Here is a 57671-nt window from a genome sequence, read left to right on the forward strand (position 1 = left end):
AATACCGCATCGGTCAGCTTCAGCCGCAGGAACCAGCGATAGGCGACATTCACCTCGATCTCGCGCACCAACTGGCGCTCAGAGCGGATGCCGAAGAGATAGCCCAGGAACAGCGCCTTGAACATCAAGGTCGGATCGAGCGCCGGGCGGCCATTATCCGGACAGTAGAGCCCCGCAACCCGGTCATGGATGAACGAGAAGTCGATCACCGCGTCGATCTTGCGAAGCAGGTGATCCTTGGGAACCAATTGATCGAGTGTCACCATCTCGATCGCAGTCTGCTCAGGGGCCGGGCTCTTCAACATGGCCCACTGAATCAAAAAGCCCCGGCTCACGCCAGGGCTTTGTCAGCAGTCTGAGGCCGCCCGGGACACCGGGCGGGCTCTTTTCATATCGCGGCAAAAAACGCTTTAGGGGAACAGCGCCAGCTGCAGGAGGCCTTCGCCCTCTTCGAGCCCGAAAGCTACATTCATATTCTGCAGGGCCTGGCCGGCGGAGCCTTTGACGAGATTGTCAATTGCCGCGATGACCAGAGCACGTCCGGGGATACGGTCGGGGAAAACGCCGATCTGCACATAATTCGAGCCGCGGACATTCTGGGTCTGGGGAACGCCGCCTTCCGGCAGAACATGCACGAAAGGCTCCGACGCGTAATCCTCCACCAGTCGCTGGCGAAGGTCGCCGGCCGTCACGCCTTCGCCAAGGCGCACATAGCAGGTGACAAGCTCGCCCCGGCTCATCGGGATGAGATGCGGCGTGAAATTCACCGTAACCGGCATTCCCGCGGCAACGCCGATTTCCTGTTCGATCTCCGGCGCATGTCGATGCTTGCCGACGGAATAGGGTGACAGCCCCTCGCCTGCCTCGGCAAAAAGCGTGTTCTGCTTGAGACCCCGTCCTGCGCCGGTCACGCCCGATTTCGCATCGATGATGAGATCGCGCGCATCGATCATGTTTTGGCGCACGAGCGGCAGGAGCGCCATCAGCACGGCCGTCGGGTAGCAGCCCGGACAGGCGATCAGCCGGGCATCCTTTATGAGCGCGCGGTAATGCTCTGTCAGGCCATAAACCGCCTCCTCCTGAAGCGCCGGCGCCTGATGCTCATGGCCATACCACTCGGCATAGACGGACGCGTCTCGGAGACGGAAATCGGCCGACATATCGATGATGCGCGCTTTCGGATTGGCGCTCAAAACCGCCGCCGTGATCTCCTGCGTCGTCCCGTGGGGGAGCCCGCAGAAAACGGCATCAAGCTCGCTCCAATCGACCTCTTCCCAGGCTTTGAGACGCGGCAAATCGAGGATTGCGAGATGCGGAAACACCGCTCCCATCTCTTTGCCGGCATGGGTGTTGGCGGTCAGTGCAGCGATCTCGACATGCGGATGGCGCGCCGCGAGACGCACCAGATCGGCGCCGGTGTAGCCGGAGGCGCCAAGGACGCCGATGCGAATCTTATCGTGCATATCAAACCCTCGCTTCAAGGCGCCGGCTTTAGCCGCCAGCCCGAGGCGAAGTCAACGAAGGTCGATACAGGGCCGCTCAACGCCAGCGGCGGACGAGATCTCCGAGATGCGCAAGACCCGCAAGCGCCAGGAAGAAGGCGATCGTCTGCCACCCCGCCCCCACGAGTGCGGCACGCAACGCCAAAATCAGCGTCGCGCCCGCGGCAAGATTGACGAGAAGATCGAGCGGGCGAACGCCGCGCCCTGTCCGGCGATAGAAGTAGACGAGCCCGACGGCCTCCGCGAGTACGAGCAGAAGGATGAGGTCGGCGATGCGCCCGCTTTCGATGAGGCCGGCCATGAGTGCGGCTCCCGAAAGGGGTTAGGAGACGCCGCGACGGGGACCGAGCTTGCTCTCCTCGTCCGGCTGAACGAGACCCAGAAGATGCGCCACATCCTTGAAGAAGACCCGCAGATGCGCTCCGGGGCGGGCGCGCACGAGCTTCTTGTTCATATAGGCTTCCCAGGTCAGTCGCTGCACGTCCGGATCGGCGCACATCGACACGAAGCGTTCGCGCCGCTTGTCGTTCTTGTACCAGAAGTACTGCATGATCCCGAGGATCCAGAAGACGCGCCCATGCTCTTTCATGAAGCGCTTGCGTGCACCCGCGAGCGCCTTCGCGTCGTTGGTGCGCAGGAATTCCTCGACGGCCTCTCCGGCGAAGCGACCGCAGACCATGGCGTAATAGATGCCCTCGCCGGAAGCTGGCGCCACGACGCCGGCGGCATCACCAGCCAAAAGCACATCCTGGTCGTTGTCCCATTTCCGGCGCGGCTTCAGCGGGATCGGCGCGCCTTCCTTGCGGATCGTTTCGGCCGCGTCGAGACCCGTGATACCGCGCAGATCGGCGACGGCGTTGCGCAGCGAAAAGCCCTTGTTGGCACTGCCGGTGCCGATGCTCGTCGTGTCGCCATGGGGGAAGACCCAGGAGTAAAAATCCGGCGACATGCGGCCATTGTAATAGACGTCGCAGCGCTTCGAATCGAAATGCGCGGCACCGTCTTGCGGCGAGCGCACGATCTCATGATAGGCAAAAACGTACGGCACCCGGCCTGCCCGCGGCACCGCCTCGCGCGCGACGGCGGAATTCGCCCCGTCCGCGCCGATCACGGCGCGTGTCCGCACCACTTCCAGCGACGCATCGCGCCCGCCGTTTTTCGGCCGGTAATGGATCCGGGCCACACCGTCGGTGTCGCGGTCGAAAGCTTCGAACGTGCCGGCGCAGCGCTCGGCGCCGGCCTCGGCAGCACGCTCGCGCAACCACTCATCGAAGTGCTCGCGATCGACCATACCGACGAAGCCGCCCTCGATGGGCATATTCACCCGCCGATCCGTCGGCGAGACGATCTCAGCGGAGGAGACCTGTGCGACGAGCATCGATGTCGGGACGTTGAAATCGCGCAGGAGGCGTGGCGGCACCGCGCCGCCGCACGGCTTAATGCGGCCCTGCCTGTCGAGCAGCAGAACCGAATGCCCTTTGGAGGCGAGATCGGTCGCAGCCGTCGCACCCGCCGGACCACCGCCGACGACGACCACATCGTATGTTTTGCTCTCAGGCATGATTACCGTCCCCCTAAACCGGCGAGCGTCTCCTCGCCCACGGCCGTCACATCCAGCGGAGCCGAGATCACCTCGCCCGCACGGTCGACCCGGTATGCAAGCCAGGCCGAAATCAAGAAGAACACGCCTTCGATCGCAAAGACCATGGCATAGGCCGGTACCGGCGAAGCGAAGATCGTGCGTGTCGTATCGATGGCCACCGTGCCCAGGAAGCCGCCGAGGCCGAAAGCCACACCCTGTGCGGCACCCCACAGGCCCATGCGCACGCCTTCGCGGCGCTCGCGCCCGGCACCCGCCAGACCCATCATCGACGCGATGGCGGCCACAGCGAAGGCGCCGTTTGCCGCACCCAGAAAAAAGACCGATCCTTTGATCGGCCAATCAGGACCCCAGAAACCTGCTGTGACCAGCCCGAACAGCGCCAAAGCGGAGGCGAAACAGCCGCCAATGGTCCAGCTCTTCATGGTGCCGATGCGCCGGCCGATCACGTTGCTGCCGAGAGCGCCGACGAGCAGCATGCCGACGAGGACGCCGCTGTGCTGGACGCCGGCGAGCTTCGTCGACTCGCCCGGCGTCATTCCAAAGACGGTGCCCGCGAAAGGCTCAAGAACAAGGTCCTGGGCGCTGTAGGCGAGCATCGACACGAAGATGAAGATGGTGAAGCGGCGCGCGGTCGTCTCGCCCCAAACCTCTTTCAGCGCCTGCCGGAATTCGGGCTTTTCCTCCGCCCCGTCCTTGCCCGCAGGATGCGCATCATCGGGCCGGGCGACGCGCTTTTCGACGCCAAAGACGGCCACGAGCGTCACCAGGAAAGCCGCCAGAGACACTCCTCCCGTCACGGCAACGAGCCGCTGGGGAGAAAACGGATCGAGGAAATGGCCGGCGGAGGTCGCCGTCACCACAAAACCGACGATCATCATCCCCCAGACGAGGGTTGCCGCCGCCGCGCGACGTCCGGGATCGACCTTTGCGGCGAGCAGGGCGAGAAGCGAGGTGCCGGCCGCACCAACGCCGATGCCGATTGCAAAGAAGCTCAACACGGCAAGCGCGATGCCGCCGGCGAGATTGACGCTCATCCAGGCTGTCGCGACCGCGGCCAGGAAGCCGCCGCCCCCGAGGACGGCCATACCTCCGACGATCCATGGGGTTCTGCGGGCGGTGATGTCCGAACCATAGCCCCACCGCGGGCGCAGCATCTGCACCGCATAATGCACGCCGACCAGCGCGCCGGGCAAAGTGGCCGGGAGAGCAAGCTCAACGACCATTACCCGGTTCAAAGTCGATGTCGTCAGGACGACGATCGCTCCAAGTGCCGCCTGCACCAGTCCGAGACGGACGATGCTTACCCAGCCCAACGTGGCTGTCTGCATGTCACGCTCCAATCGTACGCAGTGCGAAAGCCGAAATCAGCATGCCGAGAACGTAAAGCGTAGTGCCGGTGGCGTTGTACCAGGCGGCCTGCTCTTTCGGCTCACGCAACAATCGCGCCATCAGCACGAACTGCACGAGCAAGGAGACACAGACCGCGGCTGCGTAAATCGGCTTTCCCCACGAAAACAGGAGTGCAATCACAATGGCTTGCGGGAAAGCCATGACAAAACAGGCAAACCTTGCCGCGCGCGCGACGCCCAATTGCGCCGGCAGCGACCGGATCCCCATCTTGAGGTCGCCCTCGACCGCCTTGAAGTCGTTGAGGGTCATGATTCCGTGGGCGCCGAGGCTGTAGAGCGCCGCAAGCGTGATGATCCGCCAATCCGGCAGCCCGCCCACCATAACAGCGGCGCCGGTAAACCACGGAAGCCCTTCGTAGCAGGCCGCGACCGCCGAATTGCCCCACCAGCCGTTCTTTTTCAGCCGGAACGGCGGCGCGGAATAGGCCCAGGCGAGAATGAGACCGACCACCGCCGCCCAGAAAACCCAAATCCCGAGAAACGCTGCAAGGGCGAGCGACAGAGCCGTCCAAATGAGCGCGATATAAAGGCCCCAACGGCCCGGAATGCGCCCAGACGGAATCGGACGGTTGGGCTCGTTGATCGCATCGACATGGCGGTCGTACCAGTCGTTCGCAGCCTGGCTCGTCGCTGTGACCATCGGCCCTGCGAGCACGATGCCGGCCACCATCACCAGCCAGCGTTCGGAGATTGGAACGCCTGAGGACACGACGCCGCAGCCGAAGGCCCACATGGGAGCGAACCATGTGATCGGCTTCAACAATTCGAGGACGGCCGCCGGTTTCGGGCGGGTCAAAGTATCGGATGCAATCGAAGCCGAGCGAGACATGGGCGGGACAGTATTGGCCGCCTCGCGCACCGTCAACTCAACTTTACACTCGCCCCCGCGGCGGAATCTCGCGCCCCCCTGCGACGGGGAACCCGCGTCACTGCCGGACGTTGCGAGAACATTCCGAATGTTGCAGAGCAAAACGGCGGAGCGGATGAGGAGCGAGGACAAGGCGATGACATCGCAGAACGAAACTGAAGGCAGCGCATCATTGGGCAATGACGCTCAAATGCGCCCCGAGCCAGCCGCGAGAAGCGTCTCGCCGGTGAGCGAAAGCCGACCCGCCGCGCCAATGCCGTCGCTGCCCGAGGCCTTTCCCGCCGAACGGCGCGAGATCACGGGACGTGCCGGACGCCTCTCCTATTATGTCGCAGGCGAAGGAAGCCCCCTCCTCCTCCTCCACAGCATCAACGCCGCGGGCTCTGCCTACGAAGTGCGGCCGGTTTTCATGCACACGCAGACGCGCCATCGGGTCTACGCCGTCGATCTTCCGGGTTTCGGGTTTTCCGATCGCTCCGACCGCACTTACGACATTCGGCTTTTCGTCGACGCGGTCCACGACATGCTCGATCTCATCGAAGCGGAAACCGGATCACGCGCCATCGATGTGATGGCACTGTCTTTGTCGTCAGAATTTCTGGCGCGCGCCGCCACCGAACGGCAGGAAGGGCTTCGCAGCCTCACCTTCGTCACGCCAACCGGCTTCGAGACAGGATCGAGCAAACGTCGCGGCCCGGAAGGCTCGACGCGGCAGGTGCCGTTTCTCTACGAAACGCTCAACGTGCCGCTCTGGAGCAAGGGGGCGTTCCGCCTTCTCACCACCCGACCGAGCATCCGCTTCTTCCTTGAGAAAACCTTCGGCAGCAAGGACATCGACGACGGGCTTTTCAAATACGCCTATGAGACGACGCATCAGGACGGGGCTCGTCACGCGCCTTATGCCTTCGTTTCGGGATGCCTCTTCGCCAACGATATCAGGCGCATCTACGAGAAGCTGACGCTGCCGATCTTCCTCGCCCACGGCACCCGCGGGGATTTTCAGGATTTCTCAGAGGTCGATTGGCTGCGCGCGCAACCCAATTGGACGGTCAAGCCGTTCAAAACCGGTGCGATGGTCTATTTCGAGCAGCCCGAGGCCTTCCTCGCGAGCTTCGAAGAGTTTCTTGCGTCCTCGAAAGCATGAGGCATTTCGCATAGGCCTCTCGGGCCTATCCCAAGACACCAACGCGGTTCAGTGGTCGCCGCCGTTTTCCGGCGTGAAGTCCACGAGGTCGTACCGGCGAAGCTTCGAATAGAGGCTTTGCCGGCTGAGGCCGAGGATTTCGGCGGCCGAGGCGCGGTTGTCGCCGGTCAGCTCGAGAGCCGCCTCGATGCAGAGCTTCTCGATCACGTCAGTGGTTTCGCGCACGAGATCCTTGAGGGGCACGCGGCCGACGAGTTCCGTCAATTGATCGACCGAGCGGGGCAATTGTCTCGCCGCCGGGCGTTCTCTTTCCACCCGCGCGCTGACATCGCGAAGAACGAAACCAAGGCAGGGCTGCTCCCCCTCGAGCACCGAGACCGCGGCAACCTCAACATCAACAACGGATCCGTATTCGCCGCGCAGGATCGAGCGAAAATGCCGAACCGAGCCGTGTTCGCGCAGATTGGCGATGAGCACGTCGAGTTCGATTCCCTGCCGTCCGACCCAACGCTCCAAGCGCTTTCCACGAACCTGCTCAAGGCTCGCGGTCTGCGCCAAATCAAGGAAAGCGATATTGGCCGCCAGGATACGTCGGTCGGGGTCGGTCACGATGAAAGCGTCGGGCAGATGCTCCACGATATCGACAAGAAGCGACGTCGTGCCGGCATCCTGCTTCACCCGCTCGCCGTCGACCGGTGACAGTCGGATGAGGAAATGGGCTGAGGATTCCTGCCTGAAAAGCGACGCCGATAAAGTGCATTCCTGTTCGCTGAACGGCAGCCGCACACGCGCATCTTCGGCGTGGCCTGCAGCCCTCACCATCGCCAGCAGCGCTTGCACGGCACGCTCCGATTCGTCGGCAAAAAGTTTGCGCAGCGGCGCTCCGACGAGCTGTTCCGGGGACTGATCGAGCAGGCGGCTCGCGGCGGGGTTGACCTCGACAACCTTCTGGCTGTTGGCGTCGATGATCAAAACGGCCTCAGAGGCCATCTTGAAGAACAGTCGGTAGCGCGTCTCCGCCTGGCGCAGGCGTGAATATTCGCGCTCCAGCGCCACCTGCGCTTCGATCAGCCGTTGCTGCAGCGCCGACACCGGACGCAAATCGCGACCGATTGCGATGTAACGCTCGCCGCCGCCCACCTGCATGGCGAAATAACGCACGGCCACATCAGCGCCACGGCTCGAAGGGTGATTGACCTCGCGCCAGCGCGAAACGCCTTTTGCGCGCGCCTCGCTCAGAAGAGCTGTGACCTTGTTTTCGCTGTCAGGCGTGACGAGATCGCGCCACACCTTTCCGACCCAGTCGGAAACACCCTCGTGAGAGAATTCTTCGTCGCCGAAAGCGAGATCCTGAACGACGCCCTCTTTGTCCAGGACGAGGGCAATGTCTGCCGCGTGGGCGATTAGCTTTCCGGCGATCTCGGCGTCCAGGTCTCCGACCGACTTATGCGGGACCGCGAACTCGCTTGGGGCAGATTTTGTAACCAAGCCGTCCATCTGTTGCACTTAGTCCCGCATCAGGCGTGAATCATCAGCAACGCATAGCTAGGAGACCGAGCATACGCTCGGCCTGAGACACTGCACTGCGCGCATCCGTCGCTCCTACATCGGCCCCGACCGTTGCCACAAGCTCCGGATGCTCCATAAAGATCTGTCCACCAACGATTACAGCGATGGATTTGTTACGAGATTCCAGGCGGATCGCCTTTATCGTCGCCGCCAGATCATCGATCCCGCGCGCGCTCGACAGCGACAACCCGACCATCGAAAACCATTCGCGTTTGACGATCCCAACGAGATCGGCGGTGTTCGCATCGAGTTCAACAGACGCGTCCCAACCACCGCGACGGAAGAAAGCCTCCGTCAAAAAGATGCCGAAGGAATGGCGCTCGCCGGGTGCGGACGCGAGCAGGATACGCCGGCCGTCGCCGCAATCGGCCGACTGGCTGTAAAAAGCTGGGCCGAGTTCACGCAAAAGATGCTGTAGCCGTGACATGCCGATGGTCACCTCGGCGAAATCGCAGCGATCATCGTTCCAGAAATCCCAAAGTCGCGTGGCTGCAGGCGCCATCAGCTCAAGCAGAAGCGCCTCGAGCCCGACGCCGCGCGCACGCGCCATATCCACATAGGCGAAGGCGACACTCGCATCACGCGCCAGCAGAAGACGGGCGAATTCGTCGACGTCGACCGCGTCGACGCCGGTTCCCTCGACGCAATTGAGATGGGGCTCGCCCCATCCGACACGATGGGCAAGCATCAATCGCGGGATGATCTCACCTTCTATCGTCGTGAGAATACGGCCGCTCCAGGCGCTCTGGCTGGACGCCGCCTCGATGTCTGAGACCTGGATCGAGCGCATGGGAACATCGTCCCACGGCCGGGTCCCGTCCCAGCTTCCGCAGCGGTCTTCAGCATGTTGCCTAACGTCGACCATATCTCGCACCCCCGAGCTCAAACTGGCCAAAAACAGCTTTCGCCACCTCGCCTTCGCGGCAGCCGTGTCCGAACGGAGGCCTCAAACCTCCGCCATTCGACGCGCGAGTTTAAGCACTTTCGGTCCCTCAGCGATAGAGCCGGAGCGTACGCCTCGGCTCGGCAGAATGTAAAGTAAGATTTACGTCTAGTGTTGTTGACAGTAGCCGAGCCGCAGCCCTAGAGTCGGGCCTACGTTGTGCCGGTTGGGGAGACGGGGCGCGGTGAAAACGCCAAAGAAAACAGTCATTTCTCTCTATACAGAGGAAGAACGTCGGCGGCGTGACACGACCTCCTGGACGTTGGTTCAGGGTGTGTTGGCGCCGATTCAATTCCTCGTATTTCTCATCAGTTTAGCCCTTGTGATCCGGTATTTGACGACAGGCCAAGGGTATTTTGTCGCAACTGCTTCCATCGTCGTCAAAACCGCCGTCCTGTATACGATCATGATCACGGGCTCGATCTGGGAGAAAGTGGTCTTCGGCCGCTATCTCTTCGCACGAGCCTTCTTCTGGGAAGACGTCTTCTCGATGCTCGTTCTGGCCCTTCACACGGCCTATCTCGGCGCGCTTTGGACGGGTTTCCTCGATGCTTGGGGGCAGATGATCTTGGCGCTCGCCGCCTATCTCGCATACGCAATCAACGCGACACAGTTCGTTATGAAGCTGCGCGCCGCGCGGCTTCAGGAGCAGGCGATTCGCGATGCGGCGGCCGCGACCAAGACGGATATGGAGTTCGCACGATGAACCCAGCCGGCGTCGCACGCGTCACGACGGGCTGTAGTGAAGCGCCGGTCCTGCGGGAGCGCGGCCAGCGCGAGGTGTTTTGTGGTCTTACCGGCATCATCTGGCTGCACCGCAAGATCCAAGACGCCTTCTTCCTGATCGTCGGATCTCGCACTTGCGCGCATCTGATGCAGTCGGCTGCAGGCGTGATGATCTTCGCGGAGCCGCGTTTCGCAACGGCCGTCATCGAAGAACGCGACCTTGCCGGCATGGCCGATGCCAATGAAGAGCTCGACCGCGTCGTCACGCAGCTCCTAGCGCGCCGCCCTGAGATCAAGCTCCTGTTTCTGGTTGGCTCATGCCCTTCGGAAGTGATCAAACTCGATTTGTCGCGCGCTGCTGGCCGCCTCAACGAGAAATTCGCGCCGACGACGCGCATTCTGAATTATTCGGGCAGCGGCATCGAGACGACCTTCACCCAGGGCGAGGATGCGTGCCTGGCCGCCCTTGTCCCGGAAATGCCTGAAGCTCCCGCGGAAGCTCCGGCCTCCCTCCTCGTCGTCGGCTCTCTCGCCGATGTCGTGGAAGACCAGTTCCGGCGGCTGTTCGACGATCTCGGCGTAGGGCCTGTTGGCTTCCTGCCGCCGCGATCGTCGACAGAGCTGCCCGCGGTTGGCCCCAATACCCGCTTCTTGATGGCGCAGCCCTATCTTGCCGACACGCGGCGGATTCTGGGAAAGCGTGGAGCACAGGCTCTGCAGGCCCCCTTTCCCTTCGGCGCGGAAGGCACCACCGCATGGCTTAAGGCAGCGGCCGATTGCTTCGGCGTCGACGAGAGCCGGTTTAGCGCGGTGACGGCCCTCGGCCGCGAGCGCGCCAAACGCGCGCTGTCGCACTATCAACAGCAGCTCGCTGGCAAGAGCATCTTCTTCTTTCCCGATTCTCAGCTCGAGATACCGCTTGCACGGTTTCTGTCGCGGGAGCTGTCGATGCGGATCGCCGAAATCGGCACCCCCTATCTGCATCGTCAGAATCTCGCGGCAGAGCTTGATCTGCTGCCGGAAGGCGTCGTCTTGTCCGAAGGTCAGGACGTCGACCGGCAGCTCGATCGTGCGCGAGCCGCGCGCCCGGACCTGACCGTGTGCGGGCTCGGCCTCGCCAATCCGTTGGAGGCCGAAGGCTTGACCACCAAATGGGCGATCGAACTCGTGTTCACGCCGATCCAGGGCTACGAGCAGGCTGGCGATCTCGCCGAACTCTTCGCGCGGCCGCTCAACCGCGCCGCCCGGCTGGAGGTGTGAGATGCAGCTCACCGTCTGGACCTATGAAGGGCCGCCGCATGTCGGAGCGATGCGCATCGCAACGGCCATGGATGGCCTTCACTATGTCCTGCACGCGCCGCAGGGCGACACCTACGCCGATCTTCTCTTTACGATGATCGAACGGCGCAACAAGCGCCCGCCGGTGACCTACACAACGTTCGAAGCGCGCGACCTCGGCACAGATACGGCCGAAATCTTCAAGAACGCGGCACGCGAAGCGTACGAGCGCTTTCAGCCGCAGGCGATGCTTGTCGGCGCTTCGTGCACGGCCGAACTCATCCAGGACGATCCGGGCGGACTTGCCAAAGCCTTGGCACTGCCGATTCCCGTCGTTCCGTTGGAACTGCCGTCCTACCAGAGGAAGGAAAACTGGGGCGCGTCGGAGACCTTCTACCATCTCGTGCGTGCCCTTGCCGGCCCGCATGCGCCGGCGCCTGGAACGGAACGGCCGCCCCGGGACGCGGGCCGCCGGCCACGGTGCAATCTGCTCGGACCGACCGCCCTCGGCTTTCGGCACCGCGACGACGTGGCGGAGATCACTCGCCTTCTCGACCGCCTCGGCATCGATGTCGCCGTGACGGCGCCGCTCGGCGCCACTCCGGCCGACATCGCGCGGCTCGGCGAGGCCGATTTCAACGTCGTGCTCTATCCGGAAATTGCGCAAACGGCCGCCGGTTGGCTGACCCGCACGTTCCGCCAGCCAGCAACGAAAACCGTACCCATCGGCTGCGGCGCGACGATCGACTTCGTCAAAGAAGTCGCGGAGATCGCGGGCGTCGACCCGACGGCGGTTCTCGCAGGCGCGCCGTCGCGTCTGCCGTGGTACTCGCGCTCCGTCGATTCCACCTATCTCACCGGCAAGCGCGTCTTCATCTTCGGCGATGCGACACATGTCGTCGCCGCAGCGCGCATCGCCGACAAGGAGCTCGGCTTCAAGGTCGTCGGCCTCGGCACCTATTCGCGCGAATTCGCCCGCGACGTGCGCGCCGCAGCCGAAAGCTATGGCGTCGAAGCACTCATCACCGACGACTATCTCGAAGTCGAGGAGAAGGTGGCGGAGCTGCATCCCGAGCTCGTTCTCGGCACGCAGATGGAGCGCCATATCGCCAAGCGGCTGCGCGTGCCGTGCGCCGTCATCTCGGCGCCGGTCCACGTCCAGGATTTTCCGGCACGCTATTCGCCGCAGATGGGCTTCGAAGGCGCCAATGTGATCTTCGACACCCTCGTGCATCCTTTGATGATGGGCCTCGAAGAGCACCTTCTCGGCATGTTCCGCGGCGATTTCGAGTTCCACGACGAGGTCCAGCCGTCGCATCTGGGGCACGGCGCCGCACCGGCGCAGGACCAGACTCAGATCAAAGAAACGGAGAACGAAAAGGCTGAGATTGCCAACGTCGCCCAAGCTGTCACCTGGGCGGCAGAAGCGGAGCAGGAACTGCGCAAAATACCGTTCTTCGTCCGCGGCAAGGCGCGCCGCAATACCGAACGCTTCGCCGAAGAACGCGGCTTAGCGACGATCACAGTTGAGACCCTTTACGATGCCAAAGCCCATTTCGGCCGATAACGCGACGCCTCTGCGCGTCGTCATCGTGACACTCGACAGCCATCTGGCGAGCGCAGTCGAGCGCGCACGCCCGATTCTTCAGAAAGAGATCCCCGGTCTCACGCTCAATCTGCATGCCGCCACCGAATGGGGCGACGATGCGACCGCACTCGGCCGCTGCCAGGCCGACATCGCCGAGGCCGATATCATCCTCGCCAATATGCTCTTCATGGAAGACCATATTCAGGCGGTGATGCCGGCCTTGAAGGCGCGGCAGGACGAATGCGACGCCATCGTCGGCTTCATGTCGGCCGGCGAAGTGATCCGCCTCACCCGCATCGGCCGCTTTAAGATGGACGGCTCGCAGGGCGGCGCACTCGCCCTTCTCAAGCGGCTTCGCGGCTCGGACAAGCGCGACAAGGAAGGCGCCAAACAGGCTGCCAATTCCGGTGCCAAGCAAATGGCAATGCTGCGCCGGATCCCGCAATTCCTGCGGTTCATCCCGGGCACGGCTCAGGACGTGCGCGCCTATTTCCTGGTTCTGCAGTACTGGCTTGCCGGTTCGGAAGACAATATCGTCAACATGGTGCGGCTTCTCGTCGAGCGTTACGCCGAGGGCCCGCGCAAACAGCTGCGCCACCATTTGAAGGCCAAGCCGCCGGTCAATTATCCGGAGGTCGGGCTTTATCATCCGAGACTCAAGGGACGCATCACGGAACGGCTGGAAGCCCTGCCTTCCCCGTCGAAGGAGCGCAAGGGCCGCGTCGGCCTCCTCATCATGCGTTCCTATGTGCTTGCCGGAAACACGGCCCATTACGACGCCGTGATCGACGCGCTGGAGGCCCGCGGCCTGCAGGCGGTGCCGGCGTATTCGAGCGGTCTCGACAGCCGGCCTGCGGTTGAAGCTTTCTTCACCCCCAACGGGCGCCCGGTGGTTGACGCCGTCGTTTCCTTGACGGGCTTCTCGCTCGTCGGCGGCCCGGCCTACAACGATGCGAAAGCGGCCGAAGAGATGCTGACGCATCTCGATGTGCCCTATATCTCGGCACAGGCCGTCGAGTTCCAGACGCTCGAGCAATGGGAGGGTTCCGACCGCGGCCTCCTTCCGGTCGAAACGACCATGATGGTCGCGATCCCGGAACTCGACGGGGCCACCGGTCCGATGCTCTTCGGCGGTCGTTCGGAGAATGCCGAACAGACCCGCGATATGCAGGCGCATTCAGAGCGCGCCAAGATGCTTGCCTCGCGTGTCGACAAGCTCGTCAGGCTTCGTCACGCGAAGCGCGCGGAGCGCAAGCTCGCGGTCGTCCTTTTCAATTTCCCGCCGAACGCCGGCAGCACCGGCACGGCCGCTTACCTTTCGGTTTATCATTCGCTCTTCAACACGCTGAAATCCCTCAAGGATGCGGGTTACACGGTCGACGTACCGGAAAGCGTCGATACCCTGCGCGACATGATTTTGAAGGGCAATTCGAGCCGCTATGGCACGGACGCCAATGTGCATGATCGCATCGCAACCGACGATCACGTGAGGCGCGAGCGCTATCTGAAGGACATCGAGGCGCAGTGGGGCCCGGCTCCCGGGCGGCAACAGAGCGATGGCAGCTCGATCTTCGTGCTCGGCGTCCAGCTCGGCAATATCTTCGTCGGCGTGCAACCGGCCTTCGGCTATGAAGGCGATCCGATGCGTCTTCTCTTCGAGAAGGGCTTTTCGCCCACGCACGCCTTCTCCGCCTTCTACCGCTATCTGCGCGAAGATTTCCGGGCCGACGCGGTCCTGCATTTCGGCATGCACGGCGCGCTCGAATTCATGCCCGGCAAGCAGACTGGGCTTTCGGATGCCTGCTGGCCAGATCGCCTGATCGGCGATTTGCCGAACTATTATCTCTATGCGGCCAACAATCCGTCGGAAGGCTCGATTGCCAAGCGGCGTTCCGCGGCAACGCTGATTTCTTACCTCACGCCTCCCGTGGCGCGGGCCGGACTTTATCGCGGCCTCCTCGATCTCAAAGCGTCGCTCGATCGCTGGCGGGCCTTGCCGCCGGACGAGACGAAGGAGCGCGAGCAACTCGCCCCGCTCATTCAGGCTCAGGCCGCAGAGCTCGATCTGGCTGCTCCGGAACCGGCCTGGGAGGATCCCACGGCAGAGACGGCGAAGCTGAGCGAGGCCATTCTCGACCTCGAATACAGTCTCATCCCGCACGGCCTGCACGTCATCGGCGAGCCTCCTTCGGCGGAAGAGCGCATCGATCTCCTCCTCGCGGTGGCTGAAGCCCGCTTCGGCACGAAGCCGGAGAAGGAAGCCATCGAGGCACTCGTTGCAGGGCGGCAGCCGCGGCAGGCTTTGGTCGTGGGCGGAATGGAAGAGAACGAAGCGAACATCGAATTGTTCGATGAACTCGCCTCGACCAATAAGCTTTTGTCGGAAGACCACGAACTCCCGTCGCTCATCCACGCGCTCGACGGATGCTTCGTGCGCCCCGCCCCCGGCGGCGACCTTCTGCGCACGCCGGCGATCCTGCCGACGGGCCGGAATGTGCATGGCTTCGACCCTTTCCGTATGCCGAGCGCTTTCGCCGTTACGGACGGGGCACGCCAGGCGAAGCGGCTTCTCGACCGCTATGTCGAAGATGGACATCCGATTCCGGAATCGGTGGCGATGGTCCTGTGGGGCACCGACAATCTGAAGAGCGAAGGCGGTCCGATCGCCCAGGCTCTGGCGCTGCTCGGCGCACGGCCGCGTTTCGACAGCTTCGGCCGTCTCTGCGGGGCTGCTCTCATTCGCCTGGAAGATCTCGGACGGCCGCGCATCGACGTCGTCATGACGCTGTCGGGTATCTTCCGCGACCTCCTGCCCTTGCAGACCAAGCTGCTCGCCGAAGCCGCCTATCTCGCGGCCACGGCAGATGAACCGCTTGAGATGAACTATGTGCGCAAGCACGCCCTGCGCTATCAGGAAGAGCATCAATGCGACCTGGAGACGGCCGCGTTGCGCGTGTTCTCCAATGCGGACGGCGCTTATGGCTCCAACGTCAACATGCTGCTCGATTCCGGGCGCTGGGAAGACGAGGACGAGCTGGCCGACACCTACGCAAAGCGCAAATGCTTCGCTTACGGTCGCCAGGGCGCGCCCAAGCAACAGGCCGCTCTTCTGCAGACGATTTTCAGCGATGTCGAGCTCGCCTACCAGAACCTCGAATCGGTCGAGCTCGGCGTGACCACCGTCGATCACTACTTCGACACGCTCGGCGGGATCAGCCGGTCGGTGCGCAAGGCCAAGGGTGGCGAGATCCCCGTCTACATCGGCGATCAGACCCGCTCGGAAGGCATGGTTCGCTCGCTCTCTGAGCAGGTTGCGCTCGAAACCCGCACCCGCATGCTCAACCCGAAATGGTACGAGGGCATGCTGAAGCACGGTTATGAAGGCGTGCGTCAGATCGAGGCCGCGGTGACCAACACGATGGGCTGGTCCGCCACGACGGGTCAGGTCGCGCCTTGGATCTATCAGCAGATCACGCAGACTTACGTGCTTGATCCTGAAATGCGGCAGCGCATGGCCGCCCTCAATCCGGTCGCGTCGGCAAAGGTCGCGCACCGGCTTCTGGAGGCGCATGAGCGCCAGTACTGGCAACCCGACGAGGCCGTGGTGGAAGCCCTGCGCCAGGCGGGTGAAGAACTGGAAGACCAGCTCGAAGGCATACCCGTGGAGAGAGCCGCATGAACATCCCTCTGAGACCGATGCCACCGATCGCGAAGAACGAGGACGGAGAAGGCAGCGTTCAGGTCCAGCTCGATCCATCGATCCACATCGACACGGCGAAAGTGTTCGCCGTCTATGGCAAGGGCGGTATCGGCAAATCGACGACCTCATCGAACCTGTCTGCGGCTTTTTCCAAGCTCGGCAAACGGGTTCTGCAGATCGGTTGCGACCCAAAGCACGATTCCACCTTCACCTTGACCAAGCGCCTCGTGCCGACGGTCATCGACGTTTTGGAATCGGTGAACTTCCATTCCGAAGAACTTCGCGTCGAAGATTTCGTCTACGAAGGCTATAACGGCGTCATGTGCGTGGAAGCTGGCGGACCGCCTGCCGGCACCGGCTGCGGTGGCTATGTCGTCGGCCAGACCGTGAAGCTTCTCAAGGAGCATCATCTCCTGGAAGACACCGACGTCGTGATCTTCGACGTTCTGGGGGACGTGGTTTGCGGTGGTTTCGCTTCGCCGCTGCAGCACGCCGAGCGCGCGCTGATCGTCACCGCCAACGATTTCGATTCCATCTTTGCGATGAACCGGATCGCCGCGGCGATCCTCGCGAAGGCGAAGAATTACGATGTTCGGATCGGCGGCGTGATCGCCAATCGCAGCGCCGGGACCGACGAGATCGACCGCTTCAACGCAGCGACCGGACTTAAGCGTCTGGCGCATCTGCCGGATCTCGACGCGATCCGGCGCAGCCGTCTGAAGAAGTCGACGCTTTTCGAAATGGAGCCCTCCCCCGAACTGGAGCAGGTGCAGAACGAATATCTGCGTCTTGCCGCTCAGCTCTGGGCAGGCGTCGAGCCGCTTGCAGCAACACCGATGAAAGATCGCGAGATCTTCGATTTTCTGGGATTCGATTGATGCCAACAGCCTCGTATTTGGAGCGCCGCGGAGAGCTTGAGACCTATTTCGACCGCACCGCGGCCGATGCCTGGTCCAAACTCACGTCCGACGCGCCGGTGAGCCGTATTCGGGCCACCGTGCGCGCCGGCCGCGACCAGATGCGGGCGACCTTGTTGAGCTATCTGCCGGAGGATCTCTCCGGCTTGCGGCTCCTCGATGCCGGTTGCGGAACCGGTGCGCTTTCGCTGGAAGCAGCGCGCCGCGGCGGCGATATCGTCGCGATCGATCTGTCGCCATCGCTCGTCGCGCTCGCCAAGGAGCGAACCAAGGACGAGCCGGAAGCCCAGCGGATCGATTTTCATGTCGGCGACATGCTCGATCCCGAACTCGGCGATTTCGACTTCATCGTCGGCATGGATTCGCTCATCCATTACCGGGATCAGGATCTCGCCAACATCCTCGCCCGTATGGCGACGCGAGCGCGGCAAGGGGTGGTTTTTACCTTTGCGCCCCGCACAGCGCTGCTCGCGGCCATGCACATGGCGGGGCGGTTTTTTCCGCGCAGCGACCGTGCACCTTCCATCGAACCGATCAGCGAAGCGCGGCTGCGCCAGCTGGTCGCTGCGACACCTGAGCTAACGGCATGGCGGCCCGGTCGAAGCCGTCGTATCGTAAGCGGATTTTACACGTCACAGGCTATGGAGCTCGTGCCCGCATGAAGCGGCTGAACAATTCGGTAAGCGCAGCGTGGAGCCGTCTCGGCCCCCGCTTTTTGCCGTTTGCAGATGCTGCAACGGCCGAGCTTCCGCTCGGCCGCCTTTTGCGTCTGTCATTGTTCCAAGTTTCAGTCGGCATGGCGGTGGTGCTTTTGAACGGCACCTTGAACCGCGTCATGATCGTGGAGATGGGCGTGCATGCCTGGCTCGTCTCCTTGATGGTGTCGCTGCCGCTCGTGTTCGCGCCGTTCCGCGCCCTGATCGGCTTCAAGTCGGACACCCACCGCTCGCTTCTCGGTTGGCGGCGTGTGCCCTATATCTGGATGGGCACGCTGATCCAATTCGGCGGTCTCGCCATCATGCCGTTCGCTCTTCTGGTTCTTTCCGAGGGCCAGGGACCGGCTATTGTTGCAGGTCAGGCCGGGGCCGCCTTCGCCTTCCTTCTCGTGGGCGCCGGCCTGCACACGACGCAGACAGCAGGCCTTGCTCTGGCAACCGACATCGCGCCGGCTGAGTCCCGCCCGCGCGTCGTGGCGCTGCTCTACGTCATGCTTCTTCTCGGCATGATGGTGAGCGCCCTCCTCTTCGGTGTGCTTCTCGACAATTTCAGCCCGTTCCGGCTCATCCAGGTCATTCAGGGCGCCGCCTTCCTGACGATGGTCTTGAACATCGTCGCCTTGTGGAAGCAGGAGGCGCGCAATCCCGCGCTCACCGCAAAAGACGCACCAAGAACCAGTTTCCGCGAAGCCTGGGGCTCCTTCGTCAAAGGTGGACGCGCAAGCCGCCTCCTCGTCGCTGTCGGTCTCGGCACGGCAGGCTTCAGCATGCAGGACATTCTGCTCGAGCCTTACGGCGGCGAAGTCCTGCACCTGACCGTGAGCGGCACGACAACATTGACGGCTCTCCTCGCCGGAGGCTCGCTCGTCGGATTTGCCCTTGCCGCCCGCAGCCTCGGTCGGGGCCAGGATCCGCACAAGCTTGCAGCCTATGGCGCGCTTGCCGGCGTCGTGGCGTTCGTGGCCGTGATCTTCGCCGCGCCCCTCGAATCGGCGGTGCTCTTCCGGGCCGGCACCATCATCATCGGCTTCGGCGGCGGCCTCTTCTCGGTCGGCACGCTCACAGCCGCTATGGAATTGTCGGAGAATGGACAAAGCGGTCTCGCCCTCGGCGCCTGGGGCGCCGTTCAGGCGACCGCTGCGGGTCTCGCGATCGCGCTGGGTGGCGTGGTCCGCGACACCTTCTCCACACTGGCAGAACAAGGCGTTCTCGGGTCGGCTCTCACGAGCCCGGCCACCGGCTATAGCTTTGTCTACCATTTCGAAATCGCGCTGCTCGCCGTCACTCTCGTGGCGATCGGGCCGCTCGTGGGGTCGGGGGGGCGAACACGCTCCGATCCATCATCGTCCTTCGGTCTAGCCGAGTTTCCCGGCTAACCGTTGTCAATGGAGGTTATCAATGCCCGCCGGAGCACTTACAGGGTATATGGATGTGGCCCAGATGACGCTTTATGCGTTCTGGATCTTTTTTGCCGGTCTCATCATCTACCTTCGTCGCGAAGATAAGCGCGAAGGTTATCCGCTTGTTGCGGAACGCGGTGAGACCAATGACCGGATCGTCGGGTTCCCCGACGCACCGGCACCGAAATACTTCAAACTTCATGGCGGTGGCACGGCACAGTCCGGCCGCAGCGACGACCGCGACGTGCGTCTGACGCCGGCCGGCCCGTCGAACGGCGCTCCGTTCCGTCCCGTCGGCAATCCGCTGGTCGATGGCGTCGGCCCGGCTGCCTATGCCGATCGTGCCCATGAGCCAGAGCTCACGCTCGATGGCGATCCGAAGATCGTGCCGCTCTCAAGTGACGAGAGCTTCTATCTCGATCCGCAAGATCCGGATCCTCGGGGCATGCTCGTCATCGCCGCCGACGGTGAAGTCGTGGGTAGTGTCGAAGACGTGTGGGTCGATCGTTCCGACGTGATGATCCGTTATCTCGAGGTCGCTCTCGACGGCGCCGGCACCATTCTGGTTCCGTTTGTGATGTCGACCCTCAACGCACGCCAGCGTCAGATCCGCGTGAACGCCCTGGTTGCCAAGCAGTTCGCCGATGCGCCGCGTACGGCCAGCCCGAACAGCATCACCATGGTGGAAGAAGACCGTATTCAGGGCTACTTCGCCGGTGGTACTCTTTATGCGACGCCGGCACGGCAGGAGCCGCTGCTGTGAACGAATACGAATCCGAGCCTATCCGCGGCCTGCCTCAGCGCTTGCCGAAGGGGGAACGGATCCTCTGGCAGGGGGAACCGCGCTGGGCAAGTCTTGCCCGGCGCCTTTTCCACCTTCCAACCCTCGTCGTCTATTTTGCTGTTCTTCTCGCCCTGCGGGCCATTCTGGCCCTCTCGGCGGGGGGAACAGTGAAAGACGCGATCCTGTCGGCGACCTGGCTTTTGCCGGTCGCCGCTCTCGCGGTCGTTATTCTCACCGTCTATGGCTGGCTGATCGCTCGGACCTCGGTCTATACGATCACCGAGAAGCGTCTCGTCATCCGCAGCGGGGTTGTGCTGCCGATGACGCTCAACATCCCTTTCGTTGCGGTGGAATCCGCCGCATTGCGGCTCTACGGGCAGGGAATTGGCGACATTCCGCTCGTTCTTTCCCCCAACCATCGCGTCGCTTACTATGCTTTGTGGCCGCATGCCCGGCCATGGAAAATCAAGCAGCCTGAGCCCATGCTGAGGTCGGTTGCTGATGCCGAGCGCGTCGCCGAGATCCTCGCAGGCGCGCTCGCAGCAACCGCCGGACGTGGCGACCAGGCGGGGGAAACTGCCCCCGAGGCAGAGACGGACACGCACGCACAATGGTCATCGCACGCAACTGCGGTGGCATAGGAGATCAAGGTGAGCGGCTTTACGAACACTGCGCCATTTCCGCGAGGCCCCCTTCTGGCCGTTGCGGCGCTGTTGACGGTTTCCATCGTCCTTGCAGCGGTGAGCGCATTTGACCGTAGAGGCCACAGCACCGATATGCCGGGGACGACGGCCGTAGAAGTGCGACTTCTGCAGTTCAAAGATCGGGCCAACGGGGGCGTCGGCATTTTCGACGCCTCCGACGGCAGCCAGATCGCCGTTGCCGCACCTGGCACGAATGGTTTTTTGCGCGCGACCTTGCGCGGCCTCGCACACGAACGGGAACGTCGCGGCATCAGTCCCGACAGCCCCTTTCGCCTGACCTATTGGAACGACGGGCAATTGTCGCTCGAGGACCCCTCGACCGGACGGCTCGTCGCGCTTGATGCTTTCGGACCGACGAATGCGCAGGTCTTCGCCCGCTTCCTCCCGGAGACGAGGCAGGCGCAATGATCGGCAATTGGGTCGGCGGACGCGAAGAGATCGAAGTGGAGTGCACCATCGAGGTGCAAAACACCTTCGAAAGCCTGCACGCTCATGTGGACCTCGATGGTGGCATCGAGATCCGCCCGGGCGATGCGGTGCGGGTCCATGGTGAGCCGATCACCGTCCCCTACGGCGAGACGGCCACGTTTCGCCGCCGCGCGACGGTGGTGCGGGCGACCGCTTTAGAGCGGCTTTGGACACGCATGACCGGTGACATGGAGTTCATGGAACTCCTTGAGTTCAGCTTCTCTTCCGAAAGCAGGCTATGACGATCGAGACCCTCTCCCTCTCTCCGAACGACACCACCCTCAAGGCTCAAGAAAGCACGGTTTTGAGTCCGCGCTTTTATACGACGGACTTTGATGAGCTCGACGCCATCGATGTCAGTCACATTCGCCTGGAGTGGGACGCGCTCATCGCAGAGATGAAGAGCGACCCCAACAAGGGCCATTTCAAGCGAACGGACGCCTGGGACGACGTGAAGCTCTCCGATCTTCCGGAAGACCTCCAAAAGGAGTTCGTCGACTTTCTGGTGAGTTCACTCACGGCCGAGTTTTCGGGGTGCGTGCTTTATTCGGAGATGAAGAAGCGCGGCACCAACCCCGATATCTGCGAACTCTTCCGCTATATGAGCCGTGACGAGGCGCGCCATGCAGGCTTCATCAACGACACGCTCAAGGATTTCGATATCGGCGTCGATCTGGGCTTTCTGACGCGCACGAAGAAGTACACCTTCTTCCGCCCAAAATTCATCTATTACGCCACCTATCTTTCCGAAAAGATCGGCTATGCGCGCTACATCACGATCTTCCGGCACCTGGAAAAGCACCCGGAAAAGCGCTTCCATCCGATCTTCAAATGGTTCGAACAATGGTGCAACGACGAGTTCCGGCACGGCGAAGCCTTTGCGCTCCTGATGCGTGCGAACCCGCATGTGACGCGCGGCCTCAATAAGTACTGGGTCCGCTTCTTCGTCCTCGCCGTTTTCGCGACCATGTATGTGCGCGACCATGCGCGCCCTGCCTTCCACAGGGCTCTCGACATCGATCCGACGGAATATGATTTCACGGTCTTCAGGATCACGTCGGAAATCAGCAAACAGGTCTTCCCGCTGACGCTCGACATCGACAATCCCCGGTTTCGCGCCGGCCTCGAAAGGCTGCGGCAGGCGAGCGAGGGGATGGCGGCCGCCAAACGCAAAGGCGGGCTCGTCGGCGGGCTGCAGCAGCTGTTCCACGGTGCGGGCGTCGGGGTCGCCATCGCCCGTCTTTATTTCCTGCCGGTCAAGGACAATGCCCCGCCGGCCGAGAGCCGGCTCGTTCCGGCCTGGTAGGGAGGCATCAGAGTGTCGCTCTACGCTCTGCCCATCGTCTTTGCGTTGTTTACCTGGTGGTTCTCGACGGGAGCGATTCTGTATCTCGACGGCCTGCCCCGGCGCACGTTTCGCTGGAGCCTCGCTGGCGCGACAGTTCTTCTCGGCGTCGCCTTTTACGGCCTGGCGGTCTCCAGTCGGGATGCGAGCGTCTCGGGCGCCTTCATCGCCTTCACCTGCGGCCTGACCGCATGGGGCTGGCATGAGATCAGCTTTCTCATGGGCTACGTCACTGGCCCCAGAAAGAGCCTGTGCCCGAGCGACATTTCTGGCTGGAAGCGCTTTCTCTTTGCCGTCCAGACGATCCTCTATCACGAGCTCGCCATTCTCGTTTCGGCGGCCGTGATCGTCGCCCTCACCTGGGGCGGACCCAATCAGCTCGGGTCCGGGATCTTCTTCCTCTTGTGGGGCATGCGGGCCAGCGCCAAGCTCAATCTCTTCCTCGGAGTGCGCAATCTCTCCGAACAGTTCCTGCCGGACAGCCTCGCCTATCTGAAGAGCTTCATGGTTAAGAAGCCCATGAATCCCCTCTTCCCGGTGTCGATTACGGTTGCAACCGTGATCGCCGTGTTGTTTGCGCAGCGCGCCATCGCCGATGTGGCGAGCCCGTTCGAAGCGACCGCCTATACGTTTCTCGCCACACTGATGGCGCTCGCCGTCCTGGAGCACTGGTTCATGGTGCTGCCGCTGCCGGCTGAAGCGCTGTGGAAATGGGGGCTGCGGACACATGAGGTGCAGCAGCCGACAGATCAGACTTCACCGGCACGGCCGTCGACGCCCTTTTCTCCGCGGACAGCCGCAGCGTTGCCCGGCAGCCGATTGCGGACGCAGCCGGCCTTGAGCACGTATGGCGCGTCACCGCCAGTGGAGTAATCGGGAGCGATCGGGATGGCACGCGAGGTCAGCGCGGATTTGGGGAGGCGATCCATGGATTATGAGGACTTCTTTCGGCAGGAACTTGAAGCGTTGCGCCACGAAGGGCGCTACCGGGTCTTCGCCGATCTTGAGCGTCATGCGGGCGAGTTTCCGCGCGCCACGCATTACCGCGAACGCGGCCGGGCCGAGGTCACCGTGTGGTGCTCCAACGACTACCTGGGTATGGGCCAGAACTCTCTGGTCATTGATGCCATGCATCTCGCGCTCGATCGCTGCGGCGCGGGCGCGGGCGGCACACGCAACATCTCAGGGACCAACCACTATCACGTGCTTTTGGAGAACGAGCTCGCCGAGCTTCATGGGAAGGAAAGCGCCCTCATCTTCACCTCGGGCTATGTTTCGAACTGGGCCACGCTTTGCACGCTTGCAGCGAAGCTGCCGGGCTGCGTCGTCCTTTCGGACGCCAAGAACCACGCCTCGATGATCGAGGGCATCCGCCACAGCCGCGCAGACCGCATGATCTTTGCGCATAACGACCCGGAGGATCTCAACCGCAAGCTCGCAGAGATCGACCCGGCGCGGCCCAAGCTCGTCGCCTTCGAATCCGTCTATTCGATGGATGGGGATATCGCGCCGATCGCCGAAATCTGCGACGTCGCCGACGCGCATGGTGCCATGACCTATCTCGACGAGGTCCACGCCGTCGGCCTTTATGGCCCGCGCGGCGGCGGCATTTCCGAGCGTGACGAGGTTGCCCACCGTCTGACGGTGATCGAGGGTACCCTTGCCAAGGCGTATGGCGTGATGGGGGGCTATATCGCCGCCTCGACAGCACTCTGCGACTTTATTCGTAGCTTCGCCTCCGGCTTCATCTTCACGACCGCCCTGCCGCCTTCCGTCGCAGCCGGCGCACTCGCCTCCATCCGACATCTGAAGGCGAGCGAAGCCGAACGCGACAGACAGAAAGAGCGCGTTGCCACCGTGCGGCGCCGTCTGGACGAGATCGGCGTGCCGCATCTTGTGAACGAGAGCCATATCGTTCCCGTGATGGTGGGCGATCCCGTTTTGTGCAAGCAGATCAGCGATCGGCTTCTCACGCAGTACGGGATCTATGTGCAGCCGATCAATTATCCGACCGTTCCGCGCGGCACGGAGAGGCTGCGTGTCACGCCCTCGCCGCTTCATTCCGATTGGGACGTCGACCGCCTCATCAACGCCTTGAAGGCGATTTGGTCCGAGATCGGCCTCGAACGCGCCGCCTGATCTTTTCCTTCTCGTACGTCTGTCAAAGCGCCGGCACTTCGCCGGCGCTTTTTTTATGAGCGGTCAAAAGCCGAGGCGCCTCTCACGAGCAAGCCGTATACCCACTCTTCGGCACTCCCTCGCTGATCGCGGACCCCGCCATCTGAGGCTTCCCATAGTTCGACTGGAGCGTTGGCCGCTATGCAGGCCGGCTCTCGGAATCATCTCGCACGCCGCGTTCGGAGCTTTTGAAACCGCTGTTTTCCTCTTTGAGGGAATCACTTGGCCGGACCCGTTCACGTTCTGATTCACGTTTGGCGATGGTACCGAGGCGGGCTCTGTAACGCTTAGGGGGCGACCTTCAGAAATCGATTCAACTCGCCGGCTTCGAGCCAGCGGCTTGATCCTCGTCCGATCCCGTATGCAGAGCGCATAGCTCTCAGGTCCTCACACACCGCACCTGAGGCGACCGATTCTCGCAAGGGGATGCCTTACCCAGACGCGCGCACGCGGCCTCAGCACCCGTGATCCGGCGGCGAGAATGTCGCCGGTACAGGGCCTCTCACGTGCCGCAGGAGAGCGATGCTCGTCGCCACCTCTTGAGACTGCCGCACACGACGGTTCCTCACAAGCGCGATGCGGTCTCGCGCACCGTCCGCCACAGCACCCACCCTTGGCCTCACGCGCTTATCCGGGGATGCGTTCGGCCGCCGTCTCCGACTGACCATGGGTTTCAGGGATCGTCCCCAACCCGGGGCGACGCCTTCGGCAGTTCTTGTAGGTTCCGGACCGGCCTCAGAGACCGACCGGACGATGCGGCTTTCGTCCTGAACTTCATGCCGATCGAGCTGGAGCTTAACCTGCGCGTTCGCCGGCAGGCGCGGGCTGACCGGAAATCGGAACAAAAAAAATCCGGGAGATGAGACATCTCCCGGATCGAGGTTGAGGGGGCGTCCGAAGACGCCGCCGTCTTTACTGATTTTGCTGCATCTGCTCCATCTGCTGGCGCATCTGCTGCATCTGCTCCATCTGCTGCTGCATCAGCTGCATCTGCTGCTGCATCAGCTGCTGCTGCGGCGTCATCTCGCCAGACGGAGCCTGCTGGGCCGGCTGCTGAGCCTTCGGCTGTTGAGCCTGGGGCTGCTGAGCCGGGGCCTTGGGCTGAGCCGGCTGCTGTGCCTTCGGCTGCTGAGCCTGGGGCTGCTGAGCCGGAGCCTGGGCCGGCTGCTGAGCCTGAGGCTGCTGGGCCTCTGGCTGCTCTGCCGGAGCCTGCGGCTGCTCAGCCGGGGCCTGGTCAGGAGCAACCTGAGCGGAAATCAGCTCAGGATAATCCTGGACCATCGGCGCACCGCCAAGCGGCTTGGGCTCGCCCTGATGGCAGGTCGCGCAGTTCGCCTTGGGAGCGTCTCCCGTCGGGCCGAGGCGCATCGCCGGGTATTCCGGCTGCAACGGCACGAGGTAGTTCGCATTGAGATCGCGCACCAGGTCCAGACCGTGGAAGGCCGTGAGCCGCGGCGGGCTGCTCTCATTCCAAGACATGAACGACCGGCTGTCATGGCAGTAGGTGCAGTTCACGCCAAGCGCGTCAGACAGATGGATCATCAGCGCATAGGTATCTTCCGCATCCTTGATGCTCGCGCCGAGGCCGCTGCCCTTAGCCGGAAGAGCGGTCGTCGGAACGATACGAGGATTGGACGGACCGGTCAGGAACACATCCGACGGGTTGGCGGCCATCGAAGTGAGGCCAGCAACTTCGTTCGCATGGTTCTGCCCGTTCGGGCTGTAGCCCGCATAGACTGCCTTCGTGGGAGCCTCGTCCTTGAACCAGATCTCGGTCGGGACAGGGTTGCCGCGGTGGCAGGTGTAGCAGGTCACACCCGTCTGGGCGACGTGGTTCGTCCAGTCGGAATTGATGTGGCGCGTCATCTCAAGCATGCGACGCGACACGATCTTGGTGTATGGCCGCTCAGCGGCCAGGTCGTTTTCATCGTGGCAGTAGGCACAGCCCTGTTCCGGCGAAACCCACTCCGTGATCACGGTCATGACACGCAGGAACTGCTCTTCCGAAAGATCGCCGAGAACATGGACGTTCTCGTAGACTTCCGAAGCGCGGGGACCTTCAGCCGAAACCGCTGGGAACGGATCGGGGATCTGGTCCGCCGCCTTGCGCAGATCCTCAACAGACTTGACCTGCTGCATGCCGGTGCCGCGGTAACCCAGCTGCGTACCCTGAGCCAAAGGCCAGATATGATCCGGCTGCGGCAGATTAAGGGTGAACAGCAGGAGGCCGCCAACTAGCACGCAGAATGCGACGGCCATTTTCATCGCGAAGGTCATTGCGCCCCTCCTGACATAAGAGCCGGATCCTGAATGGCGTCAAAGACCTGCGGATAGGCGGGAACGAGCCCGTGCTTGATGCCCCACAGGAACCAGTTGTCGACAACTGTACCCGTGAGAAGCATGCCGATACCGCCGGTGATCGGGCAAAGAACCGCAAACCACCAGGCCCAGCGATGGATGGATTCCATGGTGGCATTGAAGCCCATGGTCCAGCGCCAGAAGAGCGCGGCGCGCTCCGCTGCAGTACCGCGATCCACAACCTGCTCAGCTTCCCGGTCGCCGCCGAAGCGGCCCACGGCCAGGATCGTCGCACCATGCATGGCGAACAGAAGCGTCGCGCCATACAGGAAGACGATCGAGAGCATGTGGAACGGGTTGTAGTACAGGTTACCGTAGCGGATCGAGAAAGCCGCAGTCCAGTCAAGGTGCGGGAAGATGCCGAACGGAACAGCCTCAGACCAGCTGCCGAGAAGCAGCGGGCGCAAGAAGCCGATCACAATCATCAGCCAGATCGCCGCCATGAACGCCCAGGCAACGTGCGTGCCCATACCGAGCGCCGTAGCCCGGCGGTACGTACGCACCCACCACAGAAGAACCGACGTCGTCATAAAGAAGCCAGCCATCTGCCACCAGCCGCCCTGGTCGAGCGGGCAAAGCACGCAGAAGCCAAGTTCGGCAGGCGGCGGCTCAAGCGCAAGCCACGGCAGTTGGCGCACGAATTCAATCGGGCTCCAGTTCACCGAGGCCATCATATTGAGACCGATGATCTCAAAGGCCAGGAAGCCGAAGATCAACGAAGCGACACCGGTCAACCCGAGATAGACGGGTCCGATCTGTGCGTCGCCGATCTTGCCTAGCCAATAGGAGACAATCGGCTGTCCTGCCCGACCGGTAGCAGAGCTAGCGACCGGGACACCGGCGTAGACAGGTCCGTGGACCTGCACCCGGTTAAAGATGTTTTGGTACTCAGCCATAATAGTCCCCCTGCCCTAGCTCCAGATCGGGAGGTTGAGCCACCAACCCCACCACTCGGGCCATCCGCGGGTCCAGAACGGACCGCTGATGACGATGCAGACGGCACTCCAGAACGCTGCCGACAGCGCCAGGAACAATCCCAGACGATGCACGCCAAGCGAACCGATGGAGTAGCCCACCACATCACGGAAGAAGGTGTTCTCGTGCTCCGGGCCTTTGACGGCCTCACCAGGCTGCGGGTTGACGGCGGAAAGGATCACGCCTCCGTGCAACGCCAACGCGAGCGTCGTCGCGAAGAAGAAGCTGACGGCGATCATGTGAGCCGGATTGTAGTGGAAGTGCAGGTACTGGTACCCGACGTTCGACACCCAATCGAGGTGGCTCATGATGCCATAAGGAAAACCGTGCCCCCACGCACCCATCAACACGGGCCGGATGACGACCAACGTGAAGTAGGCAAAGACCGCAAAGCTATAGGCGATAGGAATATGATAGCCCATGCCAAGCTTGCGGGAGATTTCGACCTGACGCAGAGCCCAGGAAACAAATGCGCCCAAGGCGCATATGGTAATGAGCTGCCAAAGCCCGCCCTCGCGGAGCGGCGCCAAGCCTAAGCCATAAGAAAGATCTGGCGGAGCAATACTGATCTGCCAGATGTTCCAGGTCGGTCCCAGCGCCGCGCCCCAGAGAATGAGCCCGGTGCCCAACGCTGAGAAGAAGACCGTCGTTACGCCAAAAAAGCCGACGTAAAGCGGCCCCACCCAAAAATCGAAGAGATCCCCTCCGATTAGCGTACCGCCACGAACGCGATACCTCTTTTCAAAGCTGAGCATCGCCATTGCTCAATCCTCCGGTCAACGAGACGAGGAGCGATGTCGCTCCTGCGTGAAGATGGCAGCGGGCTGGAAATCCCAGCGGACTGGAACCCAGTCCGCTGCCATTCGCAAAACCTTCCGTCTCGTCGATTAGGCGAGCGGCGTGATCAGCTCGACCTGGCTGGTCTGCGCCGGGGCCGTCGGGGCGCCCTGCATCCAGTTGAACCGGTCGGTGCTCAGCAGAATGAAGTGAATGAGCAGAGCCAGCACGAAAAGGAACGTGAACAGCGCGACCAGCGTACGACGCGGATCGAACAGGAGCCAAACTTTCCACATTTCTCTCTCCCCCTATGCGAGAGTTGACAGGAGCGCCGAAGCGGTCGTCGGCAAGTCTTGAAGGAACGCGTAGCCTTCCGGCCCCGGGATCCAAGGACGCCACATCCAAGCAAGAATGTGAGCGACGATTGCCACGGCGATGAAGACCATGAAGCTGGTCATGAACACACCGTGAAATTCGCGAGCCTCGCCTTCCGTCAGACCCGACAGCGAGACCGGCCTATCGATTTCAGCCATTGATCTACCCTCGTTAAAAGCAGCCTTTCGGCCGTTACCGCGCACCTCCCGCGCGGCAGGGAATGGTCACAGCTCCGCCGTGACACATCTCCGCCCAGCAATGCCGGACGAATTCTTGCGAATGCGCCTTAGCGCATAAAAGCGAATGGGATCGTCGTGTTGGCCGCGACGCGCGCCTCTTCAATCACCGACCGACGACCATTCGGTCCCGGCGGGAAGGGACGCCATTGCGGCGGCAGAAGCCGCGCAATGATGCAAACCACCAAGAAGAAGGCGAAACTCACCATCACGATGAGACGGAAATCGCGCTCTTCTTTGGATCGCAGCAGCGCTACGTTCGACTTTTCGATTGCAGCCATATGCCTCTCCACATCAAACTCTGCGGACAGCGCGCCCCCGCGCCAGTCCGGCTAAGATTTCGTGCTGCGGATGACCCCCCGTCATACGAGCTCATCTTCTTCTAAACCGGTCGCAGCCCTACGAACACATGCTATGGTGACGCGGGGCGTGCCGACGCGCCTGGCTTCGCGCTCGGCCTGATCGCGCAGCTTCTTCGCTGCAGAGATGCGTATCAGAACCGGCTGCGATTCCACCAATGAATCCAATGACTTCTTGGCATCGTCATCCCACGGCAGCTCATCGTGGAGCCGCGAGGGCGTCGCATCGACCTCGTCAAGGTCTTTTGCCAGGGGCAAAATATGGAAGAGTGCGTCGAAAAGCGCATTGCACACTTCCTGAACGAGATACGTCGCGCCCGAATAGCCCATGAACGGCGTGCCTGTGTGGCGCCGGATGATGGCTCCCGGGAACGAGGCCGGAATATAGACGCTGCGTGCGCCGATCTCGGCCAGATACATGCGTTCGTTGTAGCTGCCGAACATAACCAGCGGCGTCTTCTCTCTCACCGATTCGCGCACCGATTCGTTGTCGGGCTTGACGCCCGCGCGGCGCGAGAAGGCGAAAGTGCAAGGCAGGCCCATTTCCGATTCGAGGAAGTGGCGCACGCCCCGCGCGTAGGTTTCGTTCGCGACGATGGCGAAGCTCGCCGTGCCGAAGAAATCCTGCGTGACGGAGCGCCACAGATCCCAGATCGGCTTGATCGTCGTGTGTTTTTCGCGCGCGATGAACGGTTCCGGATCAACACCCAGAAGCTCACCCAGGGCGCGCAGGAATTTCGTGGTCGAATGCAGGCCAATCGGCGCCTGCAGATAGGGCTTTTCCAGCGCCTCACAGAGGAGCCTGCCGAACTCGCGGTACATGCAGATATTCACGTCCGCGTCGACGAGCCGTCCAACCTCGGAGATATGGCTTCCCATCGGGAAGACCATGTTCACCTCGGCACCGATTCCCTCCACCAGTCGCCGGATCTCGGCGAGATCGGAGGCCATGTTGAACATGCCGTAGGTCGGGCCGATGATATTGACGCGCGGCTTGTCGCCTTCCTTGCGGGCGCGCGCCTTCGGCATCTTGCCCTTCTTGGCGCCAAACTGATTCCACAGCCAAAACAAAGCGCGGTCGGCACTTTGCCATTGGTCTTCGTCGATCGTGCGCGGCAGGAAGCGCTGGAGATTCGTTCCCTCTGGCGTCACACCGCCGCCGATCATCTCGGCGATTGAGCCTGTCACCACGACCGCGGGCAGCGCGGGATCGAGCGTTTCATGCGCCCGGCGCATCGCGCCTTCCGTACCGGTCTGGTTGAGATTTTCTTCAGACAGGCCGGTGACGACGATCGGCAATTCGTGCGGCGGCAAGGCATCGGTGTAATGCAGCACCGAGGTGACCGGCAGGTTTTCACACCCGACCGGGCCGTCGATGACGACTTGGAGCCCTTTGATCGCGGCAAAGACGTAGACGGAGCCCCAATAGCCGCCGGCGCGATCGTGATCGAGAACCAGCATCAGACCACCGATTCCGCGACCCGTTTCGGGTCTGCGGCCTTCCGAGCTTTCTCCGCCTTGGCGAGTTCCTTGCGGCGGAAATCCGAATGGTCGGCGGGGATATCTTCCCACACGCCGGCGGTATCGCCGTGGCCGACGCCCTCAAAGAACTCGCGCATCTCGTCGAAGCGGACCTTGTTGCCGATCGCCGCATTGACGACCTGCGCAAGCGAGCCGGCGCCGGCGACACCGAAAAGCGGCCGCGCCGAAATGAGGTTGGTGAAATAAAGACCCGGGATCGCCATCTCCTTCGCCTTCTGCACGACCGGTGTCGTGCCGATGGCGAGGTCCGGCCGAAACTCTTCGACCGCCGCGATGTCCTTCTCGAGCGAGGCACGGTATTCGACATGAACGCCGCGGGCCTCGAGCCATTCGCGGTCAGCGGAAGAATAAGGCGTCTTCGGGCAGGCGGCGCCGACATAGGGCACATCCGCCCCGCTCTCGAGAAGAAGCCGAGCGACGAGGAGCTCGGAGCCTTCGTAGCCCGAAAGCGTCACGCGCCCCTTGATCGGAGCATTTTCCAGCGCTCCCTTGATCATCGGCAGGAAGCGATTTTTCGTCTGATCGACACAGTCGCGGGAGATGCCACACGCCTCGCCGATCGCGTCGAGCCAGGCGGCCGTTCCATCATGGCCGACCGGCGCGGAACCCACGATCGGGCGCCCGGCTTCCTGAAACTCACGCATACTCGCCGTATAGAACGGATGAAGCGCGGCGACCGCGGCGCAATCGAGCGCGGCATAGAGCTCGCGCCATTCGCGTGTCGGCACGACCGGGCCGGCGGCAAGGCCGAGCGGCTCCAGCATCATGCCAAGCCCCACAGGGTCGGCCGGGAACATTTCGCCCAAAAGAGTGATGGTCGGCTTGTCGCTCGGTCCGCCACGCGGCGCCTGAACAGGGCCAAGCTCGGCCTCGGTGCGCGCGTAACGCAGCATGGCACCGGAGAGGACGTCTTTCGCCTCGGCATGTGTCGGTACGCCGAAGCCCGGCACATCGATGCCGATGATGCGCACGCCGTTGATTTCTTTCGGCAAAAGCCTGAGCGGCACGCCGGAGGCCGTCGGCACGCAGAGATTGGTGACGATGACGGCGTCGTATTTATCGGGATCCGCGAGCTTATGGACGGCTTCACGAATGTCTTCGAAGAGCTTGCCGGTGACGAGCGTTTCCGAATCGAAGGGAACGTAGCCGACGGTGCGGCGCGCGCCATAGAAGTGCGAGACGAAGCTCAGACCATACACACAGCAGGCGGAACCTGAGAGGACCGTCGCAGTGCGGCGCATCCTCAACCCGACGCGCAGCGAGCCGAAGGCCGGGCACATCGATTGCGGCTGGTCGTGAGGACCCTTCGGATAATCGGCGGCGTAACGCTCTAGAATTTCGCTCTGGCCGGCCTTTTCGGCCGCAGCGCGCATTTCGGCCTGACCGCCATGGCAACCAAGGCCGTCCCCTTCTGGAGACGGAGCGTTCGAGGGGCTTTTCGTCATGCTTTCACCTGGAGCGGGCATACCGGTCCCGGACGCCGCGGCGAGATCATTCGCCATCGGCGCGGCAGCGGCACCGTCGTAGACGACTTCCGTCGTCTTGCGGTCCCCACCTTTCCGGTCTTCGGTATCTGCCATCGTCTTAGCCCCCCAAGACGGCTGTCACACTGTGTCGTATATCACTTCAAGCGACGGTTTCTCTTGGGCAGCTTTGCCGCACATGTCTTCCATGGTGGCAGGCTCCAAGACCACGTCGCGCCCGACCTCGTCGCTCTTGAAGAGACCGAGAAGGTCCTCCTGGCTGAGCGGATCGGGGCGCATCGGCGGTGCATCGGCGACGTTTTTCGCGAGCCCCTCAAACAGCGGAGCCCATTGCGTGCCGGGACGTCCGACGATCTGATAGGCGGCACTCTTGCGCCTGATGTCCTCATCCGCCGGGATGGCGGCAAGAACCGGGATGCCAACCTTTTCGGCAAAGGCGGCCGCCTCCCCTGTCCCGTCATCCTTGTTGATCACCATGCCGGCCACGCCGACATTGCCGCCGAGTTTGCGGAAGTAATCGACCGCGTTGCAGACGTTGTTGGCGACGTAGAGCGATTGCAGATCGTTGGAGCCGACAACAATGACCTTCTGGCACATGTCGCGGGCGATCGGCAGACCGAAGCCGCCGCAGACCACGTCGCCCAGAAAATCGAGCAGGACGTAGTCAAAACCCCAATCGTGGAAGCCGAGCTTTTCCAGAAGCTCAAAGCCATGGATGATTCCGCGACCGCCGCAGCCACGCCCGACTTCCGGACCACCCAGCTCCATGGCGAAGACGCCGTCGCGCTTGAAACAGACGTCGCCGATCTTCACCTCTTCGCCGGCTGCCTTCTTGACCGCCGACGTCTCGATGATCGTCGGACAGGCGCGCCCACCAAACAGCAGCGAGGTGGTGTCGCTCTTCGGGTCACAGCCAATCAGGAGGATCTTCTTCCCCTGTTGAGCCATCATGTACGATAGATTGGCGAGCGTGAAACTCTTGCCGATGCCGCCTTTGCCGTAAATGGCGATGATCTGAGTCTCGCGCGTCACGGGACCCGTCGCAACCGGATCAGGCTCGATCGCCGCCTCGTCCCGCAGATAGTCTTGCATTCCACGGCGGTTGAAGCCTGGTGCGTCGACGTCAAGGGTCATGCAGCTCTCCAATCCAGAATCATCTTGAGACAGGCGGCATCGCCAAATGCGGTTCGATAGGCGCCGTCGGCGTCCTGCGCCGGGCAGCGATGCGTGATCAAACCGTCGAGCGACAGGCGCCCCGTTTCCACCAACTCCTTGACCGCCACCAGATCCGGTTCGCGCCATTCGGCCGCGACGCGCAGTCGCGCCTCGCGCAGGAATGCCGGCGGGAAGGTGAAAGACAGCGGCGCAGAGTAGAAACCGGCGAGGACGATCTCGCCTCCTGGCGCAAGACGCGCAATCAGCCGATCCAAAATCGTCGAATCGCCGCTCACGTCATAGATCGCGCGATAATCCTGCCGAACATCCTTGTCAGGATCGATGGTGACGTAACCGAGCGCACCTTCCGCGCGTTCGGCGTTGCGCTCCCAGACAACGGGCGGCTCGGCATCGAGCGCCACGGTCACGCGCGCCAGAAGACGGCCGAGAACGCCGTGGCCGATGATCAGATCCGGCTTTCTCGCCCCTTCGGCCGCGATCGCGTGGTATGCGGTCGCGGCCAGAGCAAGCAACGTCCCCCGCTCGCCAAGATCTTCCTTGATGGTGATGGCCCGTGCCGCCGGCACGATCAGCCGCTTGGCGGCGCCACCGAAAAGACTGCGTACGTCGGCAAAGCTACGCGACCCCGGCACAAAGACCCGCTCGCCAATTCTGGCGCGAGCCCCCTCGCCTGCATCGCTCACCCGTCCGACGGATTCGTATCCGGGGACCAGCGGATATCCCATGCCCGGGAAGTCCGGCATCCGCCCCGACCAGAGCAAACGCTCCGTGCCCGTCGAGATGCCGCTCCACTCCACATCCACGACAACGTCGTCCGCGCCAGGCGTCACAAGCGCGACTTCCTTGAGAGCAAGATGCTCAGGCTGTTCCAGAACGACGGCGAGAGTGTTCAAACCGGCCTCTCCTAAATGTGTGTTCACGCTTCTGTTTTGGCGCGATTTATGGAGTGTAAGTCTAGCTTGACCCGCCAATACGTCAAGCTAGATTTACACAGTCGCCTCGTCACGGAAGGCGACCAAAGCGCGCGCCAAGACCGGGGTCGGCGTTCCAAGCTGCTGAGAACGCACAAAACCCGCCTCCCGCAACATCGCCTGAAGCTCGCCGACCGAGCGCGGCCGACCGCTGCCCATGGCGAGCAGATAGAAGCCGAAATAAGCCTCCGCAGCGGCATCCCGGCCCGGCACCGGGGCCATCGGTTCTGCGATCAACAGCATGCCGTCGCGGGGCAACGCGGCGTGCGCGGCACGCAAGAGCGTCATCACCGACGCGTCGTCGTGATCATGCAGGATGCGTACGAGCGAAATGACATCGGCACCAAGCGGCAGACGGTCGCGCAGGAAATCCCCACCGACGGCGGCGGCGCGCTGGCTCAACCCCGCCTGGGCGAAGCGCGCCTCGGCACGGGCGGCGACGCTCGGCAAGTCGAACAGGATCAGCTGAAGATCGGGAACCCGCTTCGCCACCTCCATCAGGAAAGTGCCATCGCCTCCACCGACATCGAGAAGACGCCGCCGGGTCGCGAGCGCGTTCGTCGCCAGCACCTCCTGGGCGACCATGGCCTGCGAGGCGCCCATCAAAGCGGTGTATTCATCAATCGCTTCCGCCGGCAGCGCGCGCGGATCTTCGGCCTCGGCATAGGCCCAGTATCGGGCAAGCCGCTTCTCTTGCGTCTCGCCCCTCAACAGGGCCACCGGATCGGCGAGATCGGCATAAAGATGCGCATGGTGCTCGACCATCGCGGCAACGCCCGGATTGTCGAGCATCGCAGCGCCGAGGGTTCCAAGGCCGTAGCGCGTCTCTCCGCGAACGGCGACGAGCCCCAAAGAGGCGGCAGCACGCAGAAGCCGCCGCGCCTCGTTTTCCTCCAGCTTCAGCCGTCTGGCGAGCGTTGCGAGATCCTGGGGCCCCTCGGAGAGAATCCGAAACAGGTCGAGTCGCACGCAGGCGAAAAGAACCTGCGAATAAACGAACCCCGCGCAGAGATCGAAGAGCGAACGCGCATTGTGCTGCGCGATGGGTCGCGTCAGGAGATTTCGCGAGGCCCGCTCGCGAAACTCCTTGTTCCCGACCAGACGATCACGCAGGGCGTAGATCCGGTCGAGTGCCGATGCGCGCAGTGTCGAGGCCTTCATCTTGCGGCAGACCCGGTTGCCCTCGATTTTTCCGCCGTGTCAGGCGGCGACGCGATCGGAGAGCTGTTTCGGTACGAGCCGCGTCGATTCCGACATCACGAGCGCCTTGAGCTCGTCGGACCCCTGACAATCCGGAATCGAGGCAACGGCACCCTTCACGAGATCACGCAGGCGCTCCATGGCACCAGCGAGACCGAGCTGAACGACCGCACTCGGCCGCCCCAAAGCGATGTCTCGTCCGACCGGCTTGCCGTTGTCTTCCTCAGCAGCGACGGCATCACCGATGTCATCGGCAACCTGATAGGCCTCCCCGAGGCGATCACCGAGCGCACGCCACGGCGCCGGGTCGGCACCCGCTGCGAGAGCACCAGCGGCGGTCGCGGCTACGAAGAGAGACCCCGTCTTCGCCCGCTGATAATCGGAGACAGAGACCCGCGGCTCGCTTTCCCACGCCTGACCGGCGATGATGCCGGACGGCATGCCAACAGAGCGGGCGAGCGTCAAAGTGAGACCGGCGAGCCGCTGAGGGGCGCAGGCCCCCGCCCGCGCCAGCGTCTCAAAAGCAAGCACGATGAGAGCGTCGCCGGCAAGAACCGCCAGCGGCTCGCCGAAGGCACGGTGGACCGACGGACGGCCGCGGCGCAATTCTGCATCGTCGAAGCAAGGAAGGTCGTCGTGAACGAGCGAAGCGCAATGGAAAAGCTCAATCGCGGCTGCCGCCGCATTCGAAAGATCGGGCGCATCGTCACCGCAGGCATGTGCAACGGCAAGACAAAGCCGCGGACGGATACGCGCCCCACCCGGAAATACGGAATAGCGCATCGCCTGCGCCAATTGTGGCGGGGCCCCTGGTGCTTCGGCATATGCCACAGCCATGTCGAGCGCCTGCTCGATGCGGACCAAGGCTTCCATAACGCCCCCCTTCGCGCTGTCTGTAAGTCCCCATTGTCACAGGGAGTGTCAATTACGATGGACAGATGCTAGCCTGAAGTCAACAAAGTCCTATAGGAGTAAATGTCGCGGTGCGCAGCGAGCGGGTGGTGATCGTCGGGTCCGGGATCGGGGGCCTTGTGGCGGCCCTCATCCTTTCTGCCAAAGGCTGCGCCGTGACGGTCGTGGATAAAGAAAACGCGCCTGGCGGCAAGATGCGAGAAGTCGCAGCCGGAGGCCGCCGGATCGACGCAGGTCCGACCGTGTTCACGATGCGTGGTCTGTTTGAGGAGATCGTTGCGGATGCCGGCGTCGATCTCGGCAATGCGCTCTCGCTCAAACCCCTATCGATCCTCGCGCGTCATGCCTGGAGCGCGGAGGAGCGTCTCGATCTCTTTGCCGACATCGACGAAAGCGCCGAGGCGATCTCAGCCTTTGCCGGCCCCGAAGAAGCACGCGGCTATCGCCGCTTTTGCGCGCGGGCCAGACGCATCTTCGAAACGCTCGACGAGCCGTTCATCCGCACACCGCGTCCGAGCGTCGAAAGTCTCGTGCGTGGCGTCGGCCTTTTCGGTTTGCCGGGGCTCATGCAGATCAGCCCGTTCACGACGATGTGGCGGGCACTCGGTGAGTACTTCAAAGATCCGCGCCTCAAACAGCTTTTCGGTCGCTATGCGACCTATTGCGGCTCCTCACCGTTTTCGTCGCCTGCCACGTTGATGCTCATCGCCCATGTCGAACAGGAGGGTGTGTGGCTGGTCGATGGCGGCATGCACGAAGTGGCGGAGACCTTCGCCCGCCTCGCAGAGGCCAAGGGCGCGCAGTTCCTTTATGGAGAGACGGTGACGGAAATTCTTTCCGATGGGGGCCAGGCAACAGGTGTGACGCTCGCCTCGGGTGAGCGCTTGGAAGCCGATGCCGTCATCTTCAACGGCGATGTCGCAGCGCTTGCGGCAGGGCTCGCCGGTGAGGCCTCTCGCCGCGCCGTCAGCCTCCCCGCCTCGGCCGAACGCTCCCTCTCCGCCATCACCTGGGCGATGACTGCGGAGGCCGCGGGCTTTCCCGTCATTCGTCATAACGTTTTCTTTTCAGACGATTACGAGAGCGAGTTCGACCGCATTTTCAAAGATGGGCGGCCGCCCACGGTTCCGACGGTCTATCTCTGCGCTCAAGATCGCGGCGACAATGCAGCCTCTGTTCCGGCTGGACCTGAGCGGCTGTTTTGCCTCATCAACGCACCAGCGCGCGGCGACAGCGCGCCCCTCACCGACAGCGAGATCGCGGCATGCGAGACACAGACGTTCCGACTCATGGAAAAATGCGGCCTCACGATCAAACACAGCGCAGAGGCGACAGTGATCACGGCGCCACAGGGATTCAACCAGCTTTTCCCGGCGACGGGGGGAGCCCTCTACGGGCAGGCGTCGCACGGATGGAAAGCGTCGTTCGAGAGGCCGGGGGCGCGAACGAAGCTGAAGGGGCTCTATCTGGCCGGGGGCAGCGTGCACCCGGGAGCGGGCGTTCCGATGGCAGCGCTGTCCGGCAAGATCGCCGCAACAAGCCTGATGGACGATTGTGCTTCGACACGACGGTCCCCCCGCGCGGCTATCGCTGGTGGTACGTCGATGCGCTGAGCGAGGACGGTCGGCAGGGTCTGACCATCATCGCCTTCATCGGCTCGGTCTTCTCGCCCTATTACGCCTGGGCGCGGGAGCGCGGCGAGACGGATCCCACAGATCATTGCGGATTGAACGTCGCGCTCTACGGCGAAGGCGGCAAGCGTTGGTCGCTCACCGAACGCGGACGCGGACGCCTGCAGCAGGGCCCCGACGCACTCGTCATCGGCCCGAGCGCGCTGTCCTGGGACGGGCGAACGCTCACCATTCGCATCGACGAGACCACGGTGCCAATCCCCACAAGCCTGAAGGGCACGGTGAAGATCACGCCTCATGCGATCACGCCCGGACCTTATCAGCTCGACGAGGCGGGCAAGCATTTCTGGTGGCCGATCGGACCGTGCGGTCATGCGGAGGTGGCGATGGAAAAGCCATCGCGCGCCTGGCAGGGCGAAGCGTATCTCGATTCCAATTGGGGCAGCGAGCCGTTGGAAGATGGTTTTTGCCAGTGGGACTGGTCGCGCTCCGCGCATCCCGAAGGCGCCGCGATCCTTTACGACATGCAGCGACGGCGCGGAGGCAACAAGACCCTGGCGCTTCTCTTCGACCGCGAGGGCAATGTCCGCGATTTCGACGTTCCCGCCCCCGCTCCCCTGCCTTCGACACTGTGGCGCGTTGCGCGCAGCACCCATTGCGAGGTCGGCAGCGAGGCGCGTGTGCTGGACACTTTCGAGGATACGCCCTTCTACACGCGCTCCCTCGTGGCGACGCATCTGGCAGGCGCTCCGGTCAAGGCCGTGCACGAAAGCCTGTCGCTTGACCGCTTCAAAACCAGATGGGTGAAGATGCTTCTGCCGTTCCGCATGCCGCGGTTGCGCTGAGCTTCAGCAGGGAAACAGCGCCGGCGACGAGCCTGTCGCCGACGCTCGCGATGCGCCTTAGCGCGGCCGACGGCTCTTCATTTTGTAGACGACAAAGACGATCGCCAGCGCGATCAGACCGCCGAGCGTCATCAACGTCAACGACGGCAACAATGCCATTTCACCCATTTTTCTCTCCCTGCTCTTCGTGAAGGTTTCCCCAAAGGCCTGACACACGCGGGAACAGCGGCCGATATCGCTCAGCGCGGCGGTCGCCGGTCGAGCGCCTGCTTGCTCTCTTCCTCAAGCTTTGCTTGCCTGTCCGCGCGCCGCACAGACACAATCTGCCAAATGCCGAAGACGAGGACGCCGCCGAAGAAAAAGATGAGTTCGGTCAAGACGATCGTTGTTGCATCCATGCTCTCCCCCCGGGGCAAAGATTGGCAGCCGCGGCTGCACTAGAGGCGAATTCGGCCTGCCGCTTCCCTCTCGTTGAGCTGGGCAAAGAGATCGATCACCCATTCGGCCTGCTTGCCGAACCCACGCCGCCGCACTGGCATGTCCCGGAACGGGTAGGCTGACGAGGCAGCGGCCGCTTCCACCAGGAAGCGCGTTTCCGGAAGCGGTGCGAACACCAGATGCTCCTGTGCCGATCGGCCGGCCGCGCAACACGCGAGGAGAAAAGCCTTACGAGAGGCAGGAACGACGGTGCGGCTCGACACCGAATCGAGCCCCCTGCGCTCAAGCTCACGTCCGATCTCGGCATAAAGATAACATGCGGCCCTGATGGCGGGACGGCATCGCCGCGGCAAGCGCGCGATGCCGCTCGCAGCACGCAGGTAAAGCACGTCGGCATAGTCGAGGAGCCGTTGGATGACGCTGCCGAGCTCGGGCGAGAATCTCGGATCTTCCAGCCAGAGATCAGGATCGATCCCGGCCTCACGCATCCACTCAAGCGGCAGATAGATGCGGCCTGCGCGCGCATCCTCGCCAACATCGCGGGCGATATTGGTGAGCTGCATTGCGACCCCGAGATCGCAGGCACGCGCCAGGACCGGATAATCGCATTCGCCCATCAGCACTGTCATCATCGCGCCGACTGTGCCGGCGACGCGTGCCGCATAAGCGTTGAGTTCGTCGATCGTCTCGTAACGGCGCCCCTCGACATCCCAAGCGAAACCATCGAGCAAGGCTTCCGGCAGGGCCCGAGGCAGGCCATAGCAAAGAACCATCTCGGCAAAAGCGCGATCCGCTGGAACGGCCGCCGGACGCGCCGCATAGGCCGCGTCGAGCCTGGCACGCAGACGGTCGAGCGCCTCCGCCTTGCCGTTGGAGAGATCCACGGCATCGTCGGAAAGGCGGCAGAAGCCATAAAGCGCATAAGCGGGGGCCCGCACCGCCGGGGGCAGAAGAAGCGATGCCGCAAAGAACGTGCGCGAGCCCGTGCGAATGAGCTCGCGACAGGCGGCGTGATCGGCAGGTGTGGCCAGGCGTTGCTCAGGCCAGTGCGGCAGCATCAGGAACGACCTCATCGAGAATACGGGCGGAAGAGAGAACGCCCGGCAGGCCGGCCCCAGGATGCGTACCTGCACCCACGAGATAAAGCCGGTCCACCTCTTCGCTCTTGTTGTGGGGACGGAACCAGGCGCTTTGCGTGAAAACGGGCTCCAGCCCGAAGGCGGCACCGTTGAGCGACAAAAGCCGGTTGCGGAAGTCGAGAGGCGTCGTCATGCGCGAACTGACGATATGAGATTTGAGATCCGGCAGGACCGTCTTGCTCAGATGGTCTTCGATCGTCTGGCGATAAGTCTCCGCCTCGCTGCGCCAATCGGTGTCACCACCGAGATGCGGGACCGGAGAGAGAACGTAGAATGTGTCACAGCCCTCTGGTGCGAGAGATGGATCGGTCGCCGTCGGCCGATGCAGATAGAGACTGAAATCAGGCGCGAGGCGCTTCTTCTCGAAAATATCGTGCAGCAATTCCCGGTAGCGCGGGCCGAGGAGGATCGTGTGATGCGCGACGTCTGGATAGGTGCGATCGGTGCCGAAATACCAGACGAAGAGGCTCATCGAATAGCGCGCACGATCGATCTTTTCGTTGGTCCAGCGACGCCGCTTCACGCTGCGCAAGAGCTTGCGATACGTGAAGGCCGAATCCGCATTGGAGACGACGACATCGGCGGCGATCGTCTCTCCCGAGGCGAGACGCACCCCACAGGCACGCCCATTCTCGACCAGGATCTCGTCGACCTCGGCATTGAGACGGATCTCGTTGCCCTGGTGCTCGACAAGGCCTGCCATCCCTTCGACCAGCGCGCCCGTTCCGCCCATGGCGAAATGCACCCCCCAATGCCGCTGCAGGAAGGTGATCATGGCGTAGATCGACGTGGTCCGGAAGGGATTGGCGCCGATGAAGAGCGGATGGAAGGACAGCGCGATGCGCAGGCGCTCGTCCTTCACATAGCGCGAGACGCAGGAATAAACGCTGCGGAAACTCTGCAGCCGCACGAAGTCCGGCAGCACCTTTGCCATATCGAGCAGGGAGCCGAAGGGCACATGCGCAAGCTGCTCGAACCCGACGCGGAAGATCGCCTCGCTCTCGGCCATGAAACGGTCGTAGCCGTCCACATCCTCCGGAGAGATGCGCGCCACTTCCTTGCGCATGACGTCGGGGTCGGAAAACTCTTCGAACGTCGTGCCATCGGCGAAGATCAGCCGATAGAACGGGCTCAATGACTTCAGCGTGATATCGTCGGAAAATTCACGGCCAGCGAGGCGCCACAGCTCCTCGAAGAGAAACGGCGCCGTGACGATGGTCGGCCCGGCATCAAAGGTGAAGCCGTCCTGTCGAAAGACGTAGGCGCGACCGCCCGGCTGATCGAGCTTCTCGAGAACCGTTACGCGGTATCCGCGAGCACCAAGACGGATGGCCGCAGCAAGACCGCCGAAGCCGCTGCCGATGACGATCGCATGCGGGCGACGCTCCGCCATCTCAGCGACCGGGATTGAAGCTGAAGCACGTGTCAACATAAACTGACATGTACACCTCAGAGGCCGTTTCGCGCAACGCGGCTCAAGCCATCACGGCCGCGACAATTCCGGCCCATCGCATCACCTCAAGCGTCAAAAACCCGCGTCTCTTCCTGGACTAGCCGGAAGATGAGATCCGCCATCTGCCTCGGCGCTTCCTCATGCGCGAGATGGCCGAGACCGCGGAGATACTCGACGCGGGCCGACGGCAGGATGTCTTTGACACGGAATGCGGTCGAGGGATCGATCGAACCATCCTCACCACCGGTAACGAGAACGAGTGGCGGCTTGAGCTTCGGGAGATCGCGCTCCAGCGGCCCGAGCTCCCAATTCGCCATCATGTTGATCGCCGCCCAGACATGCCCGGTGTTGCGGGCAAGCATCTCGTACCAGTCGATGTCCTGCTGGCTCAATTTCGAGCCCGTCCCGTCGATCAAGCGCTTGACGGCGTTCTCGTCCCGATCGGCGCTCCAGGAAAAAAAGCGCGCAGACAGAGACGTGCGCGCGAGGATTTTCGCCACAGGCGAGAAGAACTGCCCCGCCATTCCCGACAACGGCAGAATGGCCCCGTTGAGACTGATCAGAAGATCGGAATCCAAATGTCCGTCGAGATCCATACGCATCAGGATGGCCGCTCCCGCCGAGTGCCCGGCGACGATGGTCGGACGGACGGCAAGCGCATCGAGGAGGCCAGCGACTGCTTCGGCCATTCCCGGCATCGACAGACGATGAGCGGCGGGCGTCGAGGTGAAGCCATGTCCCGGCAGATCCATGGCCGTGACGGAGAACCGCTCGGCGAGAAGCGGAAGGATCGATCCCCAGGAATGAGTCGTTGCACCGGTGCCGTGGAGGAGGACGAGTGACGGCCCCTCCCCCATCTGCTGCACATGCCAGCGCAGCCCTGCCGCCTCGACGAAGCGGCTCGCGGCGCGGTTCGGCCAATTGCGGCCTTCCTTCTCCCAGTCGAGCTTCCTGGTCATTCGACGAATCGCCCTCGGCTCACACCACCACCCGCACTTTTCCTCGTCGCGCGTCGTGCGGACTATGCCGCTGCCGGCACATTCGAGGATACGGCACGCACCGCCTGCGAGAGGCCTTCGGCATCCGCATAGGGCAAAGGCAGATAGATCGCAGCCATTTCCCCTGCAAGCTTCTCCGCCTTCGGTTGCGGCCGTGGCGACGTATCCACGAGGACGGCGCGAAATCCAGCCAGACGAAAGGCCCTGGCAGAAGCCAAAGCATCCTCCTCGGCCTGGGGACGACCCGGCGCGCCATCACGCGCGATATTGGCGCGTCCGTCGGTCAAGAACACGACGCTCGGCGTCTGACCCTTGCGTTTGACGCTATCGGCAAGCGCCGCGGCCGCATCGATCGCCGTCGCGAGCGGCGTGCCGCCTCCGCCCGGCAGCCCCGCGAGGCTGCGCTTGGCGCGCGTCAAAGACCGCGTCGGCGGCAGGAGAAGCTCCGCCTCATGTCCGCGAAAGGCAATCAGCGCCACCTGGTCGCGGCGCACATAGCAATCAGCCAAGAGGAGCTCGACGGCACCCTTGGCCTCGGCGAGACGGTGCAAGGCTGCCGAGCCCGAGGCATCGACGACGAAGATGGTGGCCGTCTCCGACCGCTCCTTATGCCGCGAGATGCGGAAATCGTCGCGCCGGACTTCGACACGTGCCGGACGTTTGCCCGGTTCGAGCACCTCTCCGCGCGCCGTTCTGCGGATCGGCTGCCAGGGTGCGGCAGCACGCAACGTCTCCACGACATTGAGACGCATCCCGTCCCGCAAATCACCCTGTCGCGTGCCGATCGGCCGGCCGCGCGTCTTCGACTGTTTTTGCGCACCTGCCTTGCCGCCGGCAGAGGAGCCGCGGCTGTGGCGGTCGAGCCCCATCTTCAACATCGCAAGAAGGCCCGGAGGAATGGCGGCTTGCGCGGCTTCCAGGATCACATCGTCAAGCGGCTTGTCCTTGGCCTCCGATTCGTCCTTCTGCTCGGCTTCCTCCGGAGGTTCCTGCGGCTCGGGCGGTTGTTCCTCGGAGGATTCGTCCTCCGGACCCTCGATTTGCGGGATCATCGTCGCACGGGGCGCCAGAACGAGACGAGCGGCCGTCTGCAGATCCACCTCACCGACAAAATCCTCGCCGCACAAGGCGGCGTGCGCCTTGGCGGCCCGCGCAGCCAGCAGCGGCGCGCGCAGGGAGCCGATCCCAAGCGCCATCGCCGTCGTGCACAGCGCCTGCAGCGCCTCGTCTGAGAGCGAAACGGCGCTGTAGCGCGCAGCGGCGGCCGTCACCTCCTCCGCCGTCACGACAGAAGGCTCCAGGTCCCGTAAGGTGGCGCCGGAAAGATCGATATGAAAAGCGAGACGGTCCATGAGCGCGGCGGGCGGCCGCTCCTCTTGCGACAAGCCCTCGTCGAGGGCGACGACACCGAAGTGGCTCGGCGTCCGCAACGCCAAACCATCGCGTTCCAAAACGACTTCACCGGCATCGAGTGCGGCGACGAGATGGGCGGCCTTGTTCAGCTCCATGCGTTCCGCCATGGCGAGAACGACGACGCCGCCATCGGCTGCGGCGAGGATGCCACGCTCGGCCACCGGGCGCCCAGCGCGCAAGGTCGCCGTCAGATCGAGCCCGCCCAGAATACGGCTCTCGCTGGCATGCAACGGCACCCGGCGCATAGGAGCCTCATCGGGCAGAAGAGCGCGCAGGGTTTCAAGCCAGGCATCACGGCCCGGCCCCGCGAGAGAGCGTATCGCAGCACCGCCGAGCTGCGCCGGGGCAACGGCAAACAATGCCGCCGCAAGAAGCGCATCACCCCAAATCGGATCTTCTGCCGAGCGCTCGCTCATCACCGTTACACCCTTAAGCGCCGAAAAGCTCCTCGAGGGCGCGATCGACGCGCACGGAGGAACCGGAATCGTCGAGCGGGTTGCGCCGCAAGCGGTGTCGGAGTGCCGGTGGCGCCACCTGACGCAAATGCTTGTCGCCCACTTCCGAGTCGCCTTCGAAAGCCGCAAGAGCGCGAGCGGCCCGCATCAGTGTGAGCTCGCCCCGCAGACCGTCGGTGCCGAGCGCCATGCACAACTCGGCGGCACGCTCCAACGCCTTATCGGGCACGGACACGTCGCCAAGACGCTTGTGCGCCGCGGTCAGACGTGAACGCAGCTTGCCGTCTCGGCGCTTCCAGTGCTCGACGAACGCAGCGGGGTCGTGTTCATAGGTGTCGCGACGCCGGATCACGTCGATGCGGGTCGGCAGATCCGTCGGCGTCTTCACTTCGACGGAGAGACCGAAACGGTCGAGAAGCTGCGGGCGCAGCTCGCCTTCTTCCGGATTGCCGCTGCCAACGAGCACGAAACGGGCCGGATGGCGAACGCTCAAACCTTCGCGCTCGACGACGTTCTCTCCGGAGGCCGCCACATCCAGGAGAAGATCGACGAGGTGGTCCTCGAGAAGGTTCACTTCGTCGATATACAGAAAGCCGCGATGGGCACGGGCCAGAAGACCGGGCTCGAACGCCTTTTCGCCCTTCGTCAGAGCCAGCTCGAGATCGAGCGCCCCGACCACACGGTCCTCGGTCGCTCCGAGCGGCAGATCGATCACCGGAACCGGGACTTGCCGCGTCTTCAGATCGCCTTCCGCCGCCTTCTCCTTGCAGCTGTCGCAAAAAGCGCCTGGATTGGCGGGATCGCAGCCATAGGGGCAACCCACGACGACGCGCATCTTCGGCAGCAAAGCCGCCAATGCGCGCACGGCCGTCGACTTTCCGGTGCCACGATCACCAAAAACGAGGACACCGCCGATGGAAGGGTCGATCGCCGCCAGAAGCAGCGCGGTCTTCATTTCGTCCTGGCCGACGATGGCGGAGAAGGGAAACGGCATTGCCATGTTTGTTCAACCTTGCGGCTTGGGCCGATACGCGCCCGAAATATCAGCTTCGCAGCTCAACATCCGACAGGCAGGCGCCGGGCCGGACAACGACGGGCTGGCGCCGCAGCGCTCACCCAGGTTCATGAAAGGATTGAGACTTTTTCGAAAGAGAGACGCCAGATGAAACACCATCCTCACAAGCCAGGAACGCAAAATCAAGCTTTCCGCCAGCAAGGCTCAGGCATCGGCCAGAGCCTCTCGAAGAAGTCTCTGAGGCAGTTTGAAGTGAACTTTTTCTTCGATTCCGTCCAGGGTTTCTACATGAAGTGTGCGGAAAGTTCGCAGCCAGTTCAGCACCGCTTGTACGCTCGCTTCCGGCGCCGAAGCGCCGGCCGTGACGCCGAGCCGATCGACATGCCGAAGCCATGCCGGATCAAGCTCGTGCGGGGCCTCGATCAGATAGCTCGGGATACCCGACGCCTCTCCGAGTTCACGCAACCGGCTTGAATTGGAGCTGTTGGCGGAACCCACAACGACCAGCATCTCAATCTCGGCTGCAAGATCCAGCACTGCGGTCTGCCGGTTCTGCGTCGCATAACAGATGTTGCGCGTCTCCGGCCCGACGATTGATGGAAAGCGCGCCTTCAAAGCCGCGATGACATTGCGTGTGTCGAGCAGGCTCAAGGTCGTCTGAGTGATGTAGGCGACGCGCTCGGGGTCCGCGACATCGATCTCAGCCACCGCATCGGGCGTCGACAGGATATGGAGACGACCGTCGATCTGGCCGCGCGTGCCTTCCACCTCGGCATGACCGGCATGACCGATGAGCACCACGTCGTAGCCTTGCTTGGCATAGCGGCGACCTTCCCTTTGCACCCGCTGCACGAGCGGACAGGTCGCATCGACAACATCAAGCTTCTTTGCGGCGGCACGATCGGCCACTGCGCGAGACACACCATGCGCGCTGAAGACGGTGACGGAGCCGTCCGGAATCTCGTCTGTCTCCTCCACGAAGACAGCGCCGCGCTCTTTGAGCGTATCGACAACATGCTGATTGTGAACGATCTGGTGGCGCACATAGACCGGCGGACCATAAAGCGAGAGCGCGCGCTCCACGATCGTGATCGCACGTTCGACGCCCGCGCAGAAACCGCGTGGCTGGGCTAGGATCACCCTCAGAGACCGTCCTGTCGCCATGAGCCTCTTTATAGGCGATCTACACGGACGGCGTAATGTGTCACGGCGGTTTGACACTGTGACGGATTGCCGTCGTCCGGACCGCGGCTACGCCGGGCGATTAACTCCCCTTTATCTGAAAAGGTGGACAAAGCTTTTACTGCTTATCGGCAGGTTTGGCTCGGGGGAACCAAGAGGACAACGTCATGACGGCCGCCCAGATACAGGAGGCAATGTGCCCCTGCCCGGCCAATGAGCAAGAACGACTGCAGGAAGTTCTACATTACCGTTTTGCCGATGGTGGCTCGGAAAAGGCCCTCGACGAGATCTGCGGTCTTGCACACAGCCTGTTTGATGTTCCGCTTTCATTCGTCACGCTGGTAGACGCGAACGAGGAGGTCATCCTCGCAAGCTGTGGTGCCGGTGATCGCCCAATCCCCCGTGGCGACGCGATCTCCAGCTGGGCCGTGTTGTCCGATGACGTTCTCGTCGTCGAAGACGCCCTGCAGGACGCGCGGTTCCACGGCAACGAATGGGTACAGCGGCGTCATCTGCGGTTTTATGCGGGAGCGCCTCTTATCGTACGCCCCGGCGTCGCCTTGGGTACGCTCTGCCTCATCGACACCCGGCCGCGTCACTTTTCGGCGAGCGAAAGAGAGCGACTCGCGATGCTCGCCGCTCTCGCCATGAACGAATTGTCGCGCAGGCGCACGATCATCGATCTGCGCCGCCAAAAGAGGCTCCTGGCCCAGGCCACCCGCCTGACCAAAGTCGGCAGCTGGAAACTCGATGTGCGCAACGACAGTCTGACCTGGTCGGAGGAGATGTACCGCATCTTCGAGCTCGATCGCCGGGTCAACCCAACGCGCGAATTCTTCAAGCAGACGCTCTCGAGCGCGAGCGACACAGATGCACAGCAGGCCGTGACGGCCCTGGTTCAGGCAGGCAAACGCTTCGACCGTGAAGTCGAGATCACGACGGCAAAAGGCCATCGCCGCTGGATCAGGTGCCTTGCCGAAGCCGAGTGGAGCGAAGGCAGGGTCGCGCATGTGATCGGCAGCGTGCAGGACGTGACCGAGCAACACCAGCACAACGCAGAGATCGAGCGGCTGGCTTTCCGCGACGGCCTGACGGGACTTCCCAACCGGGCCCTGTTTCATGAGCGCTTGTCGGGCGCCATCGCGCATGCGCGGCAAACACGGACGAGCGTCGGGCTCATCATGCTCGATCTCGATCACTTCAAGACGGTCAACGACACGCTCGGCCACGACGCCGGTGACCTGCTTCTGTGTCTGATTGCCGAACGTCTCCAGCGCGTTTTTGGGGAAAACAACACGGTCGCCCGCCTCGGCGGCGACGAATTCGCCATCATCATGCCCGACATCAAAACGGCCGCCGATATCCACAAAGCCGTCGAGCGGGTGATGGAATTGCTTCGCCACCCCGTCGAACATGACGGACGCAACTTCTCCATTACCGCCAGCGCCGGAGCGGCGATGTGTCCCCTGCATCATGAGAATCCGACGGATCTCTTGAAGAACGCCGACATCGCGCTTTTCCGGGCGAAGCTCACAGGACGCAATCGCCTGATCGGTTTCCAACCCTGGATGCGGCTTGCCGTGGAGCGCAAGGCAGAGCTCGTACAGGATGTGCGCAGCAGCCTCACGGAGAATCATTTTAGGCTCTTCTATCAGCCGACCGTCAGTCTCGCGGCCCCCTGTCAGGTGACGGGACTTGAGGCTCTGATGCGGTGGGAGCATCCCAGCAAAGGCCTTCTCACACCCGCAGCCTTCATGGCCGCATTCGAAGATACGGAATGCGGCCATCACCTCGGTGAGCTCGCTTTCGACAGCGCCATCTTGCAAATGCGACGATGGCTCGATGAGGGCGTCGAATTCGGCCGTGTTGCGATCAATCTCTCATCGGCACAGTTCCGCACCGGCAATCTCACCGAAGTGATTCTGGACAAGCTCGCGGCGGCGGGCGTGCCCCCCTCCCGTCTCGTCCTCGAGGTGACGGAAAACACCTATATGGGGTGGAGTGCCGAAATGGTCGGGGACGCTCTGCGCGCCCTGCATATTGCCGGCATCCAGATCGCGCTCGACGATTTCGGAACGGGCTACGCCTCGCTCACCCACCTCAATCAGTTTCCGATCGACCGCCTGAAGATCGACAAGTCGTTTCTGCGTGGCACCCGTGACGGGGCCATCGTCCACGCCATCGTCACGCTTGGCGCACGCCTCGGAATGAAAGTGGTCGCAGAGGGCGTGGAGGACGCAGAGCAGCTGGCGATCTTGAGGGAGATGAAGTGCGACGAAGCACAGGGCTACTACTTCGCACGTCCGATGCCAGCCGACGACGTGCCCACGTTCCTCGCCGAGTTTCAAACCCGCTCAGATGGCGACATCCTGACAGTCCCCACAAATCCGCAGGCTCTGGCCCAGGTTGAGGAAACGCAGCAGCCGACATGCGCCTGAAGCATCCTGACGGTTTCAGGTATCGGAGGCCGTTTCTTCCATATTGATCTCGCGCAGAATCGCCTCACCGTGCTCGTTGAGCCGCGGAGAGCCCGATTGGGCCGCGAGTGGCGCCCCATCGAAGAGGATCGGGGTGCGCAGCCCAGGAAGGGTGAAAGCGCCGCCCGCCATCTCGGCTTCTATCACCATGCCGCGCTCGCGCAGTTGCGGGTCGGCAAAAACCTCCGACAATGTGTTGATCGGACCCGCAGGAATTGCCGAGGCCTCAAGACGTTGAAGGAGATCCGTCCGCGGCCAGGATGCGAGTTTCGGACAAAGAAGCCCCAGGAGCTCGGGCCGGTTTGCGACCCGTGCGGCATTGTCGGCGAAACGCGGATCGTCAGCCCATTCCTCATTGCCGAGAATGCGGCAAAGACCACGAAACTGCCGATCGTTTCCGACCGCGATGATCAGATGGCCGTCGCTGACGGCGAACACCTGGTAGGGGACGATATTGGGATGCGCGTTTCCGGCACGTTGAGGGTTGTTGCCGGTCACGAGGTAGTTCATCGCCTGGTTGGCGAGGACGCCCGTCATGGAATCGAACAGCGCCATATCGATGTGCGTCCCCTCGCCGCTCGCTTCACGCGAACGCAAGGCCGCCTGGATCGCAATGACGGAATAAAGGCCGGTGAAGATGTCGGCAAAAGCGACACCCATCTTCATCGGTTCGCCATCCGGCTCGCCCGTCAGAGACATGATCCCCGACATGCCCTGGATCATCACGTCATAGCCGGCGCGGGACGCATAAGGACCGGTCTGGCCGAAGCCGGTGATGGAACAGACGATGAGATGGGGGAAATCACGGCGGAGCGTCGCCGCGTCGAGACCATATTTCTTCAAGCCGCCCAGTTTGAAGTTCTCGACGAGCACATCCGCCTCGGCGCAAAGCCGTCGCACGATCTCCTGCCCTTTGGGCGTGGCGATATCGACCCCGATCGACCGCTTGCCCCGATTGCAGGCGTGAAAATAGGCGGCCCCCTCCGATCCCCCCTCCGGGTTGACGACGAAGGGCGGACCCCAGCGCCGCGTATCGTCGCCCTGGCTCGGCTCCTCGATCTTGATCACGTCCGCACCAAGATCGGCGAGAACCTGACCAGCGAAGGGCCCAGCCAGAATGCGGGCGAGCTCAATGACTTTGACGCCCTCAAGCGGCTTATTCATTTTCGACCCCGAGCCTCAGATCAAAAGAAAGCCTGAATACCCGTCTGGGCACGGCCGAGGATCAGCGCGTGGATGTCGTGCGTGCCCTCATAGGTGTTGACGGTCTCGAGGTTCTGCGCGTGGCGCATGACGTGGTATTCTTCCTGGATCCCGTTGCCGCCATGCATGTCGCGAGCCACACGGGCGATATCGAGAGCCTTGCCGCAATTGTTGCGCTTGATGAGCGAGATCATCTCAGGCGCCATCTTGCCCTCGTCGAAGAGCCGGCCGACGCGCAAGGCCGCCTGCAGGCCTAGAGCGATCTCCGTCTGCATGTCGGCCAGTTTCTTCTGAACCAGCTGAGTGGCGGCGAGCGGCCTGCCAAACTGATTCCGCTCCAAGGCGTAACTCCTTGCACGGAACCAACAATCCTCGGCAGCGCCCATAACGCCCCAGGCGATTCCATAGCGCGCGCGGTTGAGGCAACCGAACGGACCTTTCAGCCCCGACACGTTGGGCAGGAGATTCTCTTCCGGCACCACGACACCGTCCATGACGATCTCGCCGGTGATCGAGGCACGCAGGGACAGCTTGCCGCCGATTTTGGGTGCAGAAAGACCCGGCATGCCCTTCTCGAGAATGAAACCGCGGATCGCGCCGTCATGCTCCGCCGATTTTGCCCACACCACGAAGACGTCGGCGAGCGGAGCATTCGAGATCCAGGTCTTGGAGCCGGTGAGACGATAGCCGTCGCTCACCTTTTCCGCCCGCGTCTTCATTCCGGCCGGATCGGAGCCGGCATCCGGTTCGGTCAGACCGAAGCAGCCGATCCATTCGCCGCTCGCCAGCTTCGGCAGATATTTCTGCCGCTGCGCTTCATCGCCATAGGCGTAGATCGGATGCATGACGAGCGAGGATTGAACGCTCATCATGGAGCGGTATCCGGAATCGACGCGCTCGACTTCACGCGCCACGAGGCCGTAGGCGACGTAGGAGGCATCCGCGCAGCCATACTCTTCCGGGATGGTAATCCCGAGAAGGCCGAGCTCGCCCATTTCCGCAAAGATTTCCGGCTCGGTTCTTTCCTTGGCGTAGGCTTCGAGAATCCGCGGTGCGAGCTTCTCTTGCGCGTAATCGTGCGCCGTATCGCGGATCAGCCGCTCTTCTTCGCTCAGCTGATCTTCGAGGAAAAAAGGATCCGCCCAATCAAAGGCGGAGTGTGAATCGGTCTTCTTAACGTGTTGATCCATTACCTGCTCGCCACCGTCGCCCCTACCGGGGGCGCACTCCGTCCAAAAATATCCGAATGCAGCGGCGCAGATAGTCCTTGCGGTCATCGCCACCGCCCAATTCGGGGTCTCCCGGCGCCTTGAAGACGATGGCACCGAAGATCATGTCCATCAAAATCTTCCCAGCACTCATTGCGTCATCAATATCGATACGCCCGAGTTCACGCTGCTTGTCAAACCATTCGCCCAGCAAAGCCCGCGATCTCTCTCCGCCGCGTTGACGCGCCAATTCGTGCAACTCCGGATAATGCCGTGATTCCACCATCACGAAACGCAAGAGAGCGATGCGCTCACGATCGGCTTCTTCCGAAATGTCGATGCGGAAAATGGCTTCGAGAGCGTCCTGAAGCGACATCTTCTCGTAATCGCCCGGGAGCGCCAGCATGGTCTCTCGATGGGCGTCGATGATGGCGGCAAAAAGCTCCGTCTTGCTGGGGAAAAGCCGGTAAAGCGTGCGCTTCGAAATCCGGCACCGCGCCGCCACCTCATCCATCGTCGTGCGTGCATAGCCGCTCTCCTGGAACAGCTCGCGTGCCTTCTGGAGGATGATCGCGCTTTGCGCTTCATCCGACATGACTTTGGGACGACCACGTCCCCGAGGAGCCTCAGAGCCCCCCTCAGCCTTGCCGAGATTTAATGTTTCTTCGTCTTTTGAAGAGGCTACGGAATGCATGTCGGTCACCTGAGCGGCTTGACAGAGCGCCAGGGACACTTATAGGTACGATTGCGTTTTATATTAATGGGCACAGCTGCTCCCTCCTAATCCTTACGCTGTAGCGCCCCCCGGTCTCAACATGGCTCAAGACAGTCCTTTTCCCAAATATGGTTATCGCGGAAATAACGCCTCAGGTAAACGGCGAAATGCGCGAATGATTTTCTGCAGCCCTTCGTCAGCTGCTCATCGCAGGGATATCTTTCCTTCCGCTGCGGCGACGGGCGCCTCCGAAACTCGGCGCTGGGGGACCACTTCCGGCCCCCCTAATTCGCCCCATACCAGCCGCCTGGCTGCGCTCTACGGCAGATTGCGTCCGTTCTGTCCGAACGTCGTTGTGGGTGCCTTTGCGGCGACCTTGCTGCTCAGCGCCTGCAACCCGTCTGAGGAACAGAAAACAGCGCCGGCACAGAGCAGTTCTCCGCAAGTGAGCGTGATTGTTCTCCACCCGGGATCGACCACCATCACGGCTGAGCTTCCTGGGCGTGTGGCCGCTTCCCTGGTCGCGGAAGTACGACCACAGGTTGGCGGTATCATCCGCGCACGTGGCTTCGACGAAGGAAGCGAAGTCAAAGAAGGCGACGTTCTCTATGAGATCGACAGCGCCTCTTATAAGGCAACCTACGACGTGGCGGCTGCAGCACTCCAGAAAGCCGAAGCGAAGGTCCCAAGCGCAAAGGCCAAGGTCGAGCGCTATGAAGGTCTCGTGGCCCAGAACGCCGTTTCCAAGCAGGATGTCGACGATGCTCGTTCAGACCTCTTGCAAGCGCAGGCCGATGTCGCATCAGCGAAGGCCGATCTCGAATCCGCCCGCATCAACCTCGATCATACTAAGGTCAAAGCGCCGATTTCGGGCCGTATCAGCGCCTCGGCGGTCACCGTCGGTGCGCTCGTCACCGCAGATCAAGAGACGGCTTTGACGACGATCCGTACGCTCGACCCGATCAATATCGATGTCACGCAATCGAGCACGAACCTCCTCAGATTGAGACGCGCCGTCGAAGAAGGGCGCATCAAGACCTCGGGCAAGAACGTGGCGGTCAAGCTGAAGCTCGACGATGGCAGCACCTACGCTCAAGACGGAACGCTCGAGTTCATGGAATCGGTGATCGACGAGACCACCGGCACTTTCACGGTGCGCGCGGTCTTTCCAAATCCCGATCGATTGCTGCTGCCGGGCATGTATGTGCGCGGCATCCTCGAAGAAGGCGTGTCGGAGGGAAGTTTTCTTGTCCCGCAGCGCGCCGTCACCCACAACCCGGATGGCGAGGCGGTGGCGTTTTTCGTCGAGGCCGACGGCAAGGTGGATCAGCGCGTGTTGAGCGTACAGCGCAGCGTCGGCAGCAATTGGCTCGTGGATGGCGGCGTTTCGGACGGCGACCGGCTCATCGTGGAGGGCGCGCAATCCGTCAAGGATGGTGACAGCGTGCGCGCCACAGAAGTCAGCATCGACGAAGAGACTGGCGAAGTTCAGGCTCTTTCGAAGACGCCCCCCGAAAAAGCCAGCCTCTCCAACGAACGCGCTCAGAAGGGCTGACCTACACCCATGTCGCGCTTCTTCATCGAACGGCCGGTTTTCGCGGCTGTCATCGCGCTCGTCGTGATGCTGGGCGGCCTGCTCGCCCTCACCACCCTGCCCATTTCGCAATATCCGCAGATCTCTCCGACGACGGTGCAGATCCGGGCCAACTATCCCGGCGCCGATGCGGAGACGGTCGAGAATTCGGTGACCAAGGTCATCGAGCAGGGCATGACCGGCATCGATTATCTCGACTACATGACGTCGTCGTCGACATCGACCGGCTCCGCCTCCATCCAGCTCACCTTTACCAATCAAGCGGATCCCGACGTCGCGCAGATGCAGGTGCAGAACAAGCTGCAGCTTGTGGAATCGCAACTGCCCCAGGCCGTCGTCAACAATGGCGTGACGGTCACCAAGTCGACGCAGAGCTTCTTGATGGTCGTCGGATTTGTGTCGACCGACGGCTCGCAGACGACCACGGACCTCGCCGATTACGTTCAATCGACGTTGAACGACCCTTTGAGCCGCCTCGGCGGCGTCGGCTCGACCCGCCTTTTCGGCTCGGGCTACGCCATGCGCGTCTGGCTCGACCCTGCCAAGCTGCAGAAATACTCGTTGATGCCGAGCGACGTGACGGCGGCAATCCAGGCCCAGAACACGCAGGTGTCCGCCGGCCAGCTCGGCGCCGAACCGCAGGTCCAGGGACAGGCGCTCAACGTCACCCTCACCGCCAAGAGCCGCCTTCAGACCGTCGAGCAATTCGAGAACATCATCCTGAAGAGCGCGACCGGCGGATCGATCGTGCGGCTCAACGACGTGGCGCGCGTCGAAATCGGCTCGGAGAGTTACGACACGAGCTCACGCTACAACGGCAAACCCGCCGCCGGTCTCGCGATCTATCTCGCCACCGGTGCCAACGCCATCTCCACGGCGGCAGAGGTTCGCGATGTGCTCGACGCGAACGCCGGCACGCTGCCGCGGGGTGTCGAGATCGTCTATCCTTACGACACGACCCCCTTCGTCGAACTCTCCATCGAAGAGGTGGTGAAGACGCTGTTTGAGGCCATCGTCCTCGTCTTCATCGTCATGTTCGTCTTCCTGCAGAACATCCGCGCGACACTCATTCCGACGATCGCCGTGCCGGTCGTTCTGCTCGGCACTTTCGCCATGCTCTCCTTCGCCGGCTATTCCATCAACACCCTCACCATGTTCGCCATGGTGCTGGCCATCGGCCTTCTCGTCGACGACGCCATCGTGGTGGTGGAGAATGTCGAGCGTGTGATGGACGAAGAAGGCTTGCCGCCCAAGGAGGCGACGATCAAGTCGATGGGCGAGATCCAGGGCGCGCTGATCGGCATCGCGACGGTGCTGTCCGCCGTTTTCGTGCCGATGGCGTTCTTCTCCGGCTCGGTCGGCATCATCTATCGCCAGTTTTCCGTGACCATCGTCACCGCGATGATCCTCTCGGTCGCCGTCGCGCTGATCCTGACCCCGGCCCTGTGCGCGACGCTGCTCAAGCCCGTGAAGGAAGGACACAAGCAGAAAGGCGTCTTCGGCCTCTTCAACCGCTCTTTCGAACGCTTGACCAACGGGTACCGCTCAGGTGTCAGCGGTATCATCAAGCGTTCGTTTCGCTTCCTTGTCGTCTTCCTCGTCATCGCGGGGGCGACCGGATATCTCTTCACAAAGCTGCCGAGCTCCTTCCTGCCAGACGAGGATCAGGGCATCCTGATCGCCAGCGTGCAGCTTCCTGCCGGCGCGACCCAGGAGCGAACGTGGCGCGTGATGCGTCAGGTGCAGGATTACTTCCTCGACGATGAGACGGACAACGTCGCCGGCGTGATGACGGAGGTCGGGTTCGGCTTCGGCGGCCAGGGCCAGAATGTCGGTCTCGCCTTTATTCGCCTCAGCGATTTCGAGAAACGTACGAGCGAAGCTGCGAGCGCGCAGGCGATCGCCGGACGAGCGATGGGCGCACTGTCGGGAATCAAGGACGGTCGCGTCTTCGTGCTCAACCCGCCTGCCCTGCCTGGCTTCGGCGCGACGGGCGGATTCGATTTCTATCTGCAGGACCTCAACAACGCCGGCCACGAGGCCCTCAAAGGGGCGCGCAACCAGCTGCTCGGGTTGGCGGCACAGAGCCCAGTCCTGAGCGGCACCCGTCCAAATGGCCAGGAAGACACCTCCCAATACCACATCGACATCGATCAGGAGAAAGCGAGCGCCTATTCCCTCGCCCTCTCCGACATCGACAGCACCCTCTCGGTCTCGTGGGGCAGCAAATACGTCAACGACTTCATCAACAAGGGACGCGTGAAACCCGTCTATGTGCAGGGCGACTCCTCTTTCCGCATGCAGCCGGAAGACATCGAGCAATGGTATGTGCGCAATTCGGACGCCAAGATGGTGCCGTTCTCGGCGTTTGCCACCGGGACCTGGACCTATGGCTCGCCGCGCCTTGAGCGCTTCAACGGCCTGCCGGCTATGGAAATCCAGGGCTCGGCGGGTGCGGGCTACAGCTCCGGCCAGGCGATGGAGAAGGTCGAGGAGTTGATTTCCCAACTCCCCGCAGGCTTCGGACACGAATGGACGGGCTTGTCCTATCAGGAGCGCATCGCCGGCAACCAGGCCGCTTCCCTTTATGCGATATCGGTCCTTGTCGTGTTCCTGGCGCTCGCGGCGCTTTACGAGAGCTGGACGATCCCGATCGCCGTGATCCTCACCGTGCCGATCGGCATTCTGGGAGCGCTCG

At 62.7% G+C, this 57671-nt stretch carries 50 protein-coding genes (1 of these 50 running past the window's edge); 20 read left to right on the forward strand and 30 right to left on the reverse strand.

The window, feature by feature from the left end; all coding sequences use genetic code 11:
- From BLP76_RS14655 to chlG, 6 genes are all read right to left on the reverse strand, one after another.
- Window positions 1-305 (reverse strand): transposase (locus BLP76_RS14655; RefSeq protein WP_139163729.1); only part of this gene is annotated, 305 nt, incomplete at its 3' end.
- A gap of 105 nt (window positions 306-410) precedes the next feature.
- Window positions 411-1463: an N-acetyl-gamma-glutamyl-phosphate reductase gene (gene argC / locus BLP76_RS14660; RefSeq protein WP_092814925.1), complete on the reverse strand. Its 1053-nt coding sequence runs from the start codon at window positions 1461-1463 to the stop codon at window positions 411-413.
- Window positions 1464-1539: 76 nt separating this feature from the next.
- Window positions 1540-1803: a hypothetical protein gene (locus BLP76_RS14665; protein WP_092814929.1), complete on the reverse strand. Its 264-nt coding sequence runs from the start codon at window positions 1801-1803 to the stop codon at window positions 1540-1542.
- A 21-nt stretch (window positions 1804-1824) separates the two neighbouring features.
- Window positions 1825-3063 (reverse strand): geranylgeranyl diphosphate reductase, encoded by a 1239-nt coding sequence (locus tag BLP76_RS14670; RefSeq protein WP_171904413.1) that lies wholly within the window; start codon window positions 3061-3063, stop codon window positions 1825-1827.
- A gap of 2 nt (window positions 3064-3065) precedes the next feature.
- Window positions 3066-4433 (reverse strand): BCD family MFS transporter, encoded by a 1368-nt coding sequence (locus BLP76_RS14675; RefSeq protein WP_092814932.1) that lies wholly within the window; start codon window positions 4431-4433, stop codon window positions 3066-3068.
- A 1-nt stretch (window position 4434) separates the two neighbouring features.
- A complete protein-coding gene (gene chlG / locus BLP76_RS14680; RefSeq protein ID WP_092814935.1) occupies window positions 4435-5343 on the reverse strand; it encodes a chlorophyll synthase ChlG in 909 nt (302 codons plus the stop codon).
- Window positions 5344-5470: 127 nt separating this feature from the next.
- On the opposite strand from chlG, the gene BLP76_RS14685 reads away from it, so the two are divergent.
- Window positions 5471-6526 (forward strand): alpha/beta fold hydrolase, encoded by a 1056-nt coding sequence (locus BLP76_RS14685; RefSeq protein WP_244514602.1) that lies wholly within the window; start codon window positions 5471-5473, stop codon window positions 6524-6526.
- A 48-nt stretch (window positions 6527-6574) separates the two neighbouring features.
- Here the strand turns inward: BLP76_RS14685 and ppsR are convergent, their stop codons facing one another.
- Together ppsR and BLP76_RS14695 are read right to left on the reverse strand one after the other, a co-directional pair.
- A complete protein-coding gene (gene ppsR, locus BLP76_RS14690) occupies window positions 6575-8023 on the reverse strand; it encodes a transcriptional regulator PpsR (protein ID WP_092814938.1) in 1449 nt (482 codons plus the stop codon).
- Window positions 8024-8057: 34 nt separating this feature from the next.
- The gene (locus tag BLP76_RS14695) at window positions 8058-8885 is read right to left on the reverse strand and encodes a cobalamin B12-binding domain-containing protein (RefSeq protein WP_170130522.1); all 828 of its coding nucleotides are present in this window, start codon (window positions 8883-8885) and stop codon (window positions 8058-8060) included.
- Between the two features lie 310 nt (window positions 8886-9195).
- Here BLP76_RS14695 and bchF point away from each other — a divergent pair, with 310 nt between their 5' ends.
- The 14 genes from bchF to hemA are packed head-to-tail and all read left to right on the forward strand — an operon-like array spanning window position 9196 to window position 24803.
- Entirely contained in the window at window positions 9196-9744 is a 549-nt protein-coding gene (bchF, locus tag BLP76_RS14700) for a 2-vinyl bacteriochlorophyllide hydratase (RefSeq protein ID WP_092814944.1), read from the forward strand.
- On the forward strand, window positions 9741-11024 hold the full coding sequence (locus BLP76_RS14705) for a ferredoxin:protochlorophyllide reductase (ATP-dependent) subunit N (RefSeq protein WP_092814947.1): 1284 nt from the start codon (window positions 9741-9743) through the stop codon (window positions 11022-11024). The genes bchF and BLP76_RS14705 overlap by 4 nt, the downstream gene beginning before the upstream one ends.
- 1 nt (window position 11025) lies before the next feature.
- On the forward strand, window positions 11026-12609 hold the full coding sequence (gene bchB, locus BLP76_RS14710) for a ferredoxin:protochlorophyllide reductase (ATP-dependent) subunit B (protein WP_092814950.1): 1584 nt from the start codon (window positions 11026-11028) through the stop codon (window positions 12607-12609).
- Window positions 12584-16309: a magnesium chelatase subunit H gene (locus tag BLP76_RS14715; protein ID WP_092814953.1), complete on the forward strand. Its 3726-nt coding sequence runs from the start codon at window positions 12584-12586 to the stop codon at window positions 16307-16309. Before bchB ends, BLP76_RS14715 begins: the two co-directional genes overlap by 26 nt.
- On the forward strand, window positions 16306-17208 hold the full coding sequence (gene bchL / locus BLP76_RS14720) for a ferredoxin:protochlorophyllide reductase (ATP-dependent) iron-sulfur ATP-binding protein (RefSeq protein WP_092814956.1): 903 nt from the start codon (window positions 16306-16308) through the stop codon (window positions 17206-17208). The genes BLP76_RS14715 and bchL overlap by 4 nt, the downstream gene beginning before the upstream one ends.
- Window positions 17208-17909 (forward strand): magnesium protoporphyrin IX methyltransferase, encoded by a 702-nt coding sequence (gene bchM / locus BLP76_RS14725; protein ID WP_092814959.1) that lies wholly within the window; start codon window positions 17208-17210, stop codon window positions 17907-17909. The genes bchL and bchM overlap by 1 nt, the downstream gene beginning before the upstream one ends.
- Window positions 17906-19339, forward strand: coding sequence for a BCD family MFS transporter (locus BLP76_RS14730; RefSeq protein ID WP_092814962.1), 1434 nt, complete (start codon window positions 17906-17908; stop codon window positions 19337-19339). Before bchM ends, BLP76_RS14730 begins: the two co-directional genes overlap by 4 nt.
- Before the next feature lie 22 nt (window positions 19340-19361).
- Window positions 19362-20126 carry a photosynthetic reaction center subunit H gene (gene puhA, locus BLP76_RS14735; protein WP_092814965.1) on the forward strand — a complete coding sequence of 255 codons (765 nt, stop codon included), beginning with the start codon at window positions 19362-19364 and terminating at the stop codon, window positions 20124-20126.
- Window positions 20123-20788, forward strand: a complete 666-nt coding sequence (puhB, locus tag BLP76_RS14740) for a photosynthetic complex putative assembly protein PuhB (RefSeq protein WP_092814968.1) — start codon at window positions 20123-20125, stop codon at window positions 20786-20788. The genes puhA and puhB overlap by 4 nt, the downstream gene beginning before the upstream one ends.
- Window positions 20789-20797: 9 nt before the next feature.
- Entirely contained in the window at window positions 20798-21259 is a 462-nt protein-coding gene (gene puhC / locus BLP76_RS14745) for a photosynthetic complex assembly protein PuhC (protein ID WP_244514603.1), read from the forward strand.
- Window positions 21256-21561 carry a sortase family protein gene (locus BLP76_RS14750; RefSeq protein WP_092814973.1) on the forward strand — a complete coding sequence of 102 codons (306 nt, stop codon included), beginning with the start codon at window positions 21256-21258 and terminating at the stop codon, window positions 21559-21561. Before puhC ends, BLP76_RS14750 begins: the two co-directional genes overlap by 4 nt.
- Window positions 21558-22625, forward strand: a complete 1068-nt coding sequence (gene acsF, locus BLP76_RS14755; protein WP_092814976.1) for a magnesium-protoporphyrin IX monomethyl ester (oxidative) cyclase — start codon at window positions 21558-21560, stop codon at window positions 22623-22625. The genes BLP76_RS14750 and acsF overlap by 4 nt, the downstream gene beginning before the upstream one ends.
- Window positions 22626-22637: 12 nt before the next feature.
- Window positions 22638-23537 carry a putative photosynthetic complex assembly protein PuhE gene (gene puhE / locus BLP76_RS14760; protein ID WP_092814979.1) on the forward strand — a complete coding sequence of 300 codons (900 nt, stop codon included), beginning with the start codon at window positions 22638-22640 and terminating at the stop codon, window positions 23535-23537.
- Between the two features lie 54 nt (window positions 23538-23591).
- Complete coding sequence (gene hemA / locus BLP76_RS14765; protein ID WP_092814982.1) at window positions 23592-24803, forward strand: 5-aminolevulinate synthase; 1212 nt, start codon at window positions 23592-23594, stop codon at window positions 24801-24803.
- 951 nt (window positions 24804-25754) lie between these two features.
- On the opposite strand, the gene pufC is transcribed toward hemA, so the two are convergent.
- The 12 genes from pufC to BLP76_RS14825 all read right to left on the reverse strand — a co-directional run bounded on the left by pufC (window position 25755) and on the right by BLP76_RS14825 (window position 37168).
- On the reverse strand, window positions 25755-27119 hold the full coding sequence (gene pufC / locus BLP76_RS14770; RefSeq protein WP_200170642.1) for a photosynthetic reaction center cytochrome PufC: 1365 nt from the start codon (window positions 27117-27119) through the stop codon (window positions 25755-25757).
- Window positions 27116-28096 carry a photosynthetic reaction center subunit M gene (gene pufM, locus BLP76_RS14775; RefSeq protein ID WP_092814985.1) on the reverse strand — a complete coding sequence of 327 codons (981 nt, stop codon included), beginning with the start codon at window positions 28094-28096 and terminating at the stop codon, window positions 27116-27118. The genes pufC and pufM overlap by 4 nt, the downstream gene beginning before the upstream one ends.
- Window positions 28097-28111: 15 nt before the next feature.
- Entirely contained in the window at window positions 28112-28936 is an 825-nt protein-coding gene (pufL, locus tag BLP76_RS14780; RefSeq protein WP_092814988.1) for a photosynthetic reaction center subunit L, read from the reverse strand.
- Between the two features lie 126 nt (window positions 28937-29062).
- Window positions 29063-29248: a light-harvesting antenna LH1, alpha subunit gene (gene pufA / locus BLP76_RS14785; RefSeq protein WP_092814991.1), complete on the reverse strand. Its 186-nt coding sequence runs from the start codon at window positions 29246-29248 to the stop codon at window positions 29063-29065.
- A gap of 12 nt (window positions 29249-29260) precedes the next feature.
- Window positions 29261-29485 (reverse strand): light-harvesting antenna LH1, beta subunit, encoded by a 225-nt coding sequence (gene pufB / locus BLP76_RS14790; RefSeq protein ID WP_092814994.1) that lies wholly within the window; start codon window positions 29483-29485, stop codon window positions 29261-29263.
- A 128-nt stretch (window positions 29486-29613) separates the two neighbouring features.
- Window positions 29614-29844, reverse strand: a complete 231-nt coding sequence (locus BLP76_RS14795) for a hypothetical protein (protein ID WP_092814997.1) — start codon at window positions 29842-29844, stop codon at window positions 29614-29616.
- Window positions 29845-29925: 81 nt separating this feature from the next.
- Window positions 29926-31383 carry a chlorophyllide a reductase subunit Z gene (gene bchZ, locus BLP76_RS14800; protein WP_092814999.1) on the reverse strand — a complete coding sequence of 486 codons (1458 nt, stop codon included), beginning with the start codon at window positions 31381-31383 and terminating at the stop codon, window positions 29926-29928.
- The gene (gene bchY, locus BLP76_RS14805) at window positions 31383-32930 is read right to left on the reverse strand and encodes a chlorophyllide a reductase subunit Y (RefSeq protein WP_420867629.1); all 1548 of its coding nucleotides are present in this window, start codon (window positions 32928-32930) and stop codon (window positions 31383-31385) included. Before bchY ends, bchZ begins: the two co-directional genes overlap by 1 nt.
- A gap of 138 nt (window positions 32931-33068) precedes the next feature.
- Window positions 33069-34082 carry a chlorophyllide a reductase iron protein subunit X gene (locus BLP76_RS14810; RefSeq protein ID WP_244514604.1) on the reverse strand — a complete coding sequence of 338 codons (1014 nt, stop codon included), beginning with the start codon at window positions 34080-34082 and terminating at the stop codon, window positions 33069-33071.
- Window positions 34079-35017: a chlorophyll synthesis pathway protein BchC gene (gene bchC / locus BLP76_RS14815; protein ID WP_092815002.1), complete on the reverse strand. Its 939-nt coding sequence runs from the start codon at window positions 35015-35017 to the stop codon at window positions 34079-34081. Before bchC ends, BLP76_RS14810 begins: the two co-directional genes overlap by 4 nt.
- 93 nt (window positions 35018-35110) lie before the next feature.
- The gene (locus BLP76_RS14820) at window positions 35111-36256 is read right to left on the reverse strand and encodes a methyltransferase (RefSeq protein ID WP_092815005.1); all 1146 of its coding nucleotides are present in this window, start codon (window positions 36254-36256) and stop codon (window positions 35111-35113) included.
- Window positions 36257-36295: 39 nt separating this feature from the next.
- On the reverse strand, window positions 36296-37168 hold the full coding sequence (locus tag BLP76_RS14825; RefSeq protein ID WP_092815008.1) for a polyprenyl synthetase family protein: 873 nt from the start codon (window positions 37166-37168) through the stop codon (window positions 36296-36298).
- Window positions 37169-37278: 110 nt separating this feature from the next.
- Between BLP76_RS14825 and crtD the strand changes: the two genes are divergently transcribed.
- Both crtD and BLP76_RS14835 read left to right on the forward strand, forming a co-directional pair.
- Window positions 37279-38820, forward strand: a complete 1542-nt coding sequence (crtD, locus tag BLP76_RS14830) for a 1-hydroxycarotenoid 3,4-desaturase CrtD (protein ID WP_092815011.1) — start codon at window positions 37279-37281, stop codon at window positions 38818-38820.
- Window positions 38760-39683 (forward strand): carotenoid 1,2-hydratase, encoded by a 924-nt coding sequence (locus BLP76_RS14835; protein ID WP_092815014.1) that lies wholly within the window; start codon window positions 38760-38762, stop codon window positions 39681-39683. Before crtD ends, BLP76_RS14835 begins: the two co-directional genes overlap by 61 nt.
- Before the next feature lie 239 nt (window positions 39684-39922).
- Here the strand turns inward: BLP76_RS14835 and BLP76_RS18830 are convergent, their stop codons facing one another.
- The 7 genes from BLP76_RS18830 to ispH all read right to left on the reverse strand — a co-directional run bounded on the left by BLP76_RS18830 (window position 39923) and on the right by ispH (window position 47758).
- Window positions 39923-40081 (reverse strand): hypothetical protein, encoded by a 159-nt coding sequence (locus tag BLP76_RS18830; protein WP_164879672.1) that lies wholly within the window; start codon window positions 40079-40081, stop codon window positions 39923-39925.
- A gap of 39 nt (window positions 40082-40120) precedes the next feature.
- Complete coding sequence (locus BLP76_RS14840; RefSeq protein ID WP_092815017.1) at window positions 40121-41179, reverse strand: phytoene/squalene synthase family protein; 1059 nt, start codon at window positions 41177-41179, stop codon at window positions 40121-40123.
- Window positions 41160-42653 carry a phytoene desaturase gene (locus tag BLP76_RS14845; protein WP_092815368.1) on the reverse strand — a complete coding sequence of 498 codons (1494 nt, stop codon included), beginning with the start codon at window positions 42651-42653 and terminating at the stop codon, window positions 41160-41162. The genes BLP76_RS14840 and BLP76_RS14845 overlap by 20 nt, the downstream gene beginning before the upstream one ends.
- A 125-nt stretch (window positions 42654-42778) precedes the next feature.
- Window positions 42779-43672: an alpha/beta fold hydrolase BchO gene (bchO, locus tag BLP76_RS14850; protein WP_092815020.1), complete on the reverse strand. Its 894-nt coding sequence runs from the start codon at window positions 43670-43672 to the stop codon at window positions 42779-42781.
- Window positions 43673-43734: 62 nt separating this feature from the next.
- Entirely contained in the window at window positions 43735-45540 is a 1806-nt protein-coding gene (locus BLP76_RS14855; RefSeq protein ID WP_092815023.1) for a magnesium chelatase subunit D, read from the reverse strand.
- A gap of 13 nt (window positions 45541-45553) precedes the next feature.
- Window positions 45554-46579, reverse strand: a complete 1026-nt coding sequence (gene bchI, locus BLP76_RS14860; RefSeq protein ID WP_092815026.1) for a magnesium chelatase ATPase subunit I — start codon at window positions 46577-46579, stop codon at window positions 45554-45556.
- 219 nt (window positions 46580-46798) lie between these two features.
- Complete coding sequence (gene ispH / locus BLP76_RS14865) at window positions 46799-47758, reverse strand: 4-hydroxy-3-methylbut-2-enyl diphosphate reductase (protein WP_092815029.1); 960 nt, start codon at window positions 47756-47758, stop codon at window positions 46799-46801.
- Window positions 47759-47970: 212 nt separating this feature from the next.
- Here ispH and BLP76_RS14870 point away from each other — a divergent pair, with 212 nt between their 5' ends.
- Window positions 47971-50214, forward strand: a complete 2244-nt coding sequence (locus tag BLP76_RS14870) for a putative bifunctional diguanylate cyclase/phosphodiesterase (RefSeq protein ID WP_170130520.1) — start codon at window positions 47971-47973, stop codon at window positions 50212-50214.
- Window positions 50215-50229: 15 nt separating this feature from the next.
- Here the strand turns inward: BLP76_RS14870 and BLP76_RS14875 are convergent, their stop codons facing one another.
- From BLP76_RS14875 to BLP76_RS14885, 3 genes are read right to left on the reverse strand one after another with little or no spacing between them, the layout of a single operon-like run.
- Window positions 50230-51417, reverse strand: coding sequence for a CaiB/BaiF CoA transferase family protein (locus tag BLP76_RS14875; RefSeq protein ID WP_092815035.1), 1188 nt, complete (start codon window positions 51415-51417; stop codon window positions 50230-50232).
- A 20-nt stretch (window positions 51418-51437) separates the two neighbouring features.
- Window positions 51438-52646, reverse strand: a complete 1209-nt coding sequence (locus tag BLP76_RS14880) for an acyl-CoA dehydrogenase (protein WP_092815038.1) — start codon at window positions 52644-52646, stop codon at window positions 51438-51440.
- 22 nt (window positions 52647-52668) lie between these two features.
- On the reverse strand, window positions 52669-53259 hold the full coding sequence (locus tag BLP76_RS14885; protein WP_244514605.1) for a TetR/AcrR family transcriptional regulator: 591 nt from the start codon (window positions 53257-53259) through the stop codon (window positions 52669-52671).
- Window positions 53260-53824: 565 nt separating this feature from the next.
- On the opposite strand from BLP76_RS14885, the gene BLP76_RS14890 reads away from it, so the two are divergent.
- Window positions 53825-54934 carry an efflux RND transporter periplasmic adaptor subunit gene (locus BLP76_RS14890; protein WP_478209578.1) on the forward strand — a complete coding sequence of 370 codons (1110 nt, stop codon included), beginning with the start codon at window positions 53825-53827 and terminating at the stop codon, window positions 54932-54934.
- Between the two features lie 9 nt (window positions 54935-54943).
- Window positions 54944-57671, forward strand: the 5' portion of a protein-coding gene (locus tag BLP76_RS14895; protein WP_092815044.1) for an efflux RND transporter permease subunit. 422 nt of this gene lie beyond the right edge of the window; the window shows 2728 of its 3150 coding nt (coding positions 1-2728); it begins with the start codon at window positions 54944-54946; its stop codon lies off the right edge, out of view.

Source organism: Afifella marina DSM 2698, assembly GCF_900102695.1.
Classification (GTDB): Bacteria; Pseudomonadota; Alphaproteobacteria; order Rhizobiales; family Afifellaceae; genus Afifella; species Afifella marina.

Excerpts from the sequence above, each read along its gene's own strand:
- BLP76_RS14795 (WP_092814997.1), bottom strand. The coding sequence starts at position 29,844 with ATGGCTGCAATCGAAAAGTCGAACGTAGCGCTGCTGCGATCCAAAGAA.
- chlG (WP_092814935.1), bottom strand. The coding sequence starts at position 5,343 with ATGTCTCGCTCGGCTTCGATTGCATCCGATACTTTGACCCGCCCGAAA.
- ispH (WP_092815029.1), bottom strand. The coding sequence starts at position 47,758 with ATGGCGACAGGACGGTCTCTGAGGGTGATCCTAGCCCAGCCACGCGGT.
- BLP76_RS14855 (WP_092815023.1), bottom strand. The coding sequence starts at position 45,540 with ATGAGCGAGCGCTCGGCAGAAGATCCGATTTGGGGTGATGCGCTTCTT.
- BLP76_RS14825 (WP_092815008.1), bottom strand. The coding sequence starts at position 37,168 with ATGGAAGCCTTGGTCCGCATCGAGCAGGCGCTCGACATGGCTGTGGCA.
- BLP76_RS14885 (WP_244514605.1), bottom strand. The coding sequence starts at position 53,259 with ATGTCGGATGAAGCGCAAAGCGCGATCATCCTCCAGAAGGCACGCGAG.
- BLP76_RS14730 (WP_092814962.1), top strand. The coding sequence starts at position 17,906 with ATGAAGCGGCTGAACAATTCGGTAAGCGCAGCGTGGAGCCGTCTCGGC.
- BLP76_RS14675 (WP_092814932.1), bottom strand. The coding sequence starts at position 4,433 with ATGCAGACAGCCACGTTGGGCTGGGTAAGCATCGTCCGTCTCGGACTG.
- BLP76_RS14665 (WP_092814929.1), bottom strand. The coding sequence starts at position 1,803 with ATGGCCGGCCTCATCGAAAGCGGGCGCATCGCCGACCTCATCCTTCTG.
- pufA (WP_092814991.1), bottom strand. The coding sequence starts at position 29,248 with ATGTGGAAAGTTTGGCTCCTGTTCGATCCGCGTCGTACGCTGGTCGCG.
- acsF (WP_092814976.1), top strand. The coding sequence starts at position 21,558 with ATGACGATCGAGACCCTCTCCCTCTCTCCGAACGACACCACCCTCAAG.
- pufC (WP_200170642.1), bottom strand. The coding sequence starts at position 27,119 with ATGACCTTCGCGATGAAAATGGCCGTCGCATTCTGCGTGCTAGTTGGC.
- BLP76_RS14820 (WP_092815005.1), bottom strand. The coding sequence starts at position 36,256 with ATGAAGGCCTCGACACTGCGCGCATCGGCACTCGACCGGATCTACGCC.
- bchI (WP_092815026.1), bottom strand. The coding sequence starts at position 46,579 with ATGGCAATGCCGTTTCCCTTCTCCGCCATCGTCGGCCAGGACGAAATG.
- BLP76_RS14705 (WP_092814947.1), top strand. The coding sequence starts at position 9,741 with ATGAACCCAGCCGGCGTCGCACGCGTCACGACGGGCTGTAGTGAAGCG.
- argC (WP_092814925.1), bottom strand. The coding sequence starts at position 1,463 with ATGCACGATAAGATTCGCATCGGCGTCCTTGGCGCCTCCGGCTACACC.
- bchY (WP_420867629.1), bottom strand. The coding sequence starts at position 32,930 with ATGCCCGCTCCAGGTGAAAGCATGACGAAAAGCCCCTCGAACGCTCCG.
- BLP76_RS14685 (WP_244514602.1), top strand. The coding sequence starts at position 5,471 with ATGTTGCAGAGCAAAACGGCGGAGCGGATGAGGAGCGAGGACAAGGCG.
- BLP76_RS14810 (WP_244514604.1), bottom strand. The coding sequence starts at position 34,082 with ATGACCCTTGACGTCGACGCACCAGGCTTCAACCGCCGTGGAATGCAA.
- BLP76_RS14695 (WP_170130522.1), bottom strand. The coding sequence starts at position 8,885 with ATGCGCTCGATCCAGGTCTCAGACATCGAGGCGGCGTCCAGCCAGAGC.
- bchZ (WP_092814999.1), bottom strand. The coding sequence starts at position 31,383 with ATGCTGGTTCTCGATCACGATCGCGCCGGCGGCTATTGGGGCTCCGTC.
- hemA (WP_092814982.1), top strand. The coding sequence starts at position 23,592 with ATGGATTATGAGGACTTCTTTCGGCAGGAACTTGAAGCGTTGCGCCAC.
- ppsR (WP_092814938.1), bottom strand. The coding sequence starts at position 8,023 with ATGGACGGCTTGGTTACAAAATCTGCCCCAAGCGAGTTCGCGGTCCCG.
- BLP76_RS14670 (WP_171904413.1), bottom strand. The coding sequence starts at position 3,063 with ATGCCTGAGAGCAAAACATACGATGTGGTCGTCGTCGGCGGTGGTCCG.
- BLP76_RS14870 (WP_170130520.1), top strand. The coding sequence starts at position 47,971 with ATGTGCCCCTGCCCGGCCAATGAGCAAGAACGACTGCAGGAAGTTCTA.
- bchB (WP_092814950.1), top strand. The coding sequence starts at position 11,026 with ATGCAGCTCACCGTCTGGACCTATGAAGGGCCGCCGCATGTCGGAGCG.
- BLP76_RS14875 (WP_092815035.1), bottom strand. The coding sequence starts at position 51,417 with ATGAATAAGCCGCTTGAGGGCGTCAAAGTCATTGAGCTCGCCCGCATT.
- pufL (WP_092814988.1), bottom strand. The coding sequence starts at position 28,936 with ATGGCGATGCTCAGCTTTGAAAAGAGGTATCGCGTTCGTGGCGGTACG.
- pufB (WP_092814994.1), bottom strand. The coding sequence starts at position 29,485 with ATGGCTGAAATCGATAGGCCGGTCTCGCTGTCGGGTCTGACGGAAGGC.
- pufM (WP_092814985.1), bottom strand. The coding sequence starts at position 28,096 with ATGGCTGAGTACCAAAACATCTTTAACCGGGTGCAGGTCCACGGACCT.
- BLP76_RS14845 (WP_092815368.1), bottom strand. The coding sequence starts at position 42,653 with ATGGCGGAGCGTCGCCCGCATGCGATCGTCATCGGCAGCGGCTTCGGC.
- BLP76_RS14750 (WP_092814973.1), top strand. The coding sequence starts at position 21,256 with ATGATCGGCAATTGGGTCGGCGGACGCGAAGAGATCGAAGTGGAGTGC.
- BLP76_RS14840 (WP_092815017.1), bottom strand. The coding sequence starts at position 41,179 with ATGCTGCCGCACTGGCCTGAGCAACGCCTGGCCACACCTGCCGATCAC.
- bchO (WP_092815020.1), bottom strand. The coding sequence starts at position 43,672 with ATGACCAGGAAGCTCGACTGGGAGAAGGAAGGCCGCAATTGGCCGAAC.
- bchL (WP_092814956.1), top strand. The coding sequence starts at position 16,306 with ATGAACATCCCTCTGAGACCGATGCCACCGATCGCGAAGAACGAGGAC.
- bchM (WP_092814959.1), top strand. The coding sequence starts at position 17,208 with ATGCCAACAGCCTCGTATTTGGAGCGCCGCGGAGAGCTTGAGACCTAT.
- BLP76_RS14715 (WP_092814953.1), top strand. The coding sequence starts at position 12,584 with ATGCCAAAGCCCATTTCGGCCGATAACGCGACGCCTCTGCGCGTCGTC.
- BLP76_RS18830 (WP_164879672.1), bottom strand. The coding sequence starts at position 40,081 with ATGGATGCAACAACGATCGTCTTGACCGAACTCATCTTTTTCTTCGGC.
- BLP76_RS14880 (WP_092815038.1), bottom strand. The coding sequence starts at position 52,646 with ATGGATCAACACGTTAAGAAGACCGATTCACACTCCGCCTTTGATTGG.
- puhA (WP_092814965.1), top strand. The coding sequence starts at position 19,362 with ATGCCCGCCGGAGCACTTACAGGGTATATGGATGTGGCCCAGATGACG.